The sequence below is a fragment of the Streptomyces sp. NPDC000410 genome (assembly GCF_040300305.1).
Taxonomy (GTDB): domain Bacteria; phylum Actinomycetota; class Actinomycetes; order Streptomycetales; family Streptomycetaceae; genus Streptomyces.
Genome location: NZ_JBEPDM010000019.1, coordinates 1 through 56,617, shown reverse-complemented (window position 1 = coordinate 56,617; position 56,617 = coordinate 1). Strand labels below are relative to the sequence as shown.

The 56,617-nt window shown below is 71.5% G+C and carries 49 protein-coding genes and 1 pseudogene (1 of these 50 cut by a window edge); 30 read left to right on the top strand and 20 right to left on the bottom strand.

The features are described 5' to 3' along the window. The 4 genes from ABT342_RS20315 to ABT342_RS20300 form a co-directional block, all read left to right on the top strand. On the top strand, positions 1-1,598 hold the 3' portion of the coding sequence (locus ABT342_RS20315; protein ID WP_351575423.1) for a YifB family Mg chelatase-like AAA ATPase. Its footprint begins 34 nt before the window's first position; 1,598 of the gene's 1,632 nt are visible here — the last part of the coding sequence; its start codon lies beyond the left edge, outside the window; its stop codon occupies positions 1,596-1,598. 52 nt (positions 1,599-1,650) lie between these two features. Then, positions 1,651-2,823, top strand: a complete 1,173-nt coding sequence (gene dprA / locus ABT342_RS20310) for a DNA-processing protein DprA (RefSeq protein ID WP_351575420.1) — start codon at positions 1,651-1,653, stop codon at positions 2,821-2,823. A gap of 255 nt (positions 2,824-3,078) precedes the next feature. Then, the gene (gene whiG / locus ABT342_RS20305) at positions 3,079-3,915 is read left to right on the top strand and encodes an RNA polymerase sigma factor WhiG (RefSeq protein ID WP_351575417.1); all 837 of its coding nucleotides are present in this window, start codon (positions 3,079-3,081) and stop codon (positions 3,913-3,915) included. Positions 3,916-4,022: 107 nt separating this feature from the next. Then, a complete protein-coding gene (locus ABT342_RS20300; RefSeq protein WP_351575586.1) occupies positions 4,023-4,583 on the top strand; it encodes a TetR/AcrR family transcriptional regulator in 561 nt (186 codons plus the stop codon). Between the two features lie 330 nt (positions 4,584-4,913). Here the strand turns inward: ABT342_RS20300 and ABT342_RS20295 are convergent. Then, positions 4,914-5,375 (bottom strand): annotated as a pseudogene (locus tag ABT342_RS20295) (peptidoglycan DD-metalloendopeptidase family protein); the annotation flags it as partial. Between the two features lie 257 nt (positions 5,376-5,632). Here ABT342_RS20295 and rpsB point away from each other — a divergent pair. The 5 genes from rpsB (at position 5,633) to ABT342_RS20270 (ending at position 10,134) form a co-directional block, all read left to right on the top strand. Continuing rightward, positions 5,633-6,526 carry a 30S ribosomal protein S2 gene (rpsB, locus tag ABT342_RS20290; RefSeq protein WP_351575414.1) on the top strand — a complete coding sequence of 298 codons (894 nt, stop codon included), beginning with the start codon at positions 5,633-5,635 and terminating at the stop codon, positions 6,524-6,526. 102 nt (positions 6,527-6,628) lie between these two features. Beyond that, complete coding sequence (gene tsf, locus ABT342_RS20285) at positions 6,629-7,465, top strand: translation elongation factor Ts (RefSeq protein WP_351575411.1); 837 nt, start codon at positions 6,629-6,631, stop codon at positions 7,463-7,465. 158 nt (positions 7,466-7,623) lie between these two features. After that, on the top strand, positions 7,624-8,406 hold the full coding sequence (gene pyrH, locus ABT342_RS20280) for a UMP kinase (RefSeq protein WP_351575408.1): 783 nt from the start codon (positions 7,624-7,626) through the stop codon (positions 8,404-8,406). Between the two features lie 49 nt (positions 8,407-8,455). Then, positions 8,456-9,013: a ribosome recycling factor gene (gene frr, locus ABT342_RS20275; RefSeq protein ID WP_351575405.1), complete on the top strand. Its 558-nt coding sequence runs from the start codon at positions 8,456-8,458 to the stop codon at positions 9,011-9,013. Next, entirely contained in the window at positions 9,013-10,134 is a 1,122-nt protein-coding gene (locus tag ABT342_RS20270) for a phosphatidate cytidylyltransferase (RefSeq protein WP_351575402.1), read from the top strand. The genes frr and ABT342_RS20270 overlap by 1 nt, the downstream gene beginning before the upstream one ends. Positions 10,135-10,216: 82 nt before the next feature. Here the strand turns inward: ABT342_RS20270 and ABT342_RS20265 are convergent, their stop codons facing one another. Beyond that, the gene (locus ABT342_RS20265; protein WP_351575399.1) at positions 10,217-10,867 is read right to left on the bottom strand and encodes a hypothetical protein; all 651 of its coding nucleotides are present in this window, start codon (positions 10,865-10,867) and stop codon (positions 10,217-10,219) included. Positions 10,868-11,538: 671 nt separating this feature from the next. Here ABT342_RS20265 and rlmN point away from each other — a divergent pair. The 4 genes from rlmN (at position 11,539) to ABT342_RS20245 (ending at position 16,689) form a co-directional block, all read left to right on the top strand. Then, on the top strand, positions 11,539-12,645 hold the full coding sequence (rlmN, locus tag ABT342_RS20260) for a dual-specificity RNA methyltransferase RlmN (RefSeq protein WP_351575396.1): 1,107 nt from the start codon (positions 11,539-11,541) through the stop codon (positions 12,643-12,645). Between the two features lie 260 nt (positions 12,646-12,905). Next, positions 12,906-13,997 (top strand): thiamine ABC transporter substrate-binding protein, encoded by a 1,092-nt coding sequence (locus tag ABT342_RS20255; protein WP_351575393.1) that lies wholly within the window; start codon positions 12,906-12,908, stop codon positions 13,995-13,997. A 38-nt stretch (positions 13,998-14,035) separates the two neighbouring features. Next, entirely contained in the window at positions 14,036-15,661 is a 1,626-nt protein-coding gene (locus ABT342_RS20250; RefSeq protein ID WP_351575583.1) for an ABC transporter permease, read from the top strand. After that, the gene (locus tag ABT342_RS20245) at positions 15,661-16,689 is read left to right on the top strand and encodes an ABC transporter ATP-binding protein (protein ID WP_351575390.1); all 1,029 of its coding nucleotides are present in this window, start codon (positions 15,661-15,663) and stop codon (positions 16,687-16,689) included. Before ABT342_RS20250 ends, ABT342_RS20245 begins: the two co-directional genes overlap by 1 nt. Positions 16,690-16,833: 144 nt before the next feature. Here ABT342_RS20245 and ABT342_RS20240 read toward each other — a convergent pair whose 3' ends face one another. From ABT342_RS20240 to ABT342_RS20215, 6 genes are all read right to left on the bottom strand, one after another. Continuing rightward, entirely contained in the window at positions 16,834-17,769 is a 936-nt protein-coding gene (locus ABT342_RS20240; protein ID WP_351575387.1) for a DMT family protein, read from the bottom strand. Positions 17,770-17,875: 106 nt separating this feature from the next. Beyond that, positions 17,876-19,021 (bottom strand): LOG family protein, encoded by a 1,146-nt coding sequence (locus ABT342_RS20235; protein WP_351575384.1) that lies wholly within the window; start codon positions 19,019-19,021, stop codon positions 17,876-17,878. A 113-nt stretch (positions 19,022-19,134) separates the two neighbouring features. Further along, positions 19,135-20,280, bottom strand: a complete 1,146-nt coding sequence (locus ABT342_RS20230; RefSeq protein ID WP_351575381.1) for a hypothetical protein — start codon at positions 20,278-20,280, stop codon at positions 19,135-19,137. Next, on the bottom strand, positions 20,262-20,990 hold the full coding sequence (locus ABT342_RS20225; RefSeq protein ID WP_351575378.1) for an ABC transporter ATP-binding protein: 729 nt from the start codon (positions 20,988-20,990) through the stop codon (positions 20,262-20,264). The genes ABT342_RS20230 and ABT342_RS20225 overlap by 19 nt, the downstream gene beginning before the upstream one ends. A gap of 209 nt (positions 20,991-21,199) precedes the next feature. Then, positions 21,200-22,579 (bottom strand): aspartate aminotransferase family protein, encoded by a 1,380-nt coding sequence (locus ABT342_RS20220; RefSeq protein ID WP_351575375.1) that lies wholly within the window; start codon positions 22,577-22,579, stop codon positions 21,200-21,202. Further along, positions 22,564-23,055, bottom strand: a complete 492-nt coding sequence (locus ABT342_RS20215) for an Lrp/AsnC family transcriptional regulator (RefSeq protein WP_351575372.1) — start codon at positions 23,053-23,055, stop codon at positions 22,564-22,566. The genes ABT342_RS20220 and ABT342_RS20215 overlap by 16 nt, the downstream gene beginning before the upstream one ends. Before the next feature lie 191 nt (positions 23,056-23,246). On the opposite strand from ABT342_RS20215, the gene ABT342_RS20210 reads away from it, so the two are divergent. After that, positions 23,247-24,686, top strand: coding sequence for a gamma-aminobutyraldehyde dehydrogenase (locus tag ABT342_RS20210; RefSeq protein ID WP_351575369.1), 1,440 nt, complete (start codon positions 23,247-23,249; stop codon positions 24,684-24,686). Positions 24,687-24,961: 275 nt separating this feature from the next. Here the strand turns inward: ABT342_RS20210 and ABT342_RS20205 are convergent, their stop codons facing one another. Both ABT342_RS20205 and ABT342_RS20200 read right to left on the bottom strand, forming a co-directional pair. After that, a complete protein-coding gene (locus ABT342_RS20205) occupies positions 24,962-25,522 on the bottom strand; it encodes a TetR/AcrR family transcriptional regulator (protein WP_351575366.1) in 561 nt (186 codons plus the stop codon). Further along, positions 25,519-25,881 (bottom strand): DUF1304 domain-containing protein, encoded by a 363-nt coding sequence (locus ABT342_RS20200; RefSeq protein ID WP_351575363.1) that lies wholly within the window; start codon positions 25,879-25,881, stop codon positions 25,519-25,521. Before ABT342_RS20200 ends, ABT342_RS20205 begins: the two co-directional genes overlap by 4 nt. A 139-nt stretch (positions 25,882-26,020) precedes the next feature. On the opposite strand from ABT342_RS20200, the gene ABT342_RS20195 reads away from it, so the two are divergent. Next, on the top strand, positions 26,021-27,199 hold the full coding sequence (locus ABT342_RS20195; RefSeq protein ID WP_351575360.1) for a polyamine ABC transporter substrate-binding protein: 1,179 nt from the start codon (positions 26,021-26,023) through the stop codon (positions 27,197-27,199). A gap of 116 nt (positions 27,200-27,315) precedes the next feature. On the opposite strand, the gene ABT342_RS20190 is transcribed toward ABT342_RS20195, so the two are convergent. Beyond that, positions 27,316-27,528, bottom strand: a complete 213-nt coding sequence (locus tag ABT342_RS20190; protein WP_351575357.1) for a hypothetical protein — start codon at positions 27,526-27,528, stop codon at positions 27,316-27,318. Positions 27,529-27,564: 36 nt separating this feature from the next. Here ABT342_RS20190 and ABT342_RS20185 point away from each other — a divergent pair, with 36 nt between their 5' ends. Next, the gene (locus ABT342_RS20185) at positions 27,565-28,143 is read left to right on the top strand and encodes a hypothetical protein (RefSeq protein ID WP_351575354.1); all 579 of its coding nucleotides are present in this window, start codon (positions 27,565-27,567) and stop codon (positions 28,141-28,143) included. Here ABT342_RS20185 and ABT342_RS20180 read toward each other — a convergent pair. The 6 genes from ABT342_RS20180 to ABT342_RS20155 form a co-directional block, all read right to left on the bottom strand. Continuing rightward, on the bottom strand, positions 28,106-28,789 hold the full coding sequence (locus tag ABT342_RS20180; RefSeq protein WP_351575351.1) for a hypothetical protein: 684 nt from the start codon (positions 28,787-28,789) through the stop codon (positions 28,106-28,108). The genes ABT342_RS20185 and ABT342_RS20180 overlap by 38 nt on opposite strands. A 73-nt stretch (positions 28,790-28,862) precedes the next feature. Next, the gene (locus tag ABT342_RS20175) at positions 28,863-30,023 is read right to left on the bottom strand and encodes a serine hydrolase domain-containing protein (RefSeq protein WP_351575348.1); all 1,161 of its coding nucleotides are present in this window, start codon (positions 30,021-30,023) and stop codon (positions 28,863-28,865) included. A gap of 100 nt (positions 30,024-30,123) precedes the next feature. Further along, positions 30,124-30,828, bottom strand: a complete 705-nt coding sequence (locus ABT342_RS20170) for a response regulator (protein ID WP_351575345.1) — start codon at positions 30,826-30,828, stop codon at positions 30,124-30,126. A gap of 51 nt (positions 30,829-30,879) precedes the next feature. Further along, complete coding sequence (locus ABT342_RS20165) at positions 30,880-32,019, bottom strand: sensor histidine kinase (RefSeq protein ID WP_351575342.1); 1,140 nt, start codon at positions 32,017-32,019, stop codon at positions 30,880-30,882. Then, positions 32,016-32,816, bottom strand: coding sequence for a glycerophosphodiester phosphodiesterase (locus ABT342_RS20160; protein ID WP_351575339.1), 801 nt, complete (start codon positions 32,814-32,816; stop codon positions 32,016-32,018). Before ABT342_RS20160 ends, ABT342_RS20165 begins: the two co-directional genes overlap by 4 nt. 7 nt (positions 32,817-32,823) lie before the next feature. Next, on the bottom strand, positions 32,824-33,918 hold the full coding sequence (locus ABT342_RS20155) for an adenosine deaminase (protein WP_351575337.1): 1,095 nt from the start codon (positions 33,916-33,918) through the stop codon (positions 32,824-32,826). 67 nt (positions 33,919-33,985) lie between these two features. Between ABT342_RS20155 and ABT342_RS20150 the strand changes: the two genes are divergently transcribed. Next, the gene (locus ABT342_RS20150) at positions 33,986-34,684 is read left to right on the top strand and encodes a DUF4190 domain-containing protein (protein WP_351575334.1); all 699 of its coding nucleotides are present in this window, start codon (positions 33,986-33,988) and stop codon (positions 34,682-34,684) included. 92 nt (positions 34,685-34,776) lie between these two features. Here the strand turns inward: ABT342_RS20150 and ybiA are convergent, their stop codons facing one another. Beyond that, positions 34,777-35,340 carry a riboflavin biosynthesis intermediates N-glycosidase gene (gene ybiA, locus ABT342_RS20145; protein WP_351575331.1) on the bottom strand — a complete coding sequence of 188 codons (564 nt, stop codon included), beginning with the start codon at positions 35,338-35,340 and terminating at the stop codon, positions 34,777-34,779. Positions 35,341-35,515: 175 nt separating this feature from the next. Here ybiA and ABT342_RS20140 point away from each other — a divergent pair, with 175 nt between their 5' ends. The 8 genes from ABT342_RS20140 to ABT342_RS20105 all read left to right on the top strand — a co-directional run bounded on the left by ABT342_RS20140 (position 35,516) and on the right by ABT342_RS20105 (position 44,375). Further along, entirely contained in the window at positions 35,516-37,048 is a 1,533-nt protein-coding gene (locus ABT342_RS20140) for a gamma-aminobutyraldehyde dehydrogenase (protein ID WP_351575328.1), read from the top strand. 75 nt (positions 37,049-37,123) lie between these two features. Further along, positions 37,124-38,374, top strand: coding sequence for an ABC transporter substrate-binding protein (locus tag ABT342_RS20135; protein ID WP_351575325.1), 1,251 nt, complete (start codon positions 37,124-37,126; stop codon positions 38,372-38,374). A 51-nt stretch (positions 38,375-38,425) separates the two neighbouring features. Next, positions 38,426-39,577 carry an ABC transporter ATP-binding protein gene (locus tag ABT342_RS20130; protein WP_351575322.1) on the top strand — a complete coding sequence of 384 codons (1,152 nt, stop codon included), beginning with the start codon at positions 38,426-38,428 and terminating at the stop codon, positions 39,575-39,577. Beyond that, positions 39,574-40,494: an ABC transporter permease gene (locus ABT342_RS20125; protein WP_351575319.1), complete on the top strand. Its 921-nt coding sequence runs from the start codon at positions 39,574-39,576 to the stop codon at positions 40,492-40,494. The genes ABT342_RS20130 and ABT342_RS20125 overlap by 4 nt, the downstream gene beginning before the upstream one ends. Further along, the gene (locus tag ABT342_RS20120; protein ID WP_351575316.1) at positions 40,494-41,291 is read left to right on the top strand and encodes an ABC transporter permease; all 798 of its coding nucleotides are present in this window, start codon (positions 40,494-40,496) and stop codon (positions 41,289-41,291) included. The genes ABT342_RS20125 and ABT342_RS20120 overlap by 1 nt, the downstream gene beginning before the upstream one ends. A gap of 32 nt (positions 41,292-41,323) precedes the next feature. Continuing rightward, positions 41,324-42,739 carry an NAD(P)/FAD-dependent oxidoreductase gene (locus ABT342_RS20115; protein ID WP_351575313.1) on the top strand — a complete coding sequence of 472 codons (1,416 nt, stop codon included), beginning with the start codon at positions 41,324-41,326 and terminating at the stop codon, positions 42,737-42,739. 197 nt (positions 42,740-42,936) lie between these two features. Next, a complete protein-coding gene (locus ABT342_RS20110) occupies positions 42,937-43,401 on the top strand; it encodes a bifunctional DNA primase/polymerase (RefSeq protein WP_351575311.1) in 465 nt (154 codons plus the stop codon). Positions 43,402-43,478: 77 nt separating this feature from the next. After that, positions 43,479-44,375 (top strand): hypothetical protein, encoded by an 897-nt coding sequence (locus tag ABT342_RS20105; protein WP_351575309.1) that lies wholly within the window; start codon positions 43,479-43,481, stop codon positions 44,373-44,375. 152 nt (positions 44,376-44,527) lie between these two features. Here the strand turns inward: ABT342_RS20105 and ABT342_RS20100 are convergent, their stop codons facing one another. Together ABT342_RS20100 and gabT are read right to left on the bottom strand one after the other, a co-directional pair. Beyond that, a complete protein-coding gene (locus ABT342_RS20100) occupies positions 44,528-45,325 on the bottom strand; it encodes a phosphatase PAP2 family protein (protein ID WP_351575307.1) in 798 nt (265 codons plus the stop codon). Positions 45,326-45,485: 160 nt separating this feature from the next. Further along, entirely contained in the window at positions 45,486-46,847 is a 1,362-nt protein-coding gene (gene gabT / locus ABT342_RS20095) for a 4-aminobutyrate--2-oxoglutarate transaminase (protein ID WP_351575304.1), read from the bottom strand. Between the two features lie 601 nt (positions 46,848-47,448). Between gabT and ABT342_RS20090 the strand changes: the two genes are divergently transcribed. The 5 genes from ABT342_RS20090 (at position 47,449) to ABT342_RS20070 (ending at position 56,485) form a co-directional block, all read left to right on the top strand. Next, a complete protein-coding gene (locus tag ABT342_RS20090) occupies positions 47,449-49,536 on the top strand; it encodes a type IV secretory system conjugative DNA transfer family protein (RefSeq protein WP_351575301.1) in 2,088 nt (695 codons plus the stop codon). Positions 49,537-49,743: 207 nt separating this feature from the next. After that, the gene (locus ABT342_RS20085; RefSeq protein ID WP_351575298.1) at positions 49,744-51,303 is read left to right on the top strand and encodes a PucR family transcriptional regulator; all 1,560 of its coding nucleotides are present in this window, start codon (positions 49,744-49,746) and stop codon (positions 51,301-51,303) included. Between the two features lie 360 nt (positions 51,304-51,663). After that, complete coding sequence (locus ABT342_RS20080) at positions 51,664-52,650, top strand: EamA family transporter (protein WP_351575295.1); 987 nt, start codon at positions 51,664-51,666, stop codon at positions 52,648-52,650. 138 nt (positions 52,651-52,788) lie between these two features. Then, a complete protein-coding gene (locus tag ABT342_RS20075; protein WP_351575292.1) occupies positions 52,789-54,234 on the top strand; it encodes an aldehyde dehydrogenase family protein in 1,446 nt (481 codons plus the stop codon). 298 nt (positions 54,235-54,532) lie between these two features. Next, a complete protein-coding gene (locus ABT342_RS20070) occupies positions 54,533-56,485 on the top strand; it encodes an acyl-CoA dehydrogenase family protein (RefSeq protein WP_351575289.1) in 1,953 nt (650 codons plus the stop codon). Positions 56,486-56,617 lie beyond the last annotated feature (132 nt).

Genomic DNA, 56,617 nt, shown 5'->3' with positions numbered 1-56,617 from the left:
TGGGTGTCGAGGGCGTGGTGGTCGAGGTCCAGGCCGACCTGGAGCCCGGCGTCGCGGCCTTCACCCTCGTAGGCCTGCCCGACAAGAGCCTGGTGGAGAGCCGTGACCGGGTCAGGGCGGCCGTGGTCAACTCCGACGCGGAATGGCCGCAGAAGAAACTCACGGTGGGACTCAGCCCCGCGTCCGTGCCCAAGAGCGGATCGGGTTTCGACCTCGCCGTCGCGTGCGCCGTGCTCGGCGCGGCGGAGCGCATCGACCCGAGGGCGATCGCCGATCTGGTGCTCGTCGGTGAACTGGGGCTGGACGGCAGGGTCCGGCCGGTGCGCGGGGTGCTGCCGGCAGTCCTCGCGGCAGCCGACGCGGGATACCGGCAGGTGGTCGTCCCCGAGCAGACGGCAGGGGAGGCGTCGCTCGTGCCGGGCGTGTCCGTCCTCGGAGTGCGGAGCCTGCGCCAGCTGATCGCCGTGCTGAACGACGAGCCGGTGCCGCAGGAGGAGCCCGACGGCGAAGGCCGCCCCGACGCCATGCTCGCCGGGCTCATGGTGCCCGGTGCCGGGGTGGGCACGGGGCTGGCCGCACACCCGGACGACGCCGACGGGCAGTGGCCCGACCTCGCGGACGTGGCCGGCCAGCACGCCGCCCGGACCGCCCTGGAGATCGCGGCGGCGGGAGCCCACCATCTGCTGCTCCAGGGCCCGCCGGGCGCGGGCAAGACGATGCTGGCCGAGCGGTTGCCGGCGGTGCTGCCGGCGCTGGCCCGCCAGGAGTCCCTGGAGGTCACCGCCGTCCACTCGGTCGCGGGAATCCTGCCGCCCGGTGAGCCCCTCGTGCGCAGGCCGCCGTACTGCGCTCCGCACCACTCGGCGACGATGCAGTCCCTCGTCGGCGGCGGACAGGGCCTGCCGAGGCCCGGAGCGGTGTCCCTGGCGCATCGGGGTGTGCTGTTTCTGGACGAGGCCCCGGAGTTCTCGGCGAAGGCGCTCGACGCACTTCGCCAGCCTCTGGAGGCCGGGCATGTGGTCGTCGCCCGCAGTGCGGGGGTGGTCCGGCTGCCGGCGCGCTTCCTCATGGTGCTCGCGGCCAACCCGTGCCCGTGCGGGCGGCACACCCTGCACGGCGCCGGGTGCGAGTGCCCGGCTTCGGTGATCCGCCGCTACCAGGCGAGGCTGTCCGGGCCGCTCCTCGACCGGGTGGACCTGCGGGTCGAGGTGGAGCCGGTCAGCCGTTCCGATCTGCTGGGGCACGGGGGCCGGGGCGAGCCGACCGAGGTCGTCGCCGCCAGGGTCCGGGAAGCCAGGGCCAGGGCCGCCGCCCGGCTGGAGGGCACCCCCTGGAGCGTCAACAGCGAGGTCCCCGGCCACGAACTGCGCACCCGCTGGCAGGTGGCCCCCGGCGCGCTGGGCGCGGCCGAGCGCGACATGGAGCGGGGGCTGCTCACCGCCCGGGGCATGGACCGCGTCCTGCGAGTCGCCTGGACGGTCGCCGACCTCGCCGGTCGCGACCGGCCCGACGCCCGCGACGTGGACCTCGCGCTGCAACTGCGCACCGGCATCGCCAGAGGTGTCCCGGCCGGGGCGGTGGCAGGAGCCGCGCCGTGACGGGGCGCGCCGGGGGCACGGGCCCCGGGCGCCGTGGGCGCGGGGGGCTCGTATGACGGCGGGCGTGAGTGATGAGGAGCGGCTGGCGCGCGCCGCGTTGACGAGGGTCGTCGAACCGGGTGACGAACACGCGGGGCGGTGGCTGCGCGAGTACGGCGCGGTGGAGCTCATGGCACGGCTCACCGCGCCCGCGCCCGCGCCGGCGGAGGGCGCGTTGACCGGCGCGGGGGAGCGGCGCATCGCGGGCTACCGGATACGGGCCGCGGGCGCCTGCCCGGAGCGGGACCTCGAAGCGATGGCGGAGGCGGGCGGGCGTTTCATCTGCCCGGGCGACCCCGAATGGCCGAGCCAGCTCGATGACCTCGGGGCGGCGAGACCCGTGGGGCTCTGGCTGCGGGGCCGCCCTGATCTGCGGATATGGGCCCTGCGCTCGGTCGCCGTGGTGGGTGCCAGGGCGTGCACGCTGTACGGTGCGCACGTCGCCGGCAGCCTCGGCTCCGGGCTCGCCGAGCGGGGCTGGGTCGTCGTCTCCGGTGCCGCGCACGGGGTGGACGGGGCCGCGCACCGGGGCGCGCTCGCCGCCGGAGGAGCGACGGTCGCGGTGCTCGCCTGCGGCGTCGACGTCGTCTATCCACGCGCTCACGCCGAGTTGATCGGCCGCATCGTGGAACAGGGTCTGGTCATCGGCGAGTTGCCGCCCGGCGGCCATCCGACCCGCAGCAGATTCGTCCTGCGCAACCGCGTCATCGCCGCCCTCACCCGGGGCACCGTCGTCGTGGAGGCCGAATACCGCAGCGGCTCGCTCGTCACCGCCCGCCACGCCCGGTGTCTCGGCCGCTTCACGATGGGCGTTCCAGGGCCGGTGACCAGCGGACTCTCGGCCGGGGTGCATGAACTGCTGCGCGGAGAGGCGGTGCTCGTCACCGACGCCGCCGAAGTCGCCGAGCTGGTGGGGGACATCGGCGATCTCGCGCCGGAGCGTCGCGGGCCCGTACTCCCCAGGGACCTCCTCGGACCCTCCGGCGCGCGGGTGCTGGAGGCGCTCCCGGCCCGGGGCGGCCTCGACGGGGGTGCCATCGCCCGCAGGGCCGGGACCACACCGGACGAGGCGGTCGTCAGGCTGTACGAACTGCAGTCGCTGGGGTTCGTCGAACGTCACGGTGACGGCTGGCAGTTGACGCCGAGCGCGATGTGCCCTTCGAACGCCCGGCGAGGCGGTGCTTGACCTGGCGCATTCGGGTGAAATGGTGAGGGGGATGACCTTCGCATTTCCCGCGGTGACGCCGTGGGGGCCGGCGCGTACGGCGTCGGCCCCCGTTCGAAGGTGTGGCCGACCGTGCGTACCCCGCACAGGCGCGATCCCCCGATGTTCGCGCACCGCAATGCTCCAGTCACGCTACGCTCACCAGGTTCCCCACCCAGCCATCGGTCCACATGAACGTCCCCTCACACACCACAGCAGAACGGCTCAAGGCAACGCATGCCCCAGCACACCTCCGGGTCTGACCGCGCGGCAGTGACACCCGCTGCCCGTGGCGCCCTGCGGCCGCCCGCGCCCTCGTCGCTCGACGAGTTGTGGCGGTCGTACAAGGCCACGGGCGACGGCCGGCTGCGGGAGCAGTTGATCCTGCACTACTCACCGCTGGTGAAGTACGTCGCGGGCCGGGTGAGCGTCGGACTGCCGGCCAACGTCGAGCAGGCCGACTTCGTCTCCTCGGGAGTCTTCGGTCTCATCGACGCCATCGAGAAGTTCGACATCGAGCGGTCGATCAAGTTCGAGACATACGCGATCACCCGCATCCGGGGCGCCATGATCGACGAACTGCGGGCCCTGGACTGGATCCCGCGCTCCGTGCGGCAGAAGGCCCGTGCGGTCGAGCGGGCCTACGCCACCCTGGAGGCCCAGCTGCGGCGCACCCCCTCCGAGAGCGAGGTCGCCGCGGAGATGGGGATCGGGCTGGAGGAACTGCACTCCGTTTTCAGCCAGTTGTCGCTGGCGAACGTGGTGGCCCTGGAGGAGCTGCTGCACGTCGGAGGCGAAGGCGGCGACCGGCTCAGCCTGATGGACACGCTGGAGGACACCGCGGCGGACGATCCGGTCGAGGTCGCCGAGGGCCGCGAGCTGCGCCGCCTCCTCGCGCGCGCGATCAACACCCTCCCGGACCGCGAGAAGACCGTGGTGACGCTCTACTACTACGAGGGCCTCACGCTCGCCGAGATCGGCAATGTCCTCGGGGTCACCGAGAGCAGAGTCAGCCAGATCCACACCAAGTCCGTGCTGCAGCTGCGGGCCAAGCTGGCCGACGTCGGCCGCTGACACGAACCGACGCGATCACCCCCCCGCCGCGAAATCGTCCCTGTCCCCGTCCCCCTGAACGGTCTCGGCCGTAAAGTGGTCCCGTGCCCAGGATTCGAGCGGCCTCCGTGGCCGAGCACCGGACCATGCAGCGAGGCGCCCTGCTGGACGCCGCGCGCTCCCTGCTGTCCGAAGGCGGTACGGAAGCGCTGACCTTCCCCGCCCTCGCCGAGCGCACGGGCCTGGCCAGGTCGTCCGTCTACGAGTACTTCCGCTCCCGTGCCGCCGTCGTCGAGGAACTGTGCGCCGTCGACTTCCCGGTCTGGGCGGCCGAGGTCGAGGCCGCCATGGAGCGGGCCGCGACGCCCGAGGGCAAGGTCGAGGCGTATGTGCGCCAGCAGCTCGAACTGGTCGGCGACCGGCGTCACCGGGCCGTCGTGGCGATCTCCGCGAGCGAGCTGGACGCAGGCGCGCGCGAGAAGATCCGCGCTGCGCACGGCGGGCTCGTCGCGATGATCGTGGAGGCGCTCGGGGAGCTGGGCCACCAGCAGCCCAGGCTGGCCGCGATGCTCCTCCAGGGCGTCGTCGACGCGGCCGTCCGCCGTATCGAACTCGGCGCGGCGGAAGAGCCCGCCGAGATCGCGGAGGCCGCGGTGTCGATGGCTCTGCGCGGGGTCTGCGGCGACTGACCCCCCGGCTCGGCCCCGCCCGCCGCTCCTCCGGGCCGGTGCCCGCCCGCCACTCTCCGGGACGTGCCCGCCGGACCGCGTCAGCGTCCGGTGCGACCACGCCGCCGCGGCGGCCAGCGCCATCGCCTGTGCGGTATCCGTATCCGTATCCGCATCCCCCGGCGCGGGCGCATCCGCAGGGACCGGATCCGGCCGCGGTAGCGGGACGCCGAAGACCGGCAGCAGCCGGGAAGGGCCCCGGCGCAGCTGCTCCTCGGAAAGCAGCGACAGCGGGTCGAGGTAGACGTCCCCGCGCCGCAGGCCCCAGTGGAGACACCCCGAGGGGCAGTGCGACGGGCCGGCCGGGCGGACGGCCACCACCTGGCCCGCGGTCACCGAAGTGCCCGCCGTCACCACAGCGCGCACCGGTTCGTACGTGGTGCGCAGCGCGGGCTCGCCCGTACCCGACAGGGTGATGGACAGGACCCCGCGCCCGGCCACCGTCCCCGCGAACGACACCACGCCCGCCGCCGCGGCCCGCACCGCCGTGCCCGGAGGTGCCGCCAGGTCCACCCCGCGGTGCCCTCGCCCGTACGGGGAGTCCGGCGGCTCCCACCCCCTCACCACGGCGGGGCGCGGCGGACCCACCGGCCAGGTACCCGCACCCGGCCCCGCACCCGGCCCCGCACCTGCACCCGCACCCGGGCCCGGAGGCCCCGCCCACGCGGTCCCTCCCGCCAGGGCCCACACCAGCCCAGCCAGCCCCACCAGCACCGACACCAGCACCGACGTCACGACACGTACGCGATTCATGGGCCGACGGTCCCGCACCCCGCCCCGCCCCCGCTGATCATGGTCCGGATCTGTGGACTACTGACTGGTTGTGGACAGCGCCGTCACCCGGCACCGCGCCCGTCCCGTACACTTCTTCTGGCGATCCGGGTCACCGGGTCGACTTCGCACGCCCCGCCACCACCCTCAACCTCGGTCGGTGGCCGCGCTCCTCGGTCCCTTGTGGCACGGCGCGTCGGGGCGTCAGGACATAACCGAGAACTCAAGGAGATACGGCCATGGCCGTCGTCACGATGCGGGAGCTGCTGGAGAGCGGCGTCCACTTCGGTCACCAGACCCGTCGCTGGAACCCGAAGATGAAGCGCTTCATCTTCACCGAGCGCAACGGCATCTACATCATCGACCTGCTCCAGTCGCTGTCGTACATCGACCGCGCCTACGAGTTCGTCAAGGAGACCGTCGCGCACGGCGGCTCCATCATGTTCGTCGGCACCAAGAAGCAGGCGCAGGAGGCGATCGCCGAGCAGGCGACCCGCGTCGGCATGCCTTACGTCAACCAGCGCTGGCTGGGCGGCATGCTCACCAACTTCTCCACCGTCTACAAGCGCCTTCAGCGTCTGAAGGAGCTCGAGGCGATCGACTTCGAGGACGTGGCCGCCTCCGGCCTCACCAAGAAGGAGCTCCTGGTCCTCTCCCGCGAGAAGGCCAAGCTGGAGAAGACCCTCGGTGGTATCCGCGAGATGCAGAAGGTGCCGAGCGCCGTCTGGATCGTCGACACCAAGAAGGAGCACATCGCCGTCGGTGAGGCGCGCAAGCTCCACATCCCGGTCGTCGCGATCCTCGACACCAACTGCGACCCCGACGAGGTCGACTACAAGATCCCGGGCAACGACGACGCGATCCGCTCCGTCACCCTGCTCACCCGCGTGATCGCCGACGCCGTCGCCGAGGGCCTCATCGCCCGTTCCGGCGTCGCCACCGGTGACTCGAAGCCGGGCGACAAGGCCGCGGGCGAGCCGCTGGCCGAGTGGGAGCGCGACCTGCTCGAGGGCGAGAAGAAGGCCGACGAGGCCGAGAAGCCGGCCGAGGCCGCTGCCGAGGCTCCGGCCGCGGACGCCGAGGCTGCCGAGGCCGCCGCCGAGGCTCCGGCCGCGGACGCCGAGCAGGCCTGACACCACAGGTTCGGTTGTTGACGGCGGGGGCCCATAAAGCCCCCGCCGTTGGCCCGTAGATCGTTCGACTCTTCGACTTCAGACTTCAGAGAGATCACAGACATGGCGAACTACACCGCCGCTGACGTTAAGAAGCTCCGCGAGCTCACCGGCGCCGGCATGATGGACTGCAAGAAGGCGCTGGACGAGGCCGACGGCAACGTCGACAAGGCCGTCGAGGCGCTGCGCATCAAGGGCCAGAAGGGCGTCGCCAAGCGCGAGGGCCGCTCCGCCGAGAACGGTGCCGTCGTTTCCCTGATCGCCGACGACAACACCTCCGGTGTCATCCTCGAGCTGAAGTGCGAGACGGACTTCGTCGCCAAGGGTGAGAAGTTCCAGGCTGTCGCCAACGCCCTCGCCGCCCACGTCGCCGCGTCGAACCCGGCCGACATCGAGGCGCTGCTCGCCTCCGAGATCGAGCCCGGCAAGACCGTCCAGGCGTACGTCGACGAGGCCAACGCCAACCTCGGCGAGAAGATCGTCCTCGACCGCTTCGCCCAGTTCTCCGGCGGGTTCGTCACTGCGTACATGCACCGCACCATGCCGGACCTGCCCCCGCAGATCGGTGTTCTCGTCGAGCTCGACAAGCCGAACGCCGAGGTCGCCAAGGGCGTCGCGCAGCACATCGCCGCCTTCGCGCCGAAGTACCTCTCCCGCGAGGACATCCCGGCCGAGGTCATCGAGTCCGAGCGCCGCGTCGCCGAGGAGACCACGCGCGCCGAGGGTAAGCCCGAGGCCGCCATCGCGAAGATCGTCGAGGGTCGTCTCAACGGCTTCTTCAAGGACGCCACCCTCCTTGGCCAGCCGTACGCGCTCGACAACAAGAAGTCCGTCCAGAAGGTTCTGGACGAGGCCGGTGTCGCCCTGACGCGCTTCTCGCGCATCAAGGTCGGCATCTGAGCCGGTACGCGATCGACACGGGAGCCCGCTAGGGTTTCCCAGCAGTCGTCGGCCGCGTGGATGCCGGACGACCGCAGATCTGACGAGGAGGCCATTGCCGCAGGGACACCAGGACCCACCGGCAATGGCCTTCTTCGTATGTGCACGAGGAGATCTCCATGAACAAGGGCGCGGACGCCAACCAGGCTGCCGACGACAACAGCGACCACGCCGGCAAGAAGGCCGGCCGCTTCATGCTGAAGCTGTCCGGTGAAGCGTTCTCCGGAGGCGGTGGACTGGGCGTCGACCCCGACGTCGTACACGCCATCGCCCGCGAGATCGCCGCCGTCGTACGGGACGGCGCACAGATCGCGATCGTCATCGGCGGCGGAAACTTCTTCCGGGGCGCCGAGCTGCAGGTCCGCGGCATGGACCGGGCGCGCTCCGACTACATGGGCATGCTCGGCACGGTCATGAACTGCCTCGCCCTCCAGGACTTCCTGGAGAAGGAAGGCATCGACTCGCGCGTCCAGACCGCCATCACCATGGGCCAGGTCGCCGAGCCGTACATCCCGCTGCGCGCCGTGCGCCACCTGGAGAAGGGCCGCGTCGTCATCTTCGGCGCCGGTATGGGCATGCCGTACTTCTCCACCGACACCACCGCGGCCCAGCGCGCCCTGGAGATCGACGCCGAGGCCCTGCTCATGGGCAAGAACGGTGTCGACGGGGTCTACGACTCCGACCCCAAGGCCAACCCGGACGCGGTGAAGTTCGACGCGCTGGAGTACGGCGAGGTGCTCGCCCGCGACCTGAAGGTCGCCGACGCCACCGCCATCACCCTCTGCCGCGACAACGATCTGCCCATCCTGGTCTTCGAACTGCTGGCCGCGGGCAATATCGCGCGGGCGGTCCGGGGTGAGAAGATCGGCACGCTCGTGAGCGACCAGGGCACCCGGGCCTGATCCGGGGGCACTCCCCCCGGGACCTACTCAAGACACGCAGGAGCAAGTGGTGATCGAAGAGACCCTCCTCGAAGCCGAGGAGAAGATGGAGAAGGCCGTCCTGGTCGCCAAGGACGACTTCGCCGCGATCCGCACCGGGCGTGCGCACCCGGCGATGTTCAACAAGATCGTGGCCGACTACTACGGTGCGCTGACGCCCATCAACCAGCTGGCGTCGTTCTCGGTGCCGGAGCCGCGGATGGCCGTGGTGACCCCGTTCGACAAGACCGCGCTGCGCAACATCGAGCAGGCGATCCGCGACTCGGACCTGGGCGTCAACCCGAGCAACGACGGCAACATCATCCGGGTGGTCTTCCCCGAGCTGACCGAGGAGCGCCGCCGCGAGTTCATCAAGGTCGCCAAGGGCAAGGCCGAGGACTCGAAGATCTCGATCCGCTCCGTGCGCCGCAAGGCCAAGGAAGCCATCGACAAGCTGATCAAGGACGGCGAGGTCGGCGAGGACGAGGGCCGGCGCGCCGAGAAGGAGCTCGACGACACCACCGCGAAGTACGTCACGCAGGTGGACGAGCTGCTCAAGCACAAGGAAGCCGAGCTGCTCGAGGTCTGATGAACGACTCTTCCTGGGGGTCCCCGCCGAGCGCCGGTTACTGGGGGCCGCCCGACCAGGGGGCCCTCCCGGCGGGTCCCGCATACGATGAGCATGCTGCCCAGCACACTCGGCCCATGCCCATCGTGCCGGACGTTCCCGGCGATCCCGACGCAGGTAGAGACGTCACCGACCGCTACGCCCGCGCCCGGGGGGCCGCTCCGCAGAGTGGCCCCCCGTTCCGCGACGAGATGCCGCAGGAGCCCATGCCCACCCCCCCGCCGCCTGCGGCCTCCCAGCCCTCGCAGCCGCCTCAACCGCCGAAGAAGCGCGCCGGCCGTGATCTGCGGGCCGCGATAGGGGTCGGTGTCGGCCTCGGCGCGGTGATCATCGCGGCCCTGTTCGTCGTCAAGGCGGTGTTCGTCGGCGTGATCGCCGTCGCCGTCGTCGTCGGGCTGTGGGAGCTCACCTCACGGCTCGAGGAGCGCAAGGGGATCAAGGCGCCTCTGGTGCCGCTCGCGCTGGGCGGCGCGGCCATGGTCGTGGCCGGCTATGTGCGGGGTGCGGAGGGCGCGTGGGTCGCCACGGCGCTGACCGCGCTGGCGGTGCTGGTCTGGCGGATGACCGAGCCGCCCGACGGCTACCTCAAGGACGTCACGGCGGGCCTCTTCGCCGTGTTCTACGTCCCGTTCCTGGCCACGTTCGTCGCGATGATGCTCACGGCCGAGGACGGGCCGCAGCGGGTGTTCCTGTTCCTGCTGCTGACCGTGGTCAGCGACACCGGCGCGTACGCGATCGGCTGGCGCTTCGGCAAGCACAAGCTCGCGCCACGGATCAGCCCCGGGAAGACCCGCGAGGGACTGTTCGGAGCCGTGGCGTTCGGCATGGGCGCCGGCGCGCTCTGCATGCCGCTCCTGATCGACGGCGGCACCTGGTGGCAGGGCCTCCTGCTCGGCCTCGCGGTCGCTGTCAGCGCGACCCTGGGCGACCTGGGCGAGTCGATGATCAAGCGCGACCTCGGCATCAAGGACATGGGCACGCTGCTGCCCGGCCACGGCGGCATCATGGACCGGCTCGACTCCTTGCTGCCGACGGCACCGGTGGTGTGGTTGCTGCTGGTGGTGTTCGTGGGGGCGGGCTGACCGGCCACGGTGCCGCGCGGCGGAGCCGCGAATCGAGCACAGCATGGGGGCGGACTGACGCCTTACGCATGTACGGAGGGGCTCACCGTCCACGGACGGTGGGCCCCTCCGTGCTGCCGCGCGCCCGGCCGCGTACGTGGTCCGGGTACCACTCGGTGAAGCGGAAGGCCGCGACGATCGCCGCGATCTGGATGATCCAGCCGGTCCAGACGTTGTCCGGGTCCTGCAGGACGAGATCGCCGTAGGCACCCGCGATCGCGGCCACCATGAAGGCGAGCCCCCACACGCCGGTGATCGCGTAGTTGACGCGCATGAACGTGGGGGAGTTCCAGTACGCGCGGTCGACCTGTTCCCTGGCGTACTGCACCGTAAACGGCACCCGGGCCATGATGGAGCCGAAGGCGACCAGCATCAGGGCGATGTTCGAGACCTCGCCCGCGTAGGTCTCCAGCCAGCGGAGCGTACCCGCGTCGGCGAAGATCCCGATGATCGCGAGCAGCGCGAAGAAGACCACGTCCGCCACTTCCAGGATCTTCAGCGAGCTCCCGGGACGCGCGATCCGGCCGCCGATGACCAGCACGAGCGAGGCGGCGAGGGCGAGCGCCACCGAGAGTTCGAAACGCCCGGGGCCCACGAGGACCGAGAAGATGATCCAAGGGGCCATGCCCAGGACCGGATTGTCGAGCAGACCGGCCGGCCGCCGGCCACCGGTGGAGTCCGACACGGCGTTCATGCGAGAACCTTCCGGATCACGAGTCCCCGTCTCCAGGCTGACCCGGGGGCACCGGGTTCGCGACACGGGGGCTGTCCGGACGATGGGGAACGCAGACACGATTGAGCGGGTGCCTCGTAGCCGACATCCTTCTCGAAGGATGAGCCCCGGACCCTCGGCCTGGGGCTCATGCGCATGACCCGCTTGTCACCGTAAAGGCGAGCGAGTCTTCAGCGCTTCTTGGTCTTCCGCTGCTGCGGGGGCGTCCATTCCCCCCGATGGAGCTGGCAGCGGGAGTAGCCGATCATTGCTGGGTTCTTGCATGGCCTCCCCGTCGTGGTCTTGGTCGATCCGCACTTGACCTGGTAGCCCACGTGTCCTCCCCTGTCGATGGAGCGAGACAGGAGAATCGTCCCCTGAGCCGGTCGGCGCGGGTGTGCCGTTCGTCTCAGCAGGCCAGTTCCTGGGCCCTTGCGGCCGGATCCGGCCGTCGACGCAGACGAGCCAGGGCTCGGTGTGACCGGCCTTCTGCCAGCCTCGCGCGAGCGTCCGCCAAGGCCAGAGAGGCGATCGCCGGGCCGTCTGTGGGCCGTCCCGGGGTGACCCGGGACGACCCACAACGACCACCAACGACCACCATGGCGGTCTTCCGCCTCAGGGCACGAGCTGCCGTCTGCGACACTTGAGAAACCATGCCCAAGCCCGGAGAACTCACTTTCGTCGCGCCCCGCGGAGCCAAGCAGCCCCCGCGGCACCTCGCCGACCTCTCGCCCGCCGAGCGCAAGGACGCCGTCGCCGCGATCGGCGAGAAGCCGTTCCGCGCCAAGCAGCTGTCGCAGCACTACTTCGCGCGGTACGCCCACGACCCCGCCCAGTGGACCGACATTCCCGCCGCCGCGCGCGAGCGGCTCGCGAGCGAGCTGCTGCCCGATCTGATGTCCGTCGTCCGGCACATCTCGTGCGACGACGACACGACCCGTAAGACGCTGTGGCGGCTGCACGACGGCACGCTCGTCGAGTCGGTCCTGATGCGCTACCCGGACCGGGTCACGATGTGCATCTCCTCGCAGGCGGGCTGCGGTATGAACTGCCCGTTCTGCGCCACCGGCCAGGCCGGGCTCGACCGCAACCTGTCCACCGCCGAGATCGTGCACCAGATCGTGGACGGCATGCGCGCCCTGCGCGACGGTGAGGTCCCCGGAGGACCGGCCCGCCTCAGCAACATCGTCTTCATGGGCATGGGTGAGCCGCTCGCCAACTACAAGCGGGTCGTGGGCGCCATCCGCCGGCTCACCGACCCCGAGCCGGACGGCCTCGGGCTCTCGCAGCGCGGGATCACCGTCTCGACCGTCGGACTGGTCCCGGCCATGCTGCGGTTCGCCGACGAGGGCTTCAAGTGCCGCCTCGCTGTCTCGCTGCACGCCCCGGACGACGAGCTGCGCGACACCCTCGTGCCGGTCAACACGCGCTGGAAGGTGCGGGAGGTCCTGGACGCCGCCTGGGAGTACGCGGAGAAGTCCGGCCGCCGGATCTCCATCGAGTACGCCCTGATCCGTGACATCAACGACCAGGCGTGGCGTGGCGACCTGCTCGGCAGGCTGCTCAAGGGCAAGCGCGTGCACGTCAACCTGATCCCGCTCAACCCGACCCCCGGGTCGAAGTGGACCGCCTCGCGCCCCGAGGACGAGAAGGCGTTCGTCGAGGCGATCGCCGCCCACGGCGTGCCGGTCACCGTGCGTGACACGCGGGGGCAGGAGATCGACGGAGCGTGTGGTCAGCTGGCGGCTTCCGAGCGCTGACGACCCCTGCGAGGCCAGCTCCCCTGGAGGGCCCCGTGCCCCTGGAAGGGCCCCGTGTAATCTGGGCTCGAACATTTGCATATTCCGACAGGGGAGCGCCACAGCGCTGAGAGTGCGGTGTCCGTCAGACCGCAGACCCTCTGAACCTCGCCCCGGTCATTCGGGGTAGGAAGTTCGGACGTTACTCAAGCTGTTGCGCCCTGCCCATTCCCATGGGCAGGGCCGCGTCTCTTCCTGGTCACACCCAGGAGGACATCTCAGTGAGCACCACCAAGAGGATCACGGCCACGGCCGTGGCCGCCGCCCTCGGCATCACCACGCTCGCGGCCTGCGGCGGCGAGTCCGAGCAGCCGAAGGGCAAGGGCTCGGGGTCCAAGACGGTCACGCTCGTCAGCCACGACTCCTTCAACTACACCCCCGCGGTGCTGAAGGAATTCACCCGGCAGACCGGCTACACCGTCAAGGTGCTCAAGAGCGGCGACGCCGTCGAGGCGCTCAACAAGGAGATCCTCACCAAGGGCTCCCCACAGGGCGACGTGTTCTTCGGCGTCGACAACACGACGCTCTCCCGCGCCCTCGACAACGACCTCTTCACTCCGTACGAGGCCAAGGGCCTGGACCGGGTCCCCGCCGCCGTCCAGCTGGACAAGGACAAGCACCGGGTCACGCCCATCGACACCGGCGACATCTGCGTCAACTACGACAAGAAGTACTTCGCCGACAAGAAGCTGGCCCCGCCGCAGACCCTCGACGATCTGGCCAAGCCCGCCTACAAGGACCTGCTCGTGGTCGAGAACGCCGAGCGGTCCTCGCCCGGCCTCGGCTTCCTCCTCGGCACCGCCGCCGCCTACGGCGACACCGGCTGGCAGGACTACTGGAAGAAGCTGAAGGCCAACGGCGTGAAGGTCGTCGACAGCTGGGAGCTCGCCTACAACCAGGAGTTCTCCGGCTCCGCCGGCGGCAAGGAGGCCAAGGGCGACAGGCCGCTCGTCGTCTCGTACGCCTCCAGCCCGCCGGTCGAGGTGCTCTACGCGAAGCCGCAGCCCAAGGAGGCGCCGACCGGGGTCTCCACCGGCACCTGCTTCCGCCAGACCGAGGCCGCGGGCCTGCTCAAGGGCGCGAAGAACGAGGCCGGGGGCAAGGCCCTGCTGGACTTCCTGATCAGCAAGAAGTTCCAGGAGGACATGCCGCTCAACATGTTCGTGAACCCGGTGGCGAACGACGCCGCGCTGCCGCCGCTGTTCACCCAGCACGGTGTGGTGATCGCGAAGCCGCAGACCATGGCTCCCGAGAAGATCGCGGCCAACCGTGACCAGTGGATCCAGTCGTGGTCCTCGCTCGTCCTGAAGTAGTGACGAGAGCGCGTGGGAACGCGGCGCGGCTCGCCCTGATGGCCGTGCCCGTCGCGTTCTTCGCGCTGTTCTTCGCCTACCCCGTGACCGCGATCATCGGCCGCGGGCTCCAGGTGGACGGCGTCTGGCAGCTCGGCCGCGTCGGTGACGTACTCGCCCGCCCGGACATCCTCGACGTCCTCTGGTTCACGGCCTGGCAGGCGCTCGCCTCCACCGGGCTCACCCTGCTGATCGCGCTCCCCGGCGCGTACGTCTTCGCCCGCTTCGACTTCCCCGGGAAGCAGCTGCTGCGCGCGGTCGTCACCGTGCCGTTCGTGCTGCCGACCGTCGTCGTCGGAACGGCCTTCCTCGCCCTGGTCGGCCGCGCCGGACTGTTCGACGAACTGTGGGGCGTACGCCTCGACACGACCGTCTGGGCGATCCTCCTCGCGCACGTCTTCTTCAACTACGCCGTCGTCGTACGGACCGTGGGCGGCCTGTGGTCGCAGCTCGACCCGCGCCAGGAGGAGGCCGCACGCGTCCTCGGGGCCGGCCGCTTCGCGGCCTGGCGCAGTGTCACCCTTCCCGCGCTGACCCCGGCCGTGGCCGCCGCCGCGCTGATGGTCTTCCTCTTCACCTTCACCTCCTTCGGCGTCGTACAGATCCTCGGCGGGCCCGCGTACTCGACCCTCGAAGTGGAGATCTACCGGCAGACCGCGCAGGTCCTCGACCTGTCGACGGCCGCCGTGCTGACGCTGGTCCAGTTCGCGGCGGTCGGCGCGATCCTGGCCGTGCACGCCTGGACCGTACGCCGCCGGGAGAGCGCGCTGAAGCTCGTCGACCCCGCGCACACCGCGCACCGGCCGCGCGGCATCGGCCAGTGGTCACTGCTCGTGGCCGTCCTCGTCACCGTCGCGCTGCTGATCCTCGCCCCGCTCGCCGTGCTCGTCGAGCGGTCGCTGCGCGAAGCGGGCGGAGGGGGCGGATATGGCATCGCCCACTACGAGGCACTGCGCTCGGTGGAGGCGAGCGGCGGCACGTTCCTCGTCCCGCCGCTGGAGGCCGTGGGCAACTCCCTCCAGTACGCGCTCGCCGCCACCGCCATCGCGCTTGTCATCGGCGGACTCGCGGCCGCCGCCCTCACCCGGAAGGCCGGACGGCTGGTGCGGGGTTTCGACGCCCTGCTGATGCTGCCGCTGGGCGTGTCCGCCGTCACCGTCGGCTTCGGGTTCCTGATCACCCTCGACGAACCGCCGCTCGACCTGCGGACCTCCTGGATCCTCGTGCCGCTCGCCCAGGCCCTCGTCGGCGTGCCGTTCGTCGTACGGACCATGCTGCCCGTGCTGCGCGCCGTCGACGCACGGCTGCGTGAGGCGGCGGCCGTCCTCGGCGCCTCGCCGCTGCGGGCCTGGCGCGAGGTCGATCTGCCGCTGGTGCGCCGTGCGCTCCTGGTCGCCGCGGGCTTCGCGTTCGCCGTCTCGCTCGGCGAGTTCGGCGCGACCGTGTTCATCGCCCGGCCCGACAACCCGACCCTGCCGGTGGCCGTCGCCCGGCTCCTCGGCCGGCCCGGCGCGCTCAACTACGGGCAGGCGATGGCCCTGTCCACCATCCTCATGATCGTCTGCGCGGCGGCGCTGCTGCTGCTCGAACGTATCCGGCCCGGCCGTTCCTCGGGGGAGTTCTGATGCTGACGCTGGACGACGCGACCGTACGGTTCGGGCGGCGGGCGGCCCTCGACGCGGTGGACCTGGAAGTCGCCGACCACGAGATCGTGTGCGTGCTCGGGCCGAGCGGCAGCGGCAAGTCCACCCTGCTGCGGGCCGTCGCCGGGCTCCAGCCGCTGGACGGCGGCCGGGTCCTGCTCGGCGGCACCGACCAGACGGGAGTGCCGGTGCACCGGCGTGGCGTCGGCCTGATGTTCCAGGACCACCAGCTCTTCCCGCAGCGCGACGTCGCGGGCAACGTCGCCTTCGGCCTGCGCATGCACGGCGTCCCCAGGGCGGAACAGCGCGTCCGGGTAGAGGAGTTGCTCGAACTCGTCGGCCTGCCGGGAGCCGGGAAGCGGGCCGTCTCCGCGCTCTCCGGCGGCGAGCAGCAGCGCGTCGCGCTGGCTCGCGCCCTCGCGCCGCGCCCCAGGCTGCTGATGCTCGACGAGCCGCTCGGCCAGCTCGACCGTACGCTCCGCGAACGCCTCGTGGTCGAACTGCGCGAGCTGTTCGGCCGGTTGGGTACGACCGTGCTCGCCGTCACCCATGACCAGGGCGAGGCCTTCGCGCTCGCCGACCGGGTCGTGGTCATGCGGGACGGGCACATCGCCCAGAGCGGCACCCCGCGCGAGGTGTGGCAGCGGCCCGCCTCCGAATTCGTCGCCCGCTTCCTCGGCTTCGACAACGTGGTGCCGGCGACCGTCACGGGGGAGAGCGCCGACACGCCCTGGGGCAAGATCCCCGTTCCGCCGGGCTCCCTCCAGGGCGCCTGCCGCCTCCTGGTCCGCCCGGCGGCGGTACGCCTCGGTGCCCCGGAGGACGGGCTGCCCTGCACGGTCGATTCGCTCACCTTCCGGGGCCACCACGTCGCCGTACGGCTGCGCCCCGCCGACGCCGGCGCGCCGCCGCTGGAGGCGGAGTGCGGCCTGCGGGACGCGCCGGAGCAGGGCGCGGCGGTCGGGGTGGGTTTCGTGGCCGAGGACGTCGTCGTACTCTCCGCGCCCTGACCGCCGGCACCGCGCGCGGACGCGGCGGGTGCGGAGCCGGTGGGCGCGGGGCCGGGTCAACCCGGACAGGCGCGAGGTCCGCACCCGCCCCCTCCGCCGGCACGGAGGGGCCGCGCGCCGGGCCGGCGGCGGCGCGGGAGAGGGTCACACTCCGACGCGTACGTCCTCGTCGGTCTTCGCCCGCTCGGGCGACGGCTGGGGCGCGGTGGCGTCGCCGTGGGCCTCCGGGGCACCGAACCAGGCCACCGCCACCGCCCCCGACACGGCGAGGACGAATCCGAGGACGGCCACCCACGCGAACCCGGGACGGGACGCGTCGCCCAGCCACCACACGCCGATCATGCCGGGCAGTACGGTCTCGCCGACGACGAGTGCCGCCGTGGCTCCGTTGACCGATCCGATCTGCAGGGCGACGGTGTGCAGATACATTCCGCCCACACCGGCCACCACGATCGCGTAGAGCGCCGGGTCGGAGAGCAGGGCGCCCGCGTCGAAGGGGCTGATGCCGTTCAGCACGCGAACCCCGACACCGAGCGCGCCGAATCCGAGCCCCGAGAGCAGACCGGCGAGAATCGCGGCGCGCGCGCCCAGGAGCCGTACGACGACGGTGCCGCCCACCATCAGCAGCACCGAGACGGCCAGCAGCCACCAGTGGGTGGCGATCGGGGTGTGCCCGCTGCCCTCCGGGCCCGCCGCGGTCGCCAGCAGTACGAGGGCGGAGCAGACGACGGCGATCGACGTCCACTCCGCGCGGTTCAGCCGGATTCCGAGCAGCTTGACGCTCAGCACCGCCGTGATCACCAGGTTGGCGCTGATCACCGTCTGGGACAGGAACAGCGGCAGCAGCCGCGCCGCCAGCGCGCCGAGCCCGAACCCGACGAAGTCGAGAATCGTTCCGACGATGAACTCCCAGGTCATCGCCGCCTTTGCGGTGGAGGAGAGGCTCGGCCCGCCGTGCTGGGTGACCCCGTCGGCGGCCGCCTCCCGGCGGGCGGACTTGCGCGATCCCACGGCTTGCAGGACCGAGCCCGTGCCGTAACAGATCGACGCCGCCACAGCGGTCAGCAGTCCTATGAGCACCGAAAGCTCCGTTCACGTGTGGGTCGGTGTGGGGCGGTCCCGTTCGTTCCGACTGGCAGACGTGGGTTTCGGTGCGGAAGTTGCTTTTCCGCTCAGGCGGGTCGTATCAGGCGGGCCGTGTGGTCTCCTTCAGCCGGGCCAGTGCTTCCGGGACCTCGTCGACCGACTCGACGAGCGCGATGCGGGCGGCCATGGGGCGGTCCGCCGCCAGGGACTCCAGCAGGGACCAGGCGGGGAGCTTCTCCGTCCAGTGGGTGCGGTTCACGAGCACCATCGGGGTCGGTTCGCCACGGGACTCGTAGTAGTTGGGGGTGGCGTTGTCGAAGATCTCCTGGACCGTGCCCGCGGCGCCCGGAAGGAAGACCACTCCGCCGTTGCAGCGGGCGAGGAGGCCGTCCTCGCGGGTGGCGTTGGCGAAGTACTTGGCGATGTGGTCCGCGAACGGGTTCGGCGGCTCGTGGCCGTAGAACCACGTCGGGATGCCGACCGAGGCACCGCCGCGCGGCCAGCGCGAGCGGACCTCGAAGGCGGCCGCGGCCCAGTCGGTGACCGACGGGGTGAAGGAGGGCGTCTTGGCCAGCAGTTCGAGGGCCTCGTCCAGCATCTCGTCGGGGTGCGGGGCCGCGTACGCGCCGAGGTTCGCGGCCTCCATCGCGCCGGGGCCGCCACCGGTGGCGACCAGCAGACCGTCCCGGGCGAGCGCGCGGCCCAGCCGGGCCGCGCCCGCGTACGCGTCGGTGCCGCGGCCCATCGCGTGACCGCCCATCACGCCGACCACCGGTACGCCGATGAGGAGTTCGTCGAGGGCGTCGGAGACGGCGTCGTCGTGGATCGCCCGGAGCATCGACGCGAAGATGTCCCGGTCGGAGATGGTCTGCCGGCACCACTCGTAGGTGAGGGCGTCGGGCGTGGACTCGTAGCCGTAGTCGGCGAGGCCGTCGAACAGTTCACCGGGGGAGTAGAGGAGCCCCCGGTAGGGGTCGAACGGCAGATCCGGTATGGGCGGGAAGACGAACGCGCCGTCCGCGCGGACCTTGGCGGCCGCGTCGGGTTCCATCGGGCAGCCGAGGAAGACCGCCCCGGTGGTGTCCGCCGAGAGCAGGGCGAAGGTGCGCGTGGTCAGATCGACCGACTGGACGCGATGGCCCGCGAGAATGCCGCGTGCGACGACTCTGTCGAACTCCTCGAGGGTCTCGATCTCGTGGTCGTCGTCGTGTGATGACCCCAGCCGGGGCCCGTGTCCGTGCGCCATGGGCCCACGATATGCCGTGCTCCTGGGCGAGCAGGTCCGAGGTCCCGCGAACCTGCTCGTCCAAGGCCCGTCCTCCACTTCCTGCTGGGGGGACGGGACTTCGAAGACACCCCCTACGACCTCAGCGGCAGGGCCGCCAGTTCCGCCACCGCCCACGTCAACGGGGCGAGGACCAGGAGCAGGACCGTCGCCCGCAGGGCAACGGCCGCGCGCATCAGGGCGGGCGGGGTGCCGAGGCCCAGCAGTCCGGCCCTGGTGGCCTCGCGGGCCTGCCTGGCCTCCAGGGACGAGGTGAGCAGCGTCGCCGTGGTGCAGCCCAGCACCAGGGCGATGCCGAGGGTGGTCAGCGGGCCGATGTGCAGGGGGCGGTTCTCGGTCAGCGCGAGGGCCGCGACCACGGCGGAGGCCACCGCGCAGACCACGCCGAGCGGTCGGCCGATCCGGCCCGCGTCGTCCATCAGACCGCGGCCGGCAAGCAGCCGGACCGCCCCCGGGCGTACGGACTGGAGCAGCCGGCCGCACAGATGGGCGATGCCGGGACCGGCCATGGCGAGCCCGACGGCGGTCAGGGCCCAGCCCACGAGCACCCCGGTCGAGGGTTCCGCCGAGAGGCCGACGGGTGTGCCCCGGCTCGTGTACGCCTCGACCGCGAGTCCGGCGGCGGCGAGCGCGACACCCCATGGCAGCCCGCCGGGTACGGCTCCGGAGACGTCGGGTCCGTCGTACTCGACGCCCTCGACCGCGTCCGTGCGGCGCGGACGCAGGGCCAGCGCCGCCGCGGTGGATCCCGCCACCGGTACGGCGGCGAGCAGGGTGAGCACGGCGGCCACCGGCAGCGGGCGTCCCGCGCCGAGCAGTTCGGCGGCCGCCCCGTCGAACGGCAGTCCGGTCAGATCGCCGCGCAGATGGAGGAAGAACAGCAGCGCCACCATGCTGCCGAGCGTGCAGGAGACGGCGGTCGAGGCCGCCGCGAGGGCGCGGAGCCGAACGGGGCCGAGCCCCACGGCCGACAGCCCCTGGCGGGGGCGGGTGCTCGGGTCCGTACGCGCCACGGCGACGGCGAGCTGCACGGTGGCGGCGAGCGGCAGGAGACTCCAGAGCAGCCGCGGCAGCGGCGCGGAGGCCGGGTCCGGGCGGCCGACCGCGTAGGCCAGCGCGCACAGCAGCAGGAAGCCGACGCCCGCCGACGCCGCGGCGACCATCAGCCGCCGCAGCTGGACCAGCGGGTGGGCGCCACGGGCTAGGCGGAGAGCGAGCACTCGGCCATGCCTTCCGCGTCGGCCCCGGCCACGGAGTTGACGCGCCGTCCGTCGACCATCGACACCACGCGGTCGGCGAGCGTGGCCACTTCCGTGTCGTGGGTGGCGAGGACGAGGGTGATGTGGTGCGAGCGGGCCGCCGTCGTGAGCGTACGCAGCACCTGGGCGCGGTCCGCGCGGTGCAGCGCGGCGGTGGGTTCGTCGGCGAAGAGCACCGCGGGCGTGGTGACGAGCGCGCGGGCCAGCGCGATCCGCTGCCGCTGGGCCTGGGTCAGCGCACGTGGCCGCTTCCGCGCGCTCGCTCCGATGTCGAGGCGTTCCAGCCACTCCGTCGCGGCGGCCTTGGCGGTGCGGTGCGAGGAGCCGCGCAGCAGGAGCGGCAGGGCCGCGTTCTCCCAGGCCGTGAGCTCGGGGACCAGCTGCGGTTCGGGGCCGATCCAGCCGAACCGGTCGCGCCGCAGCCGCTCGCGGAGCGCGGGCCCCATGGTGTGGACGGGGCTGCTGTTGAACCACACCTCGCCCTCCTGGGGGACGAGCTGGCCCGAGAGGCAGCGCAGCAGGGTGGTCTTGCCGCAGCCGCGCGGGCCGTTGACGGCGAGGATCTCTCCCTCGCGCACCCCGAGGGACACCCCGCTGAGGGCGGGCGAGCCGCCCAGGGCGTGGTGCAGGGAGCGCGCCCAGAGCACATCGTTGTCCGGCGGGGCCACCATGGCGTACACCTCGGTTCAGCTCGGTTCAGATCCGTTGGTCCGTTCCCCCGTACGGGGGAACGACATCGAGACCGATCGGTCACAGCACCGTAGGGACTCGACACCCGGTGTGCGAACAGCACACGGCCCGGGTGCGCTCCCGCTCCGGTGAAATCACTCGGAGGGGTGCACCCGGGCCGTGGACGCCGGTGAGCCGTGAGGCTGGGAGCCTAGAGCTTCGTCCAGGCCTCGGAGAGGACCGACCGCAGGATCTGCTCGATCTCGTCGAACGTCTCCTGGGTGGAGATCAGCGGCGGCGCGAGCTGGATGACCGGGTCACCGCGGTCGTCGGCGCGGCAGTACAGACCGGCGTCGTACAGCGCCTTGGAGAGGAAGCCGTACAGGACGCGCTCGGTCTCCTCCTCGTTGAAGGACTCCTTGGTGTTCTTGTCCTTCACGAGCTCGATGCCGTAGAAGAAGCCGTTGCCGCGGACGTCGCCGACGATCGGCAGGTCGTGCAGCTTCTGCAGCGTCGACAGGAAGTTGCCCTCGTTGTCGAGCACGTGCTGGTTGATCTTCTCGCGCTCGAACAGTTCGAGGTTGGCGATACCGACGGCCGCGGAGACCGGGTGGCCACCGAAGGTGTAGCCGTGCAGGAAGGTGTTGTCACCCTTGTAGAACGGCTCGGCGAGGCGGTCGGAGACGATGCAGGCGCCGATCGGGGAGTAACCCGAGGTCATGCCCTTGGCGCAGGTGATCATGTCCGGCACGTAGCCGAACTTGTCACAGGCGAACGTCGTGCCGAGGCGGCCGAACGCGCAGATGACCTCGTCGGAGACGAGCAGCACGTCGTACTGGTCACAGATCTCGCGGACCCGCTGGAAGTACCCGGGCGGCGGCGGGAAGCAGCCACCGGCGTTCTGGACCGGCTCGAGGAAGACTGCGGCGACGGTCTCGGGGCCCTCGAAGAGGATCTGCTGCTCGATCTGGTCGGCGGCCCAGCGGCCGAAGGCCTCCGGGTCGTCGCCGTGCAGCGGGGCACGGTAGATGTTCGTGTTCGGCACCTTGTGGGCACCGGGCACCAGCGGCTCGAACGGGGCCTTCAGGCCCGGCAGGCCGGTGATGGACAGGGCGCCCTGCGGGGTGCCGTGGTAGGCGACCGCACGCGAGATGACCTTGTACTTGGTCGGCTTGCCGACCAGCTTGAAGTACTGCTTGGCGAGCTTCCAGGCGGTCTCGACCGCCTCGCCGCCACCGGTGGTGAAGAAGACCTTGTTCAGGTCGCCGGGGGCTTCGTTGGCGAGCCGCTCGGCCAGCTCTACCGCCTTCGGGTGGGCGTACGACCACACCGGGAAGAAGGCGAGCTCCTGGGCCTGCTTGGCGGCGACCTCGGCCAGCTCCTTGCGGCCATGGCCCGCCTGGACCACGAACAGGCCGGCGAGGCCGTCGAGGTAGCGCTTGCCCTTGTCGTCGTAGATGTAGGTGCCCTCACCACGCACGATGGTGGGGACGGGTGCGTTCTCGTACGACGACATGCGGGTGAAGTGCATCCACAGGTGGTCGTAGGCGGTCTTGGAGAGGTCCTTGCTCACGGCTATCGGGTTCCCCACATATAGGTCTGCTTCTTGAGCTTGAGGTAGACGAAGCTCTCGGTGGAGCGCACGCCGGGGAGGGTGCGGATGCGTCGGTTGATCACATCCAGCAGGTGGTCGTCGTCCTCGCAGACGATCTCCACCATCAAGTCGAACGAGCCCGCGGTCATGACCACGTACTCACATTCGGACATGGCCGTCAGTGCGTCCGCAACCGGATCGAGGTCGCCCTCGACGTTGATCCCGACCATCGCCTGGCGTCGCAGGCCCACGGTGAGCGGGTCGGTGACGGCGACGATCTGCATCACGCCTTGGTCCAGCAGCTTCTGTACGCGCTGCCGGACCGCCGCTTCGGACAGGCCGACGGCCTTGCCTATCGCGGCGTAAGGACGACGGCCGTCCTCCTGGAGCTGCTCGATGATCGCGAGGGATACGGCATCGACCGTCGGGGACGATCCGCTCCCGGTCCTGGAGTCTGTGCTTCGACTGGCCACGCCAATACTGTGCACCGGACTCGTCGATCCCGCAACCCGAGAGCGATGAATATCGTTGTCCGTAGCTCCAAAACTCACGGAATCCGAAGTTGAAGGGCCCTGCATCTGTCGAAAGCGTCAGTGGTGGGGCTAGCCTGGTCGACGTAGGGTGGGGTGTCTCACCTATCGGACAACAGCAAGGAGGGGTGGCTGTGACCACCGAACTGCGTCGTCTGCGCAATTACATCGACGGAGAGTTCCGGGACGCCGCGGACGGGCGGACCATCGAGGTGGTCAACCCGGCCACCGGCGAGGCGTACGCGACCTCGCCGCTGTCCGGCCAGGCGGATGTCGACGCCGCCATGGCCGCCGCGGCAGCCGCGTTCCCGGCCTGGCGCGACACCACTCCGTCGGAGCGCCAGAAGGTACTGCTCAAGATCGCGGACGCCATCGAGGAGCGGGCGGAGGAGCTGATCGCGGCCGAGTCGGAGAACACCGGCAAGCCGCTCGGCCTCACTGCGAGCGAAGAGCTTCCGCCGATGGTCGACCAGATCCGCTTCTTCGCGGGTGCGGCCCGGCTGCTCGAAGGCCGCAGCGCCGGCGAGTACATGGAGGGGATGACCTCCATCATCCGCCGCGAGCCCGTCGGTGTCTGCGCGCAGGTCGCGCCGTGGAACTACCCGATGATGATGGCCGTCTGGAAGTTCGCCCCGGCGCTCGCCGCGGGCAACACCGTGGTGCTCAAGCCGTCCGACACGACGCCGGCGTCCACGGTGCTGATGGCCGAGATCATCGGCGCGATCGTGCCGAAGGGCGTCTTCAACGTCCTGTGCGGTGACCGTGAGACGGGCCGCGCGATGGTCGAGCACGAGGTGCCGGCGATGGCCTCCATCACCGGTTCGGTGCGCGCGGGCATGCAGGTCGCCGAGTCGGCGGCCAAGGACGTCAAGCGCGTCCACCTGGAGCTGGGCGGCAAGGCGCCGGTCGTCGTCTTCGAGGACACCGACATCGCCAAGGCCGTCGAGGACATCTCGGTGGCGGGCTTCTTCAACGCGGGCCAGGACTGTACGGCCGCGACCCGGGTGCTCGTGCACGAGTCGATCCACGACGAGTTCGTGGCGGCGCTGGCCAAGGCCGCGGCGGACACCAAGACCGGTCAGCCGGACGACGAGGACGTGCTGTACGGCCCGCTGAACAACGCGAACCAGCTGAAGCAGGTCTCGGGCTTCATCGACCGCCTTCCGGCGCACGCGAAGGTCCAGGCGGGCGGCCACCGGGTCGGCGACAAGGGCTACTTCTACGCCCCGACCGTCGTCTCGGGCCTGAAGCAGGACGACGAGATCATCCAGAACGAGGTCTTCGGCCCGGTCATCACGGTCCAGTCGTTCCGCGACGAGGAGCAGGCGCTCCAGTACGCGAACGACGTCGAGTTCGCGCTGGCCTCGTCGGTGTGGACGAAGGACCACGCGCGGGCGATGCGGATGTCGCGGGCGCTGGACTTCGGCTGTGTGTGGATCAACACGCACATCCCGCTGGTGGCGGAGATGCCGCACGGTGGCTACAAGAAGTCCGGCTACGGCAAGGACCTTTCGGCGTACGGCTTCGAGGACTACACGCGGATCAAGCACGTGATGACGTCCCTGGACGCGTAACGCCTCCGGCGCGGGCGCGGGTTGAGGCTCGTCGGGGGCGGCGCCCCCGACGAGCCCCTCGCCCCGGCGCGGGCGGCAGTGGAAGGGCGGGCCCACGGCCCGCCCTTCGGCGTACTTGGGGGCGTTGCCCCCAGGGCCCCCTGCCGGGGCGTTGCCCCCGGGGCCCCTGCCGGGGCGTTGCCTCCGGGCCGTCGCTGGGGTGCTGGCCCGTACCCCGCGGGTCTCCGCCCCCACGCCCGCCCAGCCCGCGCCGCCCAGCCCCCCCCGCCCACCGGTTACCGCAGGGGCGTCGTGTGCAGGGACAGCAGGAGACGCCAGACGTGCGCGGACATCGTGTCCGGCGGGGAGGACGGGATGCGGTCGTGCAGCCAGTCCGCCAGGACGCCCGTGAACGTCGCCGCGACGGCCGAGGCGATCAGGTCGGGGGCGGGCGCCCCGGCCAGTTCGCGTTCGCGGCGGCTGCGGGCACGCAGTTCGCGGTGCAGGAGGTCGCCCAGCGGGCCCCCGCCGCCCTCGCGCAGCAGCGTGCGGTAGAGCGGCGCGTGCGGCGCGATCCGGGCGAAGAAATCGGCGAGCGCGGCGGGCGGCGCCGCCGGATCGGGCACCCCGCGCCACGCGTGCAGCGCCTCCACCGCGTCCCGGACCACCTCGGCGCAGGCGTCGACGGCGAGCGCGTCCAGGTCCGGGTAGTGGAGGTAGAACGTGGCGCGCCCGACGCCCGCCCGGCGTACCAGGCCCGCGACGCTGACGTCCGCCAGCGGCCGGTCCGCGCACGCCTCCAGGAGCGCCCGCCGCAGCCGGTCCTTCGTGCGCTCCGCGCGCGGATCGGTGCTCACCCCGCCACCAGCACCGCGGCCAGCGCGAGCGCACCCGGCAGCGCCTGGGCCACGTAGATGCGCCGGTTGGCCGTGGCTCCGCCGTACAGCCCGGCCACCACCACACACACCAGGAAGAACACCCGCACCCCGAAGCCCGTCGGGTCCGCCGCGATCAGCCCCCAGATCAGACCGGCCGCGAGGAAACCGTTGTAAAGGCCCTGGTTCGCGGCGAGCGGCGCCGTCGCCCGCGCCATCTCCGCGTCGAACCCCGACAGCCCGCGCCCCGGGGCCCGCTCCCACAGGAACATCTCCAGCACCAGGAAGTACAGGTGCAGCGCTGCCACCAGGCCGACCAGCACCGTTGCCGTTGTCTCCATGATTGCCACTCCCAGGAAATGGACAGGTGTCCAGGAAGTATAGGCATGCGTCCATGGTCGACAGGGTGTCCGTGGCGACGCCCCACGCTCGACGCAGCGTCCATTGCCCGTCACACCGGCCGCCCGGCATTCTGCCGACGTGCCAGCGACGTCGAAGAACACTCGCCTCTCCCGCCGTTCCCTGCTCGCCGCCGCCGCGGGCCTCGCGCTCGGCGGCTGCGGAGTCCCCGCCGCCTACGTCGAGCCCCGGGACCGCGCGGGCCGTGACCTCTCCAGCCGTGACAAGGCCCTCGACTTCGCCAACTGGCCCCTCTACATAGACACCGACGGCGAGGACACCTCCAAGCGGCCCACCCTCGACGCCTTCAGCGAACGCACCGGCGTCTCCGTCCGCTACACCGAGGACATCAACGACAACGACGAGTTCTTCGGCAAGATCAGCCCCGCCCTGATGAACCATCAGGAGACCGGCCGGGACCTGATCGTCATCAGCGACTGGATGGCGGCCCGGTTCGTACGGCTCGGCTGGGTCCAGGAGATGGACCGCGACCGCCAGCCGAACGTCGCCAGGTACCTCGACCCACAGCTGCGCACCCCCGGCTTCGACGAGGGGCGCCGGCACAGCGTGCCCTGGCAGTCCGGGATCACCGGCATCGCGTACAACCGCAGGAAGCTCGGCCGGGAGATCAAGCACACCCAGGACCTGTGGGCCGACGACCTGCGCGGCAAGGTCACGCTGCTGTCCGGGCTCGACGAGTCCTTCGGGCTGCTGATGCAGGGGAACGGAGTGGACATCACCCGCTGGACCGCGGACGACTTCCACACCATGTGCGACCAGGTCGAGAAGCTGGTGCGGCAGAAGCACATCCGCCGCTTCACCGGCAACGACTACATCAAGGACCTCAGCACCGGCGACGTCCTCGCCTGTCAGGCGTACTCGGGCGACGTCATCCAGCTCCAGGCCGACAACCCGGACATCGCGTTCGTGGTCCCGGAGGAGGGCGCGGAGCTCTGGGCCGAATCGCTCATGATCCCCAACCTCGCCCGGCACAAGCGCAACGCCGAAGCGCTCGTCGACTACTACTACGAGCCCGAAGTCGCCGCCGAACTCGCCGCCTGGGTCAACTACGTGTGTCCGGTGCCCGCCGCGCGGGACGTGCTGGCCGATTCCAAGGACGAGGACCTCGCGGCGCTCGCCGAGGATCCGCTGATCTTCCCCGACGACGCGATGCGCAAACGGCTCGCGATCGCACGGGACATCACCTCCGTGGAGCGCACCGGTTTCGCGAAGCGGTGGAACTCCATCGTCGGGCTCTGAGTTCCGGGCTCTGAGTTCCGGGCTGTGAGTTCCGGGCCGTGGGCTCTGAGTTCCGCGTCCTCAGTTCACCGAGGTGACGCGCCTCCCTCTTCGCACCTCACCCACCCGCGGCAGCACTACCCGCGTGTTCGGGTCCAGCGGAAGCCAAGGACGAAGCGGTAGCAGTCCCCGGGCAGCGCCGCGTCGGCCGGGTAGGTGACCGTGATCCGGAGGGCGATGTCGTCACTCTCCTGGTGCCACCGGCCGAGGCCTGCGGCCCGAGTGATCTCCTGGGGCGTCAGCGTGCCGTCGAACTGGAAAGCTTGGTGTGCCCGACCGCAGCCCCTCATTTTTGAACGTGTTCATGATGGGCGTACGCTGCGGGCATGACCGAGCGACGAGCGCTTGAGAAGCGCATACGCGGATGGCTGGCCTTCTTCATCGTCTGCCTTGTACTGAGCGGGCTGACGGCCTTCCCCCTCGTCACCGAACTCCGCCTCATCGACAGCGCCCTGGCGTCCTGGGCCTCACCCGTCGCCGACGCGATGCCGGGCCTCGCGCAGTGGATCGAGCGGGTGCGGGCCGGGCTCGACGCCACGGACGCGACGTACCCCTTCGTGCTGTACGGCACCGACTGGCTGGCCTTCGCCCACCTCGTCATCGCCGTCGCGTTCTACGGGCCGTACCGCGATCCCGTACGCAACATCTGGGTCATCGAGTTCGGCATGATCGCCTGCGCCGGGATCATCCCGCTCGCGCTGATCTGCGGCCCGATCCGGGGAATCCCCTTCTGGTGGTCGGTCATCGACATGTCGTTCGGTGTCTTCGGCGTGATTCCGCTGCTTTTCGTGCGGCGGCTGATCAAGCGCCTGGAGGCACTGCCCGAGCCGACGGCCGACCGGCCCGGCCAGGCCCCCCGGGAGGACGTCATGCGTCAGGATTCTTCCCTTCGGCCATCTTCTTGATCCGGTCGATCTGGAGTTTCGCCACGGGAGCGACGAGATCGGCCTCCGCGAGCTCCATCGCCCATATGTGGACGACGACTCCGCCGAGGCGTATCATCACGTCGGCCGAGAAGCCGTAAGCCCTGTCCTCGAAGTAGGCGTCGGTCTCCTCCGTCCCTGTGGCGATCTTGAGCGGCCGCGTGTCGGAGCCGTCTTCCCTGCGCTCCTGGGCGGTCAGGCCCTTGAAGGCGACCTTCGCGTTCTCGGCGGAGTCGAAGGAGTAGACGTTGATGTAGAGGGGCGCCCCGTCCCCGGTCGATGCCACCCTCTCCTCGCCCTCAAGGGATTTGAGGCCATAGGCCACGGCTCCGGCGCACCCGGTACCGGTGGCGAAGCCGCACCTCTCCGCCGCCTCCGTGCCGTCTTGAACAGTAGGCGCGCCGCCCGTGCTCCAGCCCTCGGGAAGGCCGGCGGGGGGTGGCAGCGCGACGCGGACCTGCTCCGCGGTCAAGGACACGCCAACGGCCTCCTCGTGCCCCTCCAACGAGTCGCCGTTCGGCCTGCCGGTCTGCTCTCCCCCTGAGCCCGCCCCGCCCGCGCACGCACCCAGCGCCGCCATGAACGCCACCGAAACGGCTATCCCCCGTACTGCCTGCTTCACCGTCAACTCCCTGGATCTTCCCCATGTCGACTTCCGGTGCCTCGCTTGCCTTTCGCCCGCTGGGCGGACCGTCGCAGTGCTAGCCGAAGGCCGCCATGATCACGCCGATGGCCACCTCGTTCGTGTCCTGGCCCTTGGCGTCCGTCGAGTTGACGCTGTAGACCAGCGTGCGGGAACCGTCCCGGGTGGCCGCGATCGCCGCGTTGTAGCCCCAGCGGCCACCCGACTTGCCCCACACCTCACGCCCGTTCAGCTTCTTCATCGCCAAACCGGCGGCGTACGCGGCGGGTTCGCCGCTCCTGGAGTCCCTGACGTCCGGCAGCGTGAACATCTCCTCCAGCTGCGGTCCGCGCACGACCCGGCCCGCGAACAGCTCCTTCGTGAATCGCTCCAGGTCGGCGGTGGTGGAGATGAGGTCGCCCGCCGCCCAGCCGTCGGTCACACCCCACACCGACACATCGCGCAGCCCCGTCGTGCCGTCGTCGAGCCGCATCGACTGGTAGCCGTGGTTGTGCGGGCCCCGGATGCGCGGGTCGGTGCCGGGGAGATACGTGTCGCGCAGGCCGAGCGGCCTCAGGACGCGGCGGGTCACCTGGCCCTCGTACGAGTCGCCGGCGACGCGCTCGATCAGCAGGCCCGCCACCGTGTAGCCGATGTTGAGGTAGTGCTGCTTCTCGCCCGGCGCGAACTCCGGCTCCTTCGCGGTCGCCGAGCGGACCATGGCACGAGGGTCGTGGATCACGAACCGGTTCTCGTACCACTCCTCGACCGTCTCCCCGGCGAAGTCGGGGGCCGGGATGCCGTGGGTGTGGTTGAGCAACTGCCGGACGGTGACGTCCTCGTACGCCGCCGGAATCAGGTCCGGGAGGTACGAGCGGGCCGGCCGGTCCAGGTCCACCCTGCCCTCGGCGGCGAGCTGGAGCACCACCGCGGCCGTGAAGACCTTCGTCACCGACCCGGCCCGGAAGCGGGCGCCCGGATCCGCCGGGCGGCCGGAGGCCAGGTCGTGCACGCCGGAGCTGCCGCGCCAGCTGCCGTCGGTGCCCCCGACCCGTACCAGCGCGGCGGTCGCGCCGGCGTTCGGCAGCCCGGCGATCGCCGCCCGCAGCGCTTCGGCGTCGGGACCCGCGGTCCGGGTGACGGACACGGGGGAGTGGGCGGTGGCCGGAAGCGCGGCCGGGCCGGACGACAACCCGAGGACGAGCGCGGCGGCGACGACGGCGCGGGTGCGGCTGTTCATGGTGGTCAACTCCTGTGCTGTGAGCCGTTGTTCTGTATGGCTCACATCCTGCTGACCAGGCCGTTCGCGCGGATCGCCGGAGCGGGCGGTTCCCGCCGCCTCACTTCCTCGCCGGTACGGGGGAGCCCGCGGGCCCGTCTCCCCCCGCGGAGGGAGCGATCAGCCCCGTCTCGTACGCGCAGATGACCGCCTGGATCCGGTCGCGCAGCCCCAGCTTCGCCAGCACGTTGCCCACGTGCGTCTTCACCGTGTGCTCGCTGACGACGAGCTCGGCCGCGATCTCCGCGTTGGACAGGCCGCGCCCCAGCAGGAGCAGCGTCTCGCGTTCGCGTGCGGTCAGGGCGTCCAGCCGCCCGGCGGCCGGGAGGGCGTCGCGGCGGGCCGTGTGCTGCGTGTACTCCTCGATCAGCCGGCGCGCCACGGAGGGCGCGAGCAGCGAGTCGCCCCGCGCCACCACCCGGACCGCGTGCACCAGGTCGTCCCGCCGTACGTCCTTGAGCAGGAACCCGCTCGCGCCCGCGTGCAGCGCGTCGTACACGTACTCGTCGGCGTCGAACGTCGTCAGCATGACCGTGCGGCACGCGCTCTGCGCGCTGATCACGCGGCAGGCCTCGATCCCGTCCATGCCGGGCATCCGGATGTCGAGCAGCGCCACATCGGGGGCCAGGCGGCGCACCGCGTCGACGGCCTGCGCGCCGTCGCCCGCCTCGGCGACGAGCTCGATGTCCGGCTGCGCGTCCAGGATCATCGCGAAGCCGCTGCGGACCAGCTCCTGGTCGTCGGCCACCACCACACGGATCGTCAACTCCCCACCTCCGCCCGGGATCCTACGGGCCCAGGGGGAGCGCCCGGGATCCTACGGGCCCAGGGGGAGCGTGACGCCGACCTCGAAGCCCCGGCCGTCCGGGCCCGGTCCGGTGTGCCCCGTGCCGCCGTGGGCGGCGGCCCGTTCGCGGATGCCGATCAGCCCGTGGCCGCCGGGTTTCCCCGTACCAGGACCCGGGCCCCGCCCGTCGTCGGTGACCGTGATCCGCAGCAGGTCCTCCTCGTACGCGAGCCGGACGCGGACCGTGGCCGCCCTGGCGTGCTTGACCACATTCGTCAGGGCTTCCTGCACCACGCGGTGTGCCGTCGCCTCGGTGTGCGCGGGCAGCGGGCGGACCTCGCCCGTGACCTCGTACGCCACGTCGAGGCCGCTCCCGCGCACTCGCCGGACCAGCTCCGGCAGCCCGTCCAGGCCGGGCTGGGGCTCGCGCGGAGCGTCACCGGCCGCCTGCGGGCCGCCGTCGTCACCGTCCTCGCGCAGCACACCGAGCATCCGGCGCAGCTGGACCATCGCGTCCCGGCCGGTCTCGGAGATCGCGTCGAACGCCGCCTCCGCGCGCTCCGGAGCCGTACGCACCGCCACCGGACCCGCCTCCGCCTGCACGATCATCAGGCTGACCGCGTGGGACAGGATGTCGTGCATCTCGCGGGCGATACGGGCCCGTTCGCGGGCGGCGGCCTGCTCGGCCTCGATCCGGTGCGCCCGCTGCCGGGCGTCGGTGAGCCGCCCGAAGACGTACGCCGCCGCGAAGACGAACAGGGAGAAGGTCAGCTCACGGGCCGAGCGGGTGTTGAGCCACACGGACACCGGCACCGCCACGACCAGCAGCAGGATGGTGGCCAGCCGCTTCGGGGGCGGCGAGACGGCGGCGATCGTGTAGACGATGACCAGGCCGGTGTAGGGGAGGGGCTGGCCGGGCCCCTCCACGGCCAGCTTGTACAGCGCGCTGGCCGCCAGGATCGCCAGTAGTACGGCCACGGGGGCGCGGCGGCGCCACACCAGCGGCACGACGGTCAGGGTGGTGAGCCCGTACGCCGCCCAGGTCGCGGGCGCCAGCTCGGGTGAGCGGGGCACCACGAACGGCATCGTCATCGCGGCCTGGACCAGCAGCGCGATGGCGATGTCCACGGCCCACGGGCCCGCGACCGGCAGCGCCCGGATCCTCATCATCGGCGGTTCGCCCTGCGGAGCACCGAGCTGAGCGTGTCGACGCGGTTGGTGGTGATGGAGTCGACGCCCGAGTCCACGAGTCGGCGCATCGTGCGGCGGGTGTCGGCGGTCCAGACGGACAGCAGATAGCCGTCCCTGTGGACCCGGTCCGCGAGCTCCCGGCTGACCAGCCCGAAGCGGTAGTTCAGCCAGCGCGGCCGCAGCGCGTCGAGCAGCACCGGACGGGGCGGGGCGAGCGACGTCCACGTCAGGGCGATCTCCGCGCCCGGGTCGGCGGCGCGGACGTGGAGCAACCCGTCCGGGCCACCGCAGTAGTAGACGCGCTCGCCCGCGCCGCACTCATGGACCGTGCCGACGATCCGGCGCACCGCCGCGGCGTCGGCGCCCGGCAGATCGAGCATCAGCCGGTGCCCGCCCACCGCGCCCAGCGCCTCCCGCAGGGTCGGCACCCCGCCGTACGCGGGCACCTTGCCGTGCGCAGGCACCTTGCCGGACGTCGGTCCTCCGCCGGACGTCGGTCCTCCGCCGGACGTCGCCACCCCGCCGTACCTCGGCTCGGTCGGCCCGGTCAGCTCGGTCAGCTGCTCGTACGTGAGGCGGGCGAGCGGACGGTCGTGGCCCCACAACCGCTTCAGCGTCTCGTCGTGGAGCAGCACCGGTACGCCGTCGCGGGTCAGCCGGACATCGACCTCGACGGCGTCCGCGCCCCGCTCGATCGCCGCGCGCAGCGACGGGAGCGTGTTCTCGCGGGCGATGTACGGGTCGCCCCGGTGACCTACGACGGTGACGGTGCGCATCGCTGCCTCAGGCCTGCTTCGCGAGCCACTGCTCGGTGTACGTGTCGATCTCCGAGGCGATCCTCGCCTTGCCCGCCGGGTCGAGGAAGGACGCCTCCACCGCGTTCTTGGCGAGGGCCGCGACGCTGCGCTCGTCCAGTTCGAGGAGCCGGGCGGCGACCGCGTACTCGTTGTTGAGGTCGGTGCCGAACATCGGCGGGTCGTCGCTGTTGATCGTCACCAGCACGCCGGCCGCGACCATCTCCTTGATGGGGTGCGCGTCGAGGTCGGCGACGGCGCGGGTGGCGATGTTGGAGGTGGGGCAGACCTCCAGGGCGATGCGGTGCTCGGCGAGGTGCGCCAGCAGCTTCGGGTCCTGGGTGGCGCTGGTGCCGTGGCCGATGCGCTCGGCGCGCAGGTCGCCCAGCGCGTCCCAGATGGTCTGCGGGCCGGTCGTCTCGCCGGCGTGCGGGACGCTGTGCAGTCCGGCGTCGATGGCGCGGTCGAAGTACGGCTTGAACTGCGGGCGCGGCACGCCGATCTCGGGCCCGCCGAGCCCGAACGACACGAGGCCCTCGGGCCGTAGGTCGACCGCGAGCCGGGCGGTCTCGGCGGCCGCTTCGAGGCCCGCCTCGCCGGGAATGTCGAAGCACCAGCGCAGGACGGTCCCGAACTCGGCCTCGGCCGCCTTGCGGGCGTCCTCGATCGCGTCCATGAACGCCTGCTCGGGGATGCCGCGGTGGGTCGAGCTGAACGGGGTGACGGTCAGCTCGGCGTACCGGATGTTCTGCCGGGCCATGTCCCGGGCAACCTCGAAGGTGAGCAGCCGGACGTCCTCGGGGGTGCGGATGAGGTCCACCACCGAGAGGTAGACCTCGATGAAGTGTGCGAAGTCTGTGAAGGTGAAGTACTTGGCGAGGGCCTCGGGGTCGGTGGGGACCTTGGAGTCCGGATGCCGGGCGGCGAGCTCGGAGACGATGCGCGGCGAGGCCGACCCGACGTGGTGGACGTGCAGCTCGGCCTTGGGCAGCCCCTCGATGAAGGGGGTCAGATCGGTCATCGAGTCCTCCGTGGGTGCTGGGTGCTGGGCCGTGTCCGCTGGTCCGAACCGGTCAGGGATCATCGTAGGCGGGGGCCGTGCCCGTGCGGGGCGGGGCCGTAGCATGACAATCCAGCGATGGGGGAGGCCCATGTCAGACCAGAGCGACCAGCACCCGGGTGGGAACGAGCCGGTGGATCCGTGGGCTCCGCCGGAGCGCAGGGCGCCGCAGGAGCCGCAGGACAGGGTGGAGCTCGGCAAGTCCGCGCCGAACGCGCGGCCGACGGTGCACGACCATCCGACGGTGACGTCGATGCCCGCGGGGGGCACCGGGGCCGGTGCCGTCCCGCCGCCGCCGGTGGCCCCGGGCGGACCCGCCCAGCCCACCCCCGACCCGTACGGCTACCCGGCCGCCACCGCCCCCGCCACCTCCGGCTACGGCTACCCGCCCGCCGGCTCCGGGTACGGCTACCCGGGATACCCGGGCTACCCCGGCTACGGCACGACCGGCTGGCAGCAGGGCCCGGCGAACGGTATGGGCATCACGGCGATGGTGGTCGGCATCGTCGCGGTCGTCGGATTCTGCTTCTACGGACTCGGTGTCGTGCTCGGGATCCTCGCGCTGATATTCGGCTTCCTGGGTCGCGGAAAGGCCAAGCGCGGGGAGGCGACCAACGGCGGCATGGCGTTGGCGGGCATCATCCTCGGCGCGATCGGCATCGTGATCAGCGGAGCGTTCCTCGGCTTCCTGATCTGGGCGATCGTCCAGGGCCCCGAGTCGAGCCGCTACGAGGACGACCCCTGGTCCTCCTCGTCCTCCTCGCTGACCGTCAGCTCGTCCCCCCGCTAGCCTTCCCACCTCCCCCGAACCCCGCATACCGGTCGGACCCGTCCGGGCAGCCCCCCCCCGCGCCGCCCGGACGGCTCCGCCCCCGCCCCCCGCTAGCCCTGCGCCCGCAGGCGCTCCCGGGCCTCCATCAGGGCGAAGCCCAGAAGGTTCAAGCCGCGCCAGCGGGAGGGGTCGTGGGCGCGCTCGTCGTCCGCGGCGAGACCGATGCCCCAGACACGGTCGAGCGGGCTCGCCTCCACGAGCACCCGGTCGCCGGTCGACAGGAGGAAGTCGCGCAGGTCCGCGTGGTGGGCGAACTTGTGGACGCTGCCCTCGACGACGATCCCGAAGCGCTCGCGCTCCCATATCTCGTCACTGAAGCCGCGCACCAGCCGCCCCGCCTTCTTCGCGAGCGCCGGATTCGCCGCCTCGACGGCCTTGCGCTCCGCTTCCGGATCCCTGAAGAGGCGGGCTTTCGCGGCCATCATCCAGTGCTCGGCGGTCGCATACTCGATTCCATCCACGGTGAATGGCGACGGCCACCACTGGCTCAGACAGCTCGCCCCGATCGTCCCGTCGCGGCGTGGCGCGTGCCCCCAGAAGTGCAGGTACTTGATCCGCTTGCCGCCCCTGACCTGCTCGATCAGGGCGTCGGCCGACGGGCTGGTGATCTCCATGCATGCGAGTCTGGCATCCGCCACTGACACTCCGTACGGGGATCGGTGCTCCGAATCGACACATGGTCGACCGATTCCGTCGCGTAACCAAAAGGCAACTACGGAATCACTTGTTGGCGAAGTTGGGCTCTGTCAGGATCGGCACTCAATTCGAGCTGGAACAACGGAGAGCGTCATGGGCAACCGCTTCCAGGGGCAGGACCGTTTCGTGCCGGACCGTTTCAAGGACGGCGCACAGTACATCGGCGGACGGCTGCGCCCCGGCACATCAGGGCGGCACCACGCCGTCGTCGACCCCGCCACCGGAGAGCAGGTCCTCGACTACGAGCTGGCGGGCACCGCCGACGTCGACGCCGCCGTCGCCGCCGCGCGCGAGGCGTTCCCCGGCTGGGCGGGCGCCACCCCCGGCGAGCGCTCCGACGCCCTGCACCGCTTCGCGTCCGTGCTCGCCGAGCAGGCGGAGGACTTCGCCCGGGCCGAGTCCCTGCAGTGCGGCAAGCCGATCAAGCTGACCCGCGAGTTCGACGTGCCCGGCACCGTCGACAACACCGCGTTCTTCGCGGGCGCCGCGCGTCACCTCCAGGGCCAGTCCGCGGGCGAGTACAGCGGCGACCACACCTCGTACGTACGCCGCGAGCCGATCGGCGTCGTCGGCTCCATCGCGCCGTGGAACTACCCGCTCCAGATGGCCGCGTGGAAGGTCCTCCCGGCCATCGCGGCGGGCAACACGATCGTCCTCAAGCCCGCCGAGATCACCCCGCTGACCTCCCTGATGTTCGCCCAGGCGGCGAGCGCGGCCGGGATCCCGGACGGGGTGGTCAACATCGTCACCGGGGCGGGACGGGACGCGGGCGAGCACCTCGTCGGGCATCCGGACGTCGCCATGACCTCCTTCACCGGCTCCACCCCCGTCGGCAAGCGCGTGGCCGAGGTCGCCACCGCCACCGTCAAGCGGCTCCACCTGGAACTCGGCGGCAAGGCCCCCTTCGTCGTCTTCGACGACGCCGACCTGGACGCCGCCGTGCACGGCGCGGTCGCCGGCTCGCTGATCAACAGCGGCCAGGACTGCACCGCCGCCACCCGCGCCTACGTTCAGCGACCGCTGTACGACGCCTTCGTCGCCGCCGTCGCCGACCTGATGGAGACCGTACGCCTCGGCGACCCCTTCGACCCCGCCACCGACCTCGGCCCGCTCGTCTCGCACGCCCAGCGCGACCGCGTCGCCGGCTTCGTCGACCGGGCGCGCTCGTACGCCACCGTCGTCACCGGCGGCCAGGTGCCCGGCGGGAACCTGGAGAAGGGCGCGTACTATCTGCCGACACTCATCGCGGACGCCGCCCAGGACAGCGAGGTCGTCCAGTCCGAGATCTTCGGCCCGGTCCTGGTCGTGCTGCCCTTCGACTCCGACGACGAGGGCATCGCGCTCGCCAACGACACCCCTTACGGTCTCGCCGCCTCCGCCTGGAGCCGCGACGTGTACCGCGCGGGCCGCGCCACCCGTGAGATCAAGGCGGGCTGCGTCTGGGTCAACGACCACATCCCGATCATCAGCGAGATGCCCCACGGCGGCTACAAGGCCAGCGGCTTCGGGAAGGACATGTCGACGTACTCGTTCGAGGAGTACACGCAGGTCAAGCATGTGATGTACGACAACACCGCGGTAGTCAGGAAGGACTGGCACCGCACGATCTTCGGGGACCGACTGTAACGATATGCGGCTACTGCCGCGTGGACCAGCAGCCGTACGACCGGCGGCGAACCATCCCGAAAGGGCAACCAGCGCATGAAGCAGTACCAGCCCGAGCGTCTCTCCGCCGCGCAGGAGGCAGCGATACGGCGCAGCATGACGAACGGCCGGGGCGCCCTCTCCCGCCGTTCCCTCCTGCGCGCGTCCGGAATCGGCGCGCTCACGATCGGCGGCATGGGCGCCCTGAACGCCTGCGGAATCCCGCCCGCCCAGCGTTCCGACGGCACGGCCGCGGCGTCCGACGACCACTCGGCCAAGGAGAAGCAGCTCACCTTCTCCAACTGGACCCAGTACATCGACATCAGTGACGACGAGAAGAGCCGTCCCTCGCTGAACGCGTTCACCAAGCGCACCGGGATCACGGTCAAGTACACCGAGGACATCAACGACAACGTCGAGTTCTTCGGCAAGATCCGGCCCCAGCTCGCCGCCGGCCAGGACACCGGACGCGATCTGATCTGCGTCACCGACTGGCTCGCCGCCCGCATCATCCGCCTCGGCTGGGCGCAGAAGCTCGACGCGGCCAACCTGCCGCACGCCTTCGCCAACCTCTCCCCCCAGTTCCGCAGCCCCGACTGGGACCCGGGCCGGGCCTACTCGTACCCCTGGACCGGTATCTCCACCGTCATCGCGTACAACGCCAAGGCGACCGGCGGGCGCAAGATCGAGAGCGTCGCGCAGCTGCTGGAGGACCCCGCGCTCAAGGGCCGGGTGGCGTTGCTCTCGGAGATGCGCGACACCGTCGGGATGACCCTGCTCGACATGGGCAAGGACCCGGCGAAGGTCACCGACGACGACTACAACGCGGCGATCGCCCGCGTCCAGAAGGCCGTCGACAAGAAGCAGATCCGCCGCTTCACCGGCAACGACTACACCTCGGACCTCGACAAGGGCGACCTGGCCGCCTGTCTGGCCTGGGCCGGTGACCTCGTCCAGCTGCGGGCCGACAACCCCGACATCCAGTTCGTCATCCCGGACGCCGGCTACATGACCTCCAGCGACAACCTGCTGGTCCCGGCCAAGGCCCGGCACAAGACCAACGCCGAGAAGCTCATCGACTACTACTACGAGCTCCCCGTCGCCGCGCAGCTCGCCGCGTACATCAACTACGTGTGCCCGGTCGAGGGAGTGGGCCCCGAACTCGCGAAGATCGACCCCGCGCTCGCCAAGAACCCGCTGATCCTCCCGGACAAGGCCATGGCCGCCAAGTCCCACGCCTTCCGCTCGCTCACCAGTGAGGAAGAGACGGCGTACGAGGAGAAGTTCGCCAAGCTCATCGGCGCCTGACCGCTGCCCCCCGCACCCCTGCTCCCCCTAGACCTCTCGGGACCGCGACCCATGACTGACAAGACCGCGGGCGGCGATGTCCGCCTCACCGGGATCAGCAAGAGCTACGGCTCCTTCAACGCCGTGCACCCGCTGGACCTGACCGTGCCGGAGGGCTCCTTCTTCGCCCTGCTGGGCGCGTCCGGCTGCGGAAAGACCACCACGCTGCGGATGATCGCCGGACTGGAGGACCCCACCTCCGGCACCGTCCACCTCGGCGACAGGGACGTCACCGACCTCCCGCCCTACAAGCGCCCGGTCAACACCGTCTTCCAGAGCTACGCCCTCTTCCCCCACCTCACCATCTACGAGAACGTCGCCTTCGGGCTGCGCCGCCGCGGCATAAAGTCCGTGAAGAAGCAGGTCGGGGACATGCTCGAACTCGTCCAGCTGGGTGACAAGGCGGGCCACAAGCCGCACCAGCTCTCCGGCGGCCAGCAGCAGCGCGTCGCGGTCGCCCGCGCCCTCATCAACCATCCGCAGGTGCTGCTCCTCGACGAGCCGCTCGGCGCCCTCGACCTCAAGCTGCGCCGACAGATGCAGCTGGAGCTCAAGCGGATCCAGACCGAGGTCGGCATCACCTTCATCCACGTCACCCACGACCAGGAGGAGGCCATGACGATGGCCGACACGGTCGCGGTGATGAACGGCGGCCGGGTCGAGCAACTGGGCGCGCCCGCCGAGCTGTACGAGAACCCGCAGACGACCTTCGTCGCCAACTTCCTCGGTACCTCGAACCTCATCGAGGCCGAGGTGTCCGAGAACAACGGCGGCGGTGTCGTCGTCTCGGCCGCCGACGCCAAGCTGCGCCTGCCCGCCGGGCGCTGCGCGACCAGTCCCACCGCCGGCGGGAAGCTGCTGGTCGGTGTCCGCCCCGAGAAGATCTCCCTGGCGCACGCCGACGACGCCGGTGAGATCGCCGAGGGCCGCAACCGCGTCACCGGGAGGATCGCCGCCTCCAGCTTCATCGGTGTCTCGACCCAGTTCGTCATCGACAGCCCGGTCTGTCCGGAGCTGGAGGTGTACGTCCAGAACATCGAGCGGGACGGCCGCTTCGCCCCCGGCGCCGAGGTCGTCCTGCACTGGAGCCCGGAGCACACCTTCGGCCTCGACGCAGCGCAGGACATCGACGCGGGTGTGGAGACGGTGGAGGAGGCCGCATGACCACCGCCACCGAGGCCGCCGCCCCGGCCGGCCCCGCCCTGCGCAAGCAGCCGGTGCGCCGCAAGCTGGTCCCGTACTGGCTGCTGCTGCCGGGCATCCTGTGGCTGCTGGTCTTCTTCGCGCTGCCGATGGTCTACCAGGCCTCGACGTCCGTGCAGACCGGCTCGCTGGAGGAGGGCTACCAGGTCACCTGGCACTTCCAGACGTACTGGGACGCGCTGAGCGAGTACTACCCGCAGTTCCTGCGGTCCGTGCTGTACGCGGGCACGGCCACCGTCCTGTGTCTGCTGCTCGGCTATCCGCTCGCGTACCTCATCGCGTTCAAGGCGGGCCGCTGGCGCAATCTGCTGCTGGTCCTGGTCATCGCGCCGTTCTTCACCAGCTTCCTGATCCGTACGCTCGCCTGGAAGACGATCCTCGCGGACGGCGGACCGGTGGTGGACGCCCTCAACACCATCGGCTTCCTGGACGTCACCGGCTGGCTCGGGATGACCGAGGGGAACCGGGTGCTGGCCACCCCGCTCGCGGTCGTCACCGGCCTGACGTACAACTTCCTGCCGTTCATGATCCTTCCGCTCTACACCTCGCTGGAGCGGATCGACCCGCGCCTCCACGAGGCGGCGGGGGACCTCTACGCGAGGCCGTCGACCACCTTCCGCAAGGTGACCTTCCCGCTGTCGATGCCGGGAGTCGTCTCCGGGACGCTGCTGACGTTCATCCCGGCCAGCGGTGACTACGTCAACGCCGAGCTGCTCGGCTCCACGGACACCCGGATGGTCGGCAACGTCATCCAGTCGCAGTTCCTTCGGGTGCTCGACTACCCGACAGCGGCCGCGCTGTCCTTCATCCTCATGGCGGTCGTGCTGATCATGGTGACCGTCTACATCCGCCGGGCCGGGACGGAGGACCTCGTCTGATGCGCTGGATACGCCGCAACCTCGTCGTGATCGTGGGCCTGCTGACGCTCGTCTACCTGATCCTGCCGAACATCGTCGTGATGGTGTTCTCCTTCAACAAGCCGGCCGGGCGGTTCAACTACTCCTGGCGGGAGTTCTCCACCGACGCGTGGAAGGACCCGTGCGGAGTCGCCGACATGTGCGGCTCGCTCAGCCTGTCGCTGTGGATCGCCCTCTGGGCGACGATCGGCGCCACGGTCCTCGGCACGATGATCGCCTTCGCGCTGGTCCGCTACCGCTTCCGGGCGCGTGGCGCGATCAACTCGCTGCTGTTCCTGCCGATGGCGATGCCCGAGATCGTCATGGCCGCCTCGCTGCTGACCCTCTTCCTCAACCTGGGGGCGGAGCTCGGGCCCACGACCATCCTCATCGCCCACACCATGTTCTGCCTCAGCTTCGTGGTGGTGGCGGTCAAGGCGCGCGTGCTGTCGATGGACCCGAGGCTGGAGGAGGCCGCGAAGGACCTCTACGCGGGGCCCGTGCAGACCTTCCTGCGGGTGACGCTGCCGATCGTGGCGCCCGGGATCGCCGCGGGCGCGATGCTCGCCTTCGCCCTCTCGTTCGACGACTTCATCATCACCAACTTCACCTCGGGCAACACCGTCACCTTCCCCATGTTCGTGTGGGGTTCGGCGCAGCGCGGTACGCCCGTCCAGATCAACGTCATCGGTACGGCCATGTTCGCCATCGCCGTCATCGTCGTCGTCGCCGGCCAGGTCATCGCCAACCGGCGGAAGAAGACCGCACTACCCAAGTAGCACCCGAGCAAGACCCTGAAGGAGTGGAAACCATGGCCCCAGCTGCCATGACCTTTGCCTCATCGCTCTCCGACGCCCAGCCCGTCCCCTTCTGGCTGGAAGACCCCGGCAAGCCCGCCGCCCTGCCCGCCCTCACCGGCACCGAGCGGACCGACCTCCTGGTCGTCGGCGGCGGCTACAGCGGACTGTGGACCGCGCTCCTGGCCAAGGAGCGCGACCCCGAGCGGGACGTCGTCCTCATCGAAGGCCGCGAGGTGGGCTGGGCCGCCTCGGGCCGCAACGGTGGCTTCTGCGCCGCCTCCCTCACCCACGGCCTCGGCAACGGGATCGCCCGCTGGCCGGCGGACATGCCGAAACTGGAGGAGCTCGGCGCGCGGAACCTCGACGCCATCGAGACCGCCGTCGCCACGTACGGGATCGACTGCGACTTCGAGCGCACCGGCGAGATCGACGTCGCCACCGAGCCGTACCAGCTCGAAGAGCTCCGCGAGGTGTACGAGGAGGCCGAACGGCTCGGCTTCGCCGACGGCCTGGAGCTGCTGGACGAGGGCGCGGTGCGTGCCGAGGTCGACTCGCCGGCCTTCCTCGGGGGGCTGTACGACCGGCGCGGCGTGGCCATGCTGCACCCGGCGAAGCTCGCCTGGGGCCTCAAGCGGGCCTGCCTCGATCTCGGCGTACGGATCTACGAGAACACCCGCGCCGAGGAACTCGCCTCGTCCGGCGACCGGATGGCCGTCCGCACCCCGTACGGCCGGGTCTTCGCGCGGCGCGTGGCGCTCGGGACGAACGTCTTCCCGTCGCTGGTCAAGCGCGTGCGGTCGTACACCGTCCCGGTGTACGACTACGCGCTGATGACCGAGCCGCTGTCGCCCGCCCAGCTGGAGGCGATCGGCTGGAAGAACCGGCAGGGGCTCGGCGACAGCGCCAACCAGTTCCACTACTTCCGGATCACCGCCGACCACCGCATCCTGTGGGGCGGCTACGACGCCATCTACCCCTTCGGCGGCAAGGTCAGCGCCGAGATGGACCACCGGCCGGAGACGTACCTCAAGCTCGCGGGCCAGTTCTTCGAGTACTTTCCGCAGTTGGAGGGGCTGCGCTTCAGCCACGCCTGGGGCGGCGCGATCGACACCTGCTCGCGCTTTTCCGCCTTCTTCGGTACGGCCCACGGCGGGAAGGTCGCGTACGCCGCCGGTTACACGGGTCTCGGCGTCGGCGCCACGCGCTTCGGCGCGGACGTGATGCTCGATCTGCTCGCGGGCGAGCGCACCGAGCGCACGGAGCTGGAGATGGTGCGGACGAAGCCGCTGCCGTTCCCGCCGGAGCCGGTCGCCTGGGCCGGGATCGGCCTGACCAAGTGGTCGCTGGCCCGCGCGGATGCCAATGGCGGACGGCGCAATCTGTGGCTGAAGGCGATGGACCGCCTGGGCCTCGGCTTCGACAGCTGACCCTTCCGTCTCAAGATCGCCGGTTGCGCGCCCCCGGGGGTCCCCCCACGCCCTCAGGGCGTAGGGGGCGCACAACCGGCGATCTTCTTGTGCCCCTTCACTCCGCATGAGCAGCCGAAACCCGCGTCATCGATCCGCCCCACCCGCGCTCTCGCCGTGCAGGACATCCGCACCACACGGAACGGAGGCTGTTGGCGATGAACGGCTCGGGGGCGAGGACAGCGGTGGAATGGCTGGTATCGGCGGCGCGGGACCCCGACGCCTGCCGCTGGGAGTGGGAGCGGCACCCCTTGGGCATCGCCCTGCTCCCGGCGGGCAGGCGCTGGGACGTACTGATCCTGCCCGGAGCGCTCGGCTGTCCGGCACTCGACGTACTGACCCGGCTCGTGGACCGGCCGGGCCCGGTCCTCGCCGATTTCGGTGATGGGCGAGTGGGGTTCTTCGTGCCGCCGGGCACGTCGGCGCGCTGGGTCGGCACGGGCGTGCGCAGCGCCGGGAAGGGCACCTGGATCGTCGTCCCGTATCCGGGCCGGTCCACCGGCGGGGTGCGCTGGCTGATCGCGCCGGACGGTTCCGGGACACTGACCGACCCGTCGCTGCTGGAGCTGTCCATGCACGAGGCGGCCGCCGCGATCGCGAGGGGCGGGGAGGCGACGGGGTGAGCGGGCCGATCTCCGCGCTCGAACCTGTCAAGGCCAGGGCGGGAACCGCGCGCCGCCGCCCGGTGTGATCATGTGGCATGGGGAGATATCTGTCGGCCGTCTGGTTCGTGGGCAGCGCGCTCACCGCCCTGCAGTTCCAGGCGGTGGTGCTCGCGCTGTTCAGCGGCGGCACGGCCCTCGCGGTCGTCCTCGCCGTCGCGGTGCCGCTCGCGGTCGCGCTGTTCGCGGGCGCCGGGACCGTCGCCCGCCCCCTCGTGCCGCTCACGCGCCGGACGCGTGGGCTGTGGGTGTGGGCGGCGGGCGTGTACGCGCTGGGCACGGCGGGTGCGTTCGGCGTCCTGATGCTGCAGTGGCGCGACCACGGCCTGGAGCTGGGCGCCCTGTACTACCCGGCCGGCGGGGTCTGCTACGCGCTGGCCGCCGCGCTCTTCCTGCCGGGCGCGCGGGCCAGGCTGGCCACGCTCGTGGTGACGGCGGCCTGTGCGGGCGGTGTGGCGTTCGCGGCCTGGGAGGCGGGCCGTCCGCCCACCGCCGACGAATGGATCGGCACCAGTGGTGTGGACCGCGCCTTCCTGCGGGTCGGGGACCCGCCGCCCGGCTACGCGCTGGGCGCGGGCGGTGGGAGCCGGGCCGACTTCGGTGTCTCGTACGACAAGCCGGGCGCGGCGGGGCTGCGTCTCACCGTGCGCCGCGACAGCTACGAGACCGAGCGGGCCGACGCGCGTGGCTGCCCGGTCCCCTTCGGCGAGAAGATCCGCTGCACGGACGACGGTGGGGGCCGACTGCTGGTCGACTTCGCGTACGACACCGGCTACGCGCGCAGCGAGCTGCGGCTGCGCCGGGACGGGCTCGTCCACACCGTGACGCTGGCGAGCCGCGACGGGGACCTGGCGGCGGCCCGAGGCATCCTGACGAGCCTCAGGCCGGCGACCGACGCGGAGATCGAGAGGATCGTGGCCGCGTCCCCGCGGTGAGGAGGCGGCGCCGCGGTTCCGCGATCGGCCTCGCGGGCTCGTGCGGTCGGGGGCCTGTTCACGGTGGTGGGGGAGGCGGCCGATGGGCCTCGGTTCCGCGATCGGCGTCGCCGGGCATGCTGCCCGCACGGTGAGGAGGCAGCCGATGCGCCTCAGGCCCGCGACCGCCGACGCTGCCGGGCTCGCCACCATCGCGGGGCTGTCCACGCGGCGATGAGCAGCGCCCCGCACAGGCACCAGCTGCCCAGCACGTCCAGCGGCCAGTGGTAGCCGCGCAGGACGAGCCCGGCACCGGTGCCCGCGGTCAGCAGGGCGGCGGCCGGCAAGAGCCACCGGCTGACCAGCAGCGCCGCCGCGAGGTACGCCACCATCGCCGTCGCCGCGTGCCCCGAGGGGAAGTAGCCGGTTGCCGGGTTCAGCGGGCCCGGCCGGTCGGTCAGCTCCTTCAGCGGGACGACCAGCGTGGGGACGAGGGCCATCGCGAGGACCGCGGCCAGGGCGTGGGCGCGTCTGCCGCGCCAGGCCGCGTAGGCGACGGCGGCGGCGAGCACCGGCAGTGCGACGGGCATATTGCCGAGATCGGCGAGGAATTCGGCGAGCCCGGCCGGTCCGTCACCCACGACCGCACGGCTCGCCCGCTCGTCCAGCACGCGCAGTGGACCACCGGCGACGACCTGCCAGGTGATCAGCGCGAACAGTGCGATGAGTACGGCGACGAGTACGAGGAGAAGAGCCGGCCGCCCCGGAACAGGGGGGGTGGTTCCGAGGCGGCCGCCTGGACCGGTTTGCCGCGCGCCCCGGGGGGTTTGGGGCGGGCGGCCATCCGATCGGTGAGGAGATCCGGAGCCCGAAGCTCCGGTGGTGTGCGCGAAGGCACGACCAGGTCGGGGCTGGGGAGGCTCCGGCCTGGGGTCGCCCGCAGTCTCCTGCGAGCGGGGTGTTTCTCTCATCTGCAGAAACCGTACGGCAGAAGGGAGGGGGCCGACAGCGGGATCTCCATCCCGCCATTGGCCCCCCACACGTTCTTCACAGAGAGCGCGCCGTGATTACTCGCGGTCACACACCTGCGGTCACGCGGCCACGCTCACGCCCCCGCGCTCACCGGAGTGGTCAGACCGTCGCGGTCGCGGCCTCGATCGCGAGCGCGGCCTCGATGACGTCCAGGCCCTCGTTCAGCAGCTCCTCGCTGATGACCAGCGGGGGCAGGAAGCGCAGGACGTTGCCGTACGTACCGCAGGTGAGCACGAGCACGCCCTCGGCGTGGCAGGCCTTGGCGAGCGCCGCGGCGGCGGCCGGGTTCGGCTCCTTGGTGGCCGGGTCCTTCACCAGCTCGATCGCGATCATGGCGCCGCGGCCGCGGATGTCGCCGATGATCTCGCCGTTCTTGGCGTTCTTCCGCATCTCGGCGAGGCGGCCCTTCATGACCTCCTCGATGCGCTTGGCCTTGCCGTTGAGGTCCTGCTCGCGCATGGTCTCGATGGAGCCGAGCGCACCGGCGCAGGCCACCGGGTTACCGCCGTAGGTACCGCCCAGGCCACCGCCGTGCACGGAGTCCATGATCTCGGCGCGGCCGGTGACGGCGGCGAGCGGCAGACCGCCCGCGATGCCCTTGGCGGTGGTGATCAGGTCGGGGACGATGCCCTCGTCCTCACAGGCGAACCACTGGCCGGTGCGGCAGAAGCCGGACTGGATCTCGTCGGCGACGAAGACGATGCCGTTGTCGTTGGCGAACTTCACGATCGCCGGGAGGAAGCCCTTGGCCGGCTCGATGAAGCCGCCCTCGCCGAGGACCGGCTCGATGATGATCGCGGCGACGTTCTCGGCGCCGATCTGCTTGCTGATCTGGTCGATGGCCTGGGCGGCGGCCTCGGGGCCGCAGTTCTCCGGGCCGGTGGGCCAGCGGTAGCCGTAGGCGACCGGGACGCGGTAGACCTCGGGGGCGAACGGGCCGAAGCCGTTCTTGTACGGCATGTTCTTCGAGGTCAGCGCCATCGTCAGGTTCGTACGGCCGTGGTAGCCGTGGTCGAAGACGACGACGGCCTGACGCTTGGTGTACGAACGGGCGATCTTGACGGCGTTCTCGACGGCCTCGGCGCCGGAGTTGAACAGCGCGGACTTCTTGGCGTGGTCGCCCGGGGTCAGCTCGGCGAGGGCCTCACAGACCTCGACGTAGCCCTCGTACGGCGTGACCATGAAACAGGTGTGGGTGAAGTCCTGCAGCTGCGCGGAGGCGCGGCGTACGACGGCCTCGGCGGAGGCGCCCACGGAGGTCACGGCGATGCCGGAACCGAAGTCGATGAGGCGGTTGCCGTCGACGTCCTCGATGATGCCGCCGTCGGCCTTGGCGGTGAACACGGGCAGCACGGAGCCCACGCCACCCGCGACCGTGGAGAGACGACGGGCCTGAAGCTCCTGCGACTTCGGGCCGGGGATGGCGGTGACGACGCGGCGCTCCTGCGGGATTGCAGTCATGAGGGCTCCTGGGGGTCTTTCGGACACACTTCTGCTTTCTTGGCAGGCTAGGTCCGGGTTGGGGGGTCGGGCATGCTCCGTTCGGGAGTGGTGGGGGTGTGTCGTTGTCCGTCACGGACATAGCGAGGTGTGGGGCGCGGTCCGGGGCCGCTGCGGGCCGCCCCGGGCCCGCTGGGCCGTTCGGGTCACCGGTCCGCCCGTCGGGCGGCCGCGGACCCTGGCCGGGCGGCGCGGCCGCACGGCCCGGCAGCCCGGCGGCGACCGGCCGACGGGGCGAGGGGGTGTCTTGTGGATCAGGCCGGGCTCGCGTGCCCTGGCACCGCGCCTCGCTGCGTTGTCGTCGGTCGGCATGGCTCCTCCCCCGTAGCCCTTCGGGCACGGGGGTACCCCCAGACTCCCTCCTCCGTCTTGCGATCCGTCCCCCAGGCCCTGCGGGCCTGGGGAGACCCCATGCCCCAGACCCCGCTCCCTGATCCGGCCTGATCCACAAGACACCCCCTCACCCGCGCAGTCGTCCGGGGTCGCTGAACTCCCCGCCCGGGGGCACTAGATTGACGGTGGCACAGATGCGCGGTCCTGGCTGGTCAGGGGGCAGGGGTTCATGGACACCGAAGGCACGTTCGAGACACGTGGTACGCGGGCGGACAGCGCCCGACCCGTGCCCCGCCCCGCGGGCCCCCCGCCGCTGCCGCCCGCCCTCCCCCCGGCCCCCACGCACGCCCCGATGCCCGTCACGGGCGCCTCCGTCGCGGACTGGCTGCGTACGCCACGGCCCCAGGCCGCCCCTGGCATCTGGCGCCTGGGCCACCGGCCCCGCCCCGAGCAGGAGCCGGAACTGATCCCGGCCCGGAGGCTCTTCGCGGGCGCGCTCATCGCGCTGTTGTCGGGCTGGCTGCTGTGGTCGCTGCTGTGGAACGGCTACCTCGGCAGCTACTGGATCTGGCCGCTGCTCGTCCTCACCCCGGACTCCTGGCGCTCCGACCCGCCGCTGTGGGCGACGGCCAGCTACGTCTACTACGCCCTCGTCGGCGGCGGCCTCCTCGTCTTCTTCGCCCGCGTCGGCCACGTACCGGACATCTGGCGCCGGTACGCCCGCAAGCGGGACGTCCCCGCCCCGCCGCCGCGGCCCGAGGCGGACCCCGCCGACTGGCCCGAGCTGCGGGCCGCCGGGCTGGAGGAGGCGGCGCGCACGCTCACCGAGGCCACGGCGAAGGGCCTGCTCGGCGACGTCGACTACGCCCGCATCCGACGCGCCTGGCAGGGGGTGCGCACCCGCCCCGAGCGGCTGCCCGCCTTCGCCGGAGCGGTACGTGCCGACGGCGCGGCCGCCTGCGCCCACCCCTCCGGCGTACGGGACCTGCCCGTCCGTACCGCCGCCCACGACCTGGCCACCGGACAGGTACGCATCGGCACCGCCGCCGACCACCCCCGCAACCCCTACGCCCGGCGCACCACCGGCGTCGCGCTCGAACCGGCCCTGCTCGGGACCTCGCTGCTGGCCGTCGGGCCCTCCGGGTCGGGGAAGACCGTCCGGCTGGTGCGGCCCGTCGTCGAGTCCCTGTGCCTCCAGGCGCTCGCCAACCGCACCGCCGTCGTCGCCGTCACCGCGCAGGGCACGGCCCTCGCCCCCGACGACAGCTTCGACGTCGTCGTCGCCGTCGGCAGGCCCGACGCCACCCACGACCTCGATCTGTACGGCGGAGCCGACGACCCGGACGAGGCCGCCCGGATCCTCGCCGAAGCCCTCGTCGGCGACCTCGTCGCCGACAGCCGCCGCGCCGCGACCGCGGTCGCCCAGCTCATCGGTCCCTACCGCAGCGCCCACGGGCACTTCCCGACCGTGCCCGAGCTGCGCGAACTCCTCGGCGGCGCCCCGGACGCCCTCGCCGCGCTCCGGGCGGCCGTCGCGGGCGACCCCGCCCAGCTCCGCGAACTCGACGCCCGCGCCCGCCAGTCCGAGCGCGGCGACGACATCGGCGTCCTGCTCGCCGAGCGCATCGCGTTCCTCGACCGGCCCGCCTTCGCGCGCTTCTTCCGCACCGACGGGGAGAGCCGGCAGTTCTCGCTGCGCGCCGTCGAGCACCCGCTGCGGGTCCGCGTCGACCTGCCGGAGCGCGGCCACGCCGAGGCGTCCCGGATCATCGCGCGGCTGCTGCTCGCACAGTTCACGGAGGCGGCACTCGCCCGCGCCGACCGGTCTCTGTTCGCCTGCCTCGTCCTCGACGACGCGACGCACACCGTCACGGCCGACTCCGTACGCGCCGTCCAGCGGCTGCGGTCCGCCCACGCCGGGGTCGTCCTCGCCCTGCGCACCCTGGAGGACGTGCCCGAGGCGCTGCGCGGCGCGTTGCTGGGCGCGGTCGGCTGCCGGATGGCGTTCGCGGGGCTCGCGCCCTGGGACGGCGGGCGGTTCGCGGAGAGCTGGGGCACCGAATGGGTGCAGACCAGGGACGTCACCAACCGGCAGATCATCTCGGACGAGCCGCTGACCAAGGCGATGCACTTCATGCGCCGGCTCGTGACCGGGAAGGCCACCACGGCGGAAGCCGTGACCGTACGCGAGGTCGAGCGGCAGCGCTGGTCGGCATCCGAGCTGGCACACTCCGTGCCCGCCGGGCACGCGGTACTCTCCCTGACCTCGGTCCGGGGGGAGCACGCCCCTCCGCTGCTGGTGGATCTGCGGACGTAGGGGAATGAGAGCCGTGTCCCACGGACCGTGCCGGGCTTGCCGGGCTCGCGTGGCACGGTCGCCGATCCGGGCCGAAGAGCGGGCTCTGCCCCCGGCACTCGTACGCGGTGGCAGAATCGAGGTATGCCGTTCGTACGGGACGGCGAAATCCTTCACCCCCGGTCCCCCACCCCCAGTCCCCCGCCTCCGTCGAAAGCCCGCGGTCCCATGCCGGTCACCCTCGCCTCGCTCGTCCAGCACTCCGCGCTCAAACTGACCGTGCGCGCGGGGGAGGACCGGCTCGGGACACCCGTGCGCTGGGCGCACGTCAGCGAACTCGCCGACCCCGTGCCGTACATGGAGGGCGGCGAGCTGCTCCTCGTCACCGCGATGACGCTGGACGCCGCCGACCGGGAGTCGATGCGCCGCTATGTGCGGCGGCTCGCGGGCGCGGGAGTCGTCGGACTCGGTTTCGCCGTCGGGGTCAACTACGACGACATCCCCGAGGCGCTGCTCGAAGCCGCGCAGGAGGAGGACTTCCCGCTCCTCGAGGTGCCGCGCCGCACTCCGTTCCTGGCCATCAGCAAGGCGGTCTCCGCCGCCATCGCCGCCGACCAGTACCGGGCCGTCACCGCCGGTTTCGAGGCCCAGCGGGAACTCACCCGCGCCGCGCTCGCCGAGGGCCCCGCGGCCCTGCTCGCCAAGCTCGCCTCGCACGTGGACGGCTGGGCCGCGCTCTACGACACCACCGGAGCGGTCGTCGCCGCCGCACCCGACTGGGCCACCCGCCGGGCCGCCCGGCTCACCGCCGACGTGGAGCGGCTGCGCGAGCGGCCCGCGCCCGCCAGCGCCGTCGTCGGCGGGACGGACGACCGGGTCGAGCTCCAGTCGCTGGGCACCGGGCGACGGGTGCGGGGGGCGCTCGCCGTCGGCACGGGGGCCCCGCTCGGTACGGCGGAGCGGTACGCCGTGCACTCCGCGGTCGCGCTGCTGACGCTCACGACGGAACGTTCCCGTTCGCTCCAGGCCGCCGAGCAGCGGCTCGGCGCGGCGGTGCTGCGGATGATGCTGTCCGGGCAGCCGGACCACGCGAGGGCCGTCGCCGGGGACCTGTACGGCGGGCTGCTCGACGCCCCCTTCCGGGTGCTGATCGCCGAACCCGCGGGCGAGCAGGACCCGGCCGCCGAGCACCCGGTCCACACGCTCGCCGAGTCCCTGGAGTCCGCCGCCGCCCGCTCCGGCGAGGCCGTACTGACCGTGCCCGAGGGCGACGACCGGCTGATCGTGCTCGCCGCCGACGCCGGGGCGGTCGTCCTCGCCTGTGAGACCTACGCGGAGCGGGAGGCGGAGGACGCGGGCCTCGTCGTCGGCATGTCCGCCCCGACCGGCCCGATCGCGGCCGGCGCGGCGTACAAACAGGCCGAACAGGCCCTGTCGGTCGCCCGCCGCCGGGGCAGGGCCCTCGTCGAGCACGAGGAACTGGCGGCCGGATCGGTCCTGCCACTCCTCGCCGACGACGCCGTGCGGGCCTTCGCCGACGGCATGCTCCGCGCCCTGTACGAACACGACGCGACCGGCCGCGGCGACCTGGTCGCCTCCCTGCGCGCCTGGCTCTCCCGCCACGGCCAGTGGGACGCGGCCGCCGCGGACCTGGGCGTCCATCGCCACACGCTGCGCTACCGCATGCGCCGGGTCGAGGAGATCCTCGGACGCTCGCTGGACGACCCGGACGTGCGGATGGAGCTGTGGCTGGCGCTGAAGGCGACATCGGCGCCGGAGCCGGAGTAGGCGGGGGGCTCCGCCCCCGAACCCCCGCTCCTCAATCGCCGGAGGGGCTGGATTTCCAGCCCGTCTGGGGGTCCCCCCACGCCCGCCAGGGGGTCCCCCCATGCCCGCAGGGCATAGGGGGAGTAGGGGGAGATTGAGGACACGGCCGAAGGCCGTACCGGGGGCTGGGGGGCTTGCCCCCCCACGCGGCGGAGCCGCACATCGACACTGCGGGAAGGGGCGGGGCGGGGAAAAAGCCCCGCGCAGCGGTCCGCCCCAGCCCCCCGGCCCTCCCCTCGCCCCGCGGGAATGCCACCCTCCCCGCTCGTGCTGGACCTACGTCAGCCGTACCGTCACCGCGCCCCAGGAGCCCGCCCGCCCATGACCAGTCCCGCCCGCCGGACCCCGTCCCCGGCAGACGACACGGCCGCCGCACCGAGCGGCGCGGCCGCGCTCTCCGATCATCCGGCTCCCGAGCGGCGGCGAATATCCGGCCCCGTCTGGGGCGCGCTGGCCATCGTGTACGTCGTCTGGGGATCCACCTACCTCGGCATTCGCATCGTCGTCGAGACCATGCCCCCGTTCCTCTCCGCAGGAGCCCGGTTCGTCACCGCCGGACTGATCCTCGCCGCGATCATCGCCTGGCGGCAGGGGCCGTCCGCCCTGAGGGCCACCCCCGCCCAGCTGGCCTCCGCCGCCGTGGTCGGCCTGCTCCTGCTCCTCGGCGGCAACGGGCTCGTCGTCCTCGCCGAGACCACCGTGCCGTCCGGGCTCGCGGCCCTGCTCATCGCCGTCGTACCGGCCTGGGTGGTGCTGCTGCGCAGGGCCTTCGGCGAACGGCCCGGCCTCGGCGCGTACGCCGGCGTACTCCTCGGGCTCGCGGGACTTGCCGTGCTGACCCTGCCGGGGCTCAGCGGCGACGTCCGGATCAGCGGCGTCCTGCTGGTCATCGTGGCCACCGTGATGTGGTCCGTCGGATCGTTCTCGTCGTCCCGCATCCCGATGCCCAAGAACGTCTTCGCCGCCAGCGCGTACGAAATGGTCGCCGGCGGCCTCGCCTGCCTCCTCGTCGGCCTCGGCCGCGGCGAGCAGCACGGGTTCTCGATCGACCAGGTCTCCGGCCGCTCCTGGACCGCCCTCGCCTACCTCATCGTCTTCGGCTCGCTCATCGCGTTCACGGCGTACGCCTGGCTGCTGCACTCCGCGCCGCTCTCGCTCGTCGCCACGTACGCCTACGTCAACCCGGTCGTCGCCGTCCTGCTCGGCGCGCTGATTCTGGACGAGAGCCTCACCTGGCCGATCGCCGTCGGCGGCGCCGTCGTCGTGGCCGGCGTATGCCTGATTGTGAGCACGGAACGCAGGCGCTGACCTGCGCATTCAACAAACCGTACGAGACCGCGCGCTTGACCACTCCACGCCGGACAAACGCTATTCCGGACGCGCCGCCCTACCTTGTGAGGAGAAGCCACCGCACTACTTCTACCTCTGAAGGGCCGGGACTCGCACATGACTTCCACCCACGCCTTCTGGCTCGCCGGCCGCCAGGCCACCGGCGACGCCACCTTCGACGTCACGTCCCCCTGGGACGGCCGGCTCGTCGGCACGGTCAGCGTGCCGACCGACGCCCAGGTCGAGGAGGCCGTCGCCGCCGCGCACGCCGTCGTGGACGAGTTCGCCGCGACCCCGGCCCACGTCCGCGCCGCTGCCCTCGACCACGTGTCGAAGCGGCTCGTCGAGCGCACCGAGGAGATCGCCCAGCTGATCTCCGCCGAGAACGGCAAGCCGATCAAGTGGGCCCGTGGCGAGGTCGGCCGTGCGGTCTCCGTCTTTCGCTTCGCCGCCGAGGAGGCCCGCCGCTTCAACGGTGGCGAGGCCCAGCGCCTCGACACCGACGCCGGCGGCCAGGGCCGTCTCGCCCTCACCCGCCGCTTCCCCAAGGGCGTCGTCCTCGGTATCGCGCCGTTCAACTTCCCGCTGAACCTGTGCGCCCACAAGATCGCCCCGGCCATCGCCGTCGGCGCGCCGATCATCCTCAAGCCGGCGCCCGCCACCCCGCTGTCCGGCCTGATCATCGGTGAGCTGCTGGCCGAGACCGAGCTGCCCGCCGGCTCCTGGTCCGTGCTCCCGGTGCTGAACGAGAAGATGCCCGCCCTGGTCAAGGACGAGCGCCTCCCCGTCATCTCCTTCACCGGCTCCGACAAGGTCGGCTACGCCATCCAGGAGTCCGTGCCCCACAAGCACTGCACCCTGGAGCTCGGCGGCAACGCCGCGGCCGTCGTCCTCGCCGACTGGGCCTCCGAGGAGGACCTGGACTGGGCGGCGACCCGGATCGCCACCTTCTCCAACTACCAGGGCGGCCAGTCCTGCATCTCCGTGCAGCGCGTCATCGCCGACGCGTCGGTCTACGACCGGCTCGTCCCGAAGGTCGTCGCCGCCGTCGAGGCGCAGGGCACCGGTGACCCGTCCAGCGACGCCACCGACGTCGGCCCGCTGGTCAGCGAGGACGCCGCCAAGCGCGTCGAGGCCTGGGTCGACGAGGCCGTCGCCAAGGGCGCCACGCTCCTCACCGGCGGCAAGCGCGAGGGCGCGACCTACGCCCCGACCGTGATCTCCGACGTTCCGGCCGACGCGACCCTCGCCTGCGAGGAGGTCTTCGGCCCGGTCCTCACGCTGCACCGCGTCGACGGTGAGGCGGCCGCGTTCGCCGAGGTCAACAACTCCAAGTTCGGCCTGCAGACCGGTGTCTTCACCCGCGACCTGCAGACGGCGTTCCGCGCCCACCGGGCGCTGGAGGTCGGCGGCGTCGTCGTCGGCGACGTCCCGTCCTACCGCGCCGACCAGATGCCGTACGGCGGCGTCAAGCAGTCCGGCGTGGGCCGCGAAGGCGTGCGCTACGCGATGGACGACTACACGTACGAGCGGGTCCTGGTCCTGACCGGACTGGCCCTCTAGTACCACCCGAGCCGACGGCCGGAGCCCACTGTGCGGGGGCTCCGGCCGTCTTCGTGTGCCCGGCTTCGTGCGTCGTGTACGCGGCTTCGTGCTTCGTGTGCACGGGTTCGTGTGCGCGGCTTCGTGCGCGGCGTACGCGGCATCGTGTGCGCGGCGCACGCGTACACCCGGCCGGACCCGGAGGACTGGTGGGGCGCTCCCAGGTCGGGTACATACGGATGAGTAGTAATTGAGCAGCACCGGACGGTACATCCTTTGCGTCCGGCCGCCCCCTACGCCGCGGCGAGGTGAGTCCCTCATGTCCGCCCCATCCAAACCGCAACCTCAGGCAGCCCCCAAGGTCTCCGAGCGGGAAGCCCGCCAGGTCGCAGAGGCAGCGCGCGAGCAGGGCTGGCGCAAGCCCAGCTTCGCCAAGGAGATGTTCCTCGGCCGCTTCCGGCTCGACCTGATCCATCCGCACCCCATGCCGGCCCCCGAGGACGTCCAGCGCGGCGAGCAGTTCCTCGCCAAAGTCCGCGACTTCTGCGAGACGAGGATCGACGGAGCGCTGATCGAGCGCGAGTCCCGGATCCCGGACGAGGTGATCAGCGGGCTGAAGGAGCTCGGGGCCCTCGGGATGAAGATCGAGCCCAAATACGGCGGGCTCGGCCTCACCCAGGTCTACTACAACAAGGCCCTGGCCCTCATCGGCACCGCGAGCCCGGCCGTCGGCGCGCTGCTCTCCGCGCACCAGTCGATCGGCGTGCCGCAGCCGCTGAAGCTCTTCGGCACCCCGGAGCAGAAGGAAGCCTTCCTGCCGCGCTGCGCCCGTACCGACATCACGGCGTTCCTGCTCACCGAGCCGGACGTCGGCTCGGACCCGGCGCGCCTGGCCACCACGGCCGTCCCCGACGGTGACGACTACGTCCTCGACGGCGTCAAGCTCTGGACCACCAACGGCGTGGTCGCCGACCTGCTCGTCGTCATGGCCCGGGTACCGAGGTCCGACGACCACAAGGGCGGCATCACCGCCTTCGTCGTGGAGGCGGGATCGCCCGGCATCACCGTCGAGAACCGCAACGCCTTCATGGGCCTGCGCGGCATCGAGAACGGCGTCACCCGCTTCCACCGGGTCCGCGTCCCCGCCGCCAACCGCATCGGCCCCGAGGGCTCCGGCCTCAAGATCGCCCTGACCACGCTCAACACGGGGCGGCTCTCGCTGCCCGCGGTGTGCGTGGGCGCAGGGAAGTGGTGCCTGAAGATCGCCCGAGAGTGGTCGGCCGTACGGGAGCAGTGGGGCAAGCCGGTCGCCAAACACGAGGCCGTCGGCGCGAAGATCTCCTTCATCGCCGCCACGACCTTCGCTCTCGAAGCCGTCGTCGACCTCTCCTCCCAGATGGCGGACGAGGACCGTAACGACATCCGCATCGAGGCGGCCCTCGCCAAGCTGTTCGGCTCCGAGATGTCCTGGCTGATGGCCGACGAACTCGTCCAGATCCGCGGCGGGCGGGGCTTCGAGACCGCCGAGTCGCTGGCGGCGCGAGGTGAGCGGGCCGTGCCCGCCGAGCAGATGCTGCGGGATCTGCGCATCAACCGGATCTTCGAGGGCTCGACCGAGATCATGCACCTGCTGATCGCCCGCGAGGCGGTCGACGCGCATCTCTCGGTCGCCGGGGACATCATCGACCCGGACAAGTCCCTCGGGGACAAGGCGAAGGCCGGTGCCCAGGCGACGGCGTTCTACGCCCGCTGGCTGCCGAAACTCGTCGCCGGGCCGGGTCAACTGCCGCGCTCGTACGCCGAGTTCCACCCGGCCAGGCACGCCGACCTGTCCACGCATCTGCGCTACGTCGAGCGCGCGGCGCGCAAGCTCGCCCGCTCCACGTTCTACGGGATGTCCAGGTGGCAGGGCCGGATGGAGACCAAGCAGGGCTTCCTCGGCCGTGTCGTGGACATCGGAGCGGAGCTCTTCGCGATGAGCGCGGCGTGCGTACGGGCCGAGCACCTGCGGCTCACCGGGGCGCACGGGCGCGAGGCGTACCAGCTGGCGGATGCGTTCTGCCGGCAGTCGCGGCTGCGGGTCGAGGAACTCTTCGGCCGGCTGTGGTCCAACACCGACGAGCTCGACCGGAGGGTCGTGAACGGCGTGCTCGCCGGCGCGTACACCTGGCTCGAGGACGGCATCGTCGACCCCAGCGGCGACGGCCCCTGGATCGCGGACGCGACCCCGGGCCCGGCGACCGGAGAAAACGTCCACCGCCCCATCGGCTGACCGGGCCCGCCTGCTCGCCGGGGCAGGCGGCCCCATCCTCCCCATTACCTTCTTGGTGGTCCCGCAATGGGGCGCCCGGCCTCCGGAGTTGGCATGACTTTCTCCCCCTGTCGAACGCATGGCCTGGGGGGT

What these genes read in the sequence shown, in the direction of transcription:
- dprA (WP_351575420.1), top strand. Translation starts at nt 1,651, where the DNA reads ATGACGGCGGGCGTGAGTGATGAGGAGCGGCTGGCGCGCGCCGCGTTG.
- whiG (WP_351575417.1), top strand. Translation starts at nt 3,079, where the DNA reads ATGCCCCAGCACACCTCCGGGTCTGACCGCGCGGCAGTGACACCCGCT.
- rpsB (WP_351575414.1), top strand. Translation starts at nt 5,633, where the DNA reads ATGGCCGTCGTCACGATGCGGGAGCTGCTGGAGAGCGGCGTCCACTTC.
- tsf (WP_351575411.1), top strand. Translation starts at nt 6,629, where the DNA reads ATGGCGAACTACACCGCCGCTGACGTTAAGAAGCTCCGCGAGCTCACC.
- pyrH (WP_351575408.1), top strand. Translation starts at nt 7,624, where the DNA reads ATGAACAAGGGCGCGGACGCCAACCAGGCTGCCGACGACAACAGCGAC.
- ABT342_RS20270 (WP_351575402.1), top strand. Translation starts at nt 9,013, where the DNA reads ATGAACGACTCTTCCTGGGGGTCCCCGCCGAGCGCCGGTTACTGGGGG.
- ABT342_RS20265 (WP_351575399.1), bottom strand. Translation starts at nt 10,867, where the DNA reads ATGAACGCCGTGTCGGACTCCACCGGTGGCCGGCGGCCGGCCGGTCTG.
- rlmN (WP_351575396.1), top strand. Translation starts at nt 11,539, where the DNA reads ATGCCCAAGCCCGGAGAACTCACTTTCGTCGCGCCCCGCGGAGCCAAG.
- ABT342_RS20250 (WP_351575583.1), top strand. Translation starts at nt 14,036, where the DNA reads ATGGCCGTGCCCGTCGCGTTCTTCGCGCTGTTCTTCGCCTACCCCGTG.
- ABT342_RS20245 (WP_351575390.1), top strand. Translation starts at nt 15,661, where the DNA reads ATGCTGACGCTGGACGACGCGACCGTACGGTTCGGGCGGCGGGCGGCC.
- ABT342_RS20235 (WP_351575384.1), bottom strand. Translation starts at nt 19,021, where the DNA reads ATGGCGCACGGACACGGGCCCCGGCTGGGGTCATCACACGACGACGAC.
- ABT342_RS20225 (WP_351575378.1), bottom strand. Translation starts at nt 20,990, where the DNA reads ATGGTGGCCCCGCCGGACAACGATGTGCTCTGGGCGCGCTCCCTGCAC.
- ABT342_RS20200 (WP_351575363.1), bottom strand. Translation starts at nt 25,881, where the DNA reads ATGGAGACAACGGCAACGGTGCTGGTCGGCCTGGTGGCAGCGCTGCAC.
- ABT342_RS20190 (WP_351575357.1), bottom strand. Translation starts at nt 27,528, where the DNA reads ATGAGGGGCTGCGGTCGGGCACACCAAGCTTTCCAGTTCGACGGCACG.
- ABT342_RS20185 (WP_351575354.1), top strand. Translation starts at nt 27,565, where the DNA reads ATGACCGAGCGACGAGCGCTTGAGAAGCGCATACGCGGATGGCTGGCC.
- ABT342_RS20175 (WP_351575348.1), bottom strand. Translation starts at nt 30,023, where the DNA reads ATGAACAGCCGCACCCGCGCCGTCGTCGCCGCCGCGCTCGTCCTCGGG.
- ABT342_RS20165 (WP_351575342.1), bottom strand. Translation starts at nt 32,019, where the DNA reads ATGATGAGGATCCGGGCGCTGCCGGTCGCGGGCCCGTGGGCCGTGGAC.
- ABT342_RS20160 (WP_351575339.1), bottom strand. Translation starts at nt 32,816, where the DNA reads ATGCGCACCGTCACCGTCGTAGGTCACCGGGGCGACCCGTACATCGCC.
- ABT342_RS20155 (WP_351575337.1), bottom strand. Translation starts at nt 33,918, where the DNA reads ATGATCCCTGACCGGTTCGGACCAGCGGACACGGCCCAGCACCCAGCA.
- ABT342_RS20150 (WP_351575334.1), top strand. Translation starts at nt 33,986, where the DNA reads ATGTCAGACCAGAGCGACCAGCACCCGGGTGGGAACGAGCCGGTGGAT.
- ybiA (WP_351575331.1), bottom strand. Translation starts at nt 35,340, where the DNA reads ATGGAGATCACCAGCCCGTCGGCCGACGCCCTGATCGAGCAGGTCAGG.
- ABT342_RS20140 (WP_351575328.1), top strand. Translation starts at nt 35,516, where the DNA reads ATGGGCAACCGCTTCCAGGGGCAGGACCGTTTCGTGCCGGACCGTTTC.
- ABT342_RS20135 (WP_351575325.1), top strand. Translation starts at nt 37,124, where the DNA reads ATGAAGCAGTACCAGCCCGAGCGTCTCTCCGCCGCGCAGGAGGCAGCG.
- ABT342_RS20130 (WP_351575322.1), top strand. Translation starts at nt 38,426, where the DNA reads ATGACTGACAAGACCGCGGGCGGCGATGTCCGCCTCACCGGGATCAGC.
- ABT342_RS20125 (WP_351575319.1), top strand. Translation starts at nt 39,574, where the DNA reads ATGACCACCGCCACCGAGGCCGCCGCCCCGGCCGGCCCCGCCCTGCGC.
- ABT342_RS20120 (WP_351575316.1), top strand. Translation starts at nt 40,494, where the DNA reads ATGCGCTGGATACGCCGCAACCTCGTCGTGATCGTGGGCCTGCTGACG.
- ABT342_RS20115 (WP_351575313.1), top strand. Translation starts at nt 41,324, where the DNA reads ATGGCCCCAGCTGCCATGACCTTTGCCTCATCGCTCTCCGACGCCCAG.
- ABT342_RS20110 (WP_351575311.1), top strand. Translation starts at nt 42,937, where the DNA reads ATGAACGGCTCGGGGGCGAGGACAGCGGTGGAATGGCTGGTATCGGCG.
- ABT342_RS20105 (WP_351575309.1), top strand. Translation starts at nt 43,479, where the DNA reads ATGGGGAGATATCTGTCGGCCGTCTGGTTCGTGGGCAGCGCGCTCACC.
- ABT342_RS20100 (WP_351575307.1), bottom strand. Translation starts at nt 45,325, where the DNA reads ATGAGAGAAACACCCCGCTCGCAGGAGACTGCGGGCGACCCCAGGCCG.
- gabT (WP_351575304.1), bottom strand. Translation starts at nt 46,847, where the DNA reads ATGACTGCAATCCCGCAGGAGCGCCGCGTCGTCACCGCCATCCCCGGC.
- ABT342_RS20090 (WP_351575301.1), top strand. Translation starts at nt 47,449, where the DNA reads ATGGACACCGAAGGCACGTTCGAGACACGTGGTACGCGGGCGGACAGC.
- ABT342_RS20085 (WP_351575298.1), top strand. Translation starts at nt 49,744, where the DNA reads ATGCCGGTCACCCTCGCCTCGCTCGTCCAGCACTCCGCGCTCAAACTG.
- ABT342_RS20080 (WP_351575295.1), top strand. Translation starts at nt 51,664, where the DNA reads ATGACCAGTCCCGCCCGCCGGACCCCGTCCCCGGCAGACGACACGGCC.
- ABT342_RS20075 (WP_351575292.1), top strand. Translation starts at nt 52,789, where the DNA reads ATGACTTCCACCCACGCCTTCTGGCTCGCCGGCCGCCAGGCCACCGGC.
- ABT342_RS20070 (WP_351575289.1), top strand. Translation starts at nt 54,533, where the DNA reads ATGTCCGCCCCATCCAAACCGCAACCTCAGGCAGCCCCCAAGGTCTCC.